This window comes from Agrobacterium sp. O3.4 (assembly GCF_041414895.1).
GTDB classification, from domain to species: Bacteria; Pseudomonadota; Alphaproteobacteria; order Rhizobiales; family Rhizobiaceae; genus Agrobacterium; species Agrobacterium cucumeris.
This window is the reverse complement of record NZ_JALPZP010000002.1, coordinates 114,040-171,710: the sequence shown is the minus strand read 5'-3', so window position 1 is coordinate 171,710 and position 57,671 is coordinate 114,040. Positions and strand designations below refer to the sequence as shown.

Sequence of the window (57,671 nt, the reverse complement as noted above, 5' to 3'; positions counted from 1 at the left end):
TCGGACGCACAATGAGCTGAACAACCGAATTGAAAACTCCCACCGGCAGACCCGAAAGTGCGAGAAGATCACGGGTCGGTTCAAACACCGCTTCAGGCACAGCGCTTCCTCTCGGCCCACGATCAAATCAACACGATCTTCCGCCCCCGCCGCTTACACTCTACCCGCCATTTCATACCGCACGCCCAGGCTGATGCGTTCAGCCTGTGGGCTGAGTATGCCGCTGAAATGACAGTCCGAAACTGGCGACACCGCGCCGCTGGCACCCAACGCTAATCAACGTGGCAATTCCGATTCAAGATGCCTCCGCGAGAACGTAGTCTCCAGCTTTTGAAGGGACCTGAACTTACCACACTCAGATGAACACTATCATTATCTGGACCAGGGATTGATCACCTTCAGCCCTGCAGCCTCAAAAATGGCTTGTGTCACGAGTTGCGATCACTAGGGCGTTTGCTGCGGCTGTGGCCAATGTAACCCTCCTGTCCTTGATCACCAGGGGCGACTCACAGCGACCTCATTTCAGCTGATGCGTCCGCGCGGAAAGTTTGTTTCCGTCGGGGTCGCGAAGATATGCGACGAACGCGCCGTTCGGACGTTCCGTGGGCGGGCTCTCGATTGCCATGCCGCCATGTGCCACACCAGCGGCATGCCATGCCACGACATGGTCGGGGGTCGCCGCCGCAATACCGATCGTTCCACCATTGGCAGCGGTCGCCGGCTTCCCGTCGATCGGTTTCGTTATCATCAACCGCCCTCCTTCATGCGCGTAGATCAGTCGACCTCTCGCATCCATCTCGCCGGGCTTACCCCCCAGGGCAACAAAGGTCGCATCGTAAAATTTTCTGGATCGTTCCAGGTCGTTACTGCCGATCATGACGTGGGTGAACATGCTTTATCTCCTCTCAGGTGATAGCTGAATTTCATGATGCTATCGCTCGAAGTTACCTAAATATCTGGCTGGCGATGTGCCGAGTGCTTTCTTGAACATGGTGATAAATGCAGACACGGATTCATATCCAAGGTCGCCCGAAACCTGCTGAACTGTCGACCCGGCCGCAAGACTGCGGATTGCGATGATCAATTGCAGCTGCTGTCGCCAACGACCGAATGTGAGGCCGGTCTGGTGCTGGACGAGACGTGCGAGCGAATTCTCACTCATCCCGACCCGCCTTGCCCATAGCGCCATCGTACTGCGATCGGCGGGATCGTCGGCCAGCTCCGATGCAATTCGCACAAGCCGGGGCTCATCTGTAAGCGGGAGATGAAGATGCTCTATCGGCATCCGCGGCAATGCCGACAGAAGCAATGTTGCCATGAGTTCTGAATCTGCGGTCACTGCTGCGGGCTGATTAGCCATCTCAATGATAAGTTCCCGGATGAGCGGGGATAGAGACAGTGTGCAGCACCGGTCCGGCAGATCGGCGGCGCCCGGCTCGATGAACAGAAAAAACAAACGGGCGTTGGCGGTTGCCACGTTGCTATGCGGCATGCCGCCTGGAACCCAGACGCCGCAATGGGGCGGCACCATCCACATCCCGCTTGGAACGCGACATGTCACGCCGCCCCGTGAAGCCATGACAAGCTGCCCTTTTTGGTGGCGGTGTTCAGGTGCCTCCCGTTCGTTCTGAGATACGTCGATCCTCACAGCGTGCACTCGCGCCGCGGACTTTTCTAGTTCGTGGTCGCCCAGGGCTGCTGAAAGGGATAAGGACGGATGGTGGAATTTAGTCATCATTTGAGAGGATATCTAAATTCATCAACAGGCTTTGTCGATAGAGTCATCCCAGATAATTCGGAGAATGACGATGTCAGTGCAACATCATGAGCCTGGATACTGGTCTGATATCTTTCAGACAGAAATTCGATTGCCTCAGACGTGCGATTCCAAGCATTGCATCATGCTTTCAGACAGCGTGGGGCGCAGGGTCAGCCGCATAGCTATCGCACAAATGGCCGTGAAAGCCTTCCTTGAGAGAGTTGGCGTTTGGTTTGCCCGCCGATCACGGACACCGTCGGTCGTTTCAAGCGCTGATCTGTCTGATGCTTATATGCATGCATGCTTAGCGACGCCGTTTTTTTGCTACGCCTCGCCTGAACTCTACGGACTGACCACCTCCATGGGTGACAGAGGCACGACGCAGATCGACGCTCACGCGGTAGATGACTTATGAGCGTTCGAACCTTTGTCACCCCCGGGAACGTGATCTTTTCATTGAAGACATTCCTGGCAGCAATGCTTGCTTATTACATCGCGATACGGTTCGATCTGCCGCGACCGTTTTGGGCCGTTTCAACCGTCTACATCGTTGCTCATCCCCTCTCGGGCGCCATCTCATCAAAATCGTTCTATCGACTGCTAGGAACGCTGATCGGGGGCGGCGCGACCATCATCATGGTCCCAAATCTCGTGAACTCACCCGCACTGCTTTCCGCAGCGATTATCTTGTGGGTGTCGGGATGCACGTTCATCAGCCTTCTTGATCGCACACCCCGCAGCTATGTTTCCCTGCTGGCCGGATACACCGTGCTTCTCGCAGGATTGCCACTTGTCACGGCGCCGGCAAGCACGTTTGACACTGTCGTTGCGCGGGTCGAGGAGATCGGACTTGCGATCCTGTGTGCCTCGATCGTGAGCCACGTTGTTTTTCCAGTCCATGTCGGCACTGCACTGCTGGGGCGGATCGATGCTTGGATGGCAAGGGCGCAGGCGCTCCTTGCGGCAACTGCAACCGCCAAGCCGGATCAAGCCCGAAACAGAGCGGAACGATACGCCTTGGCGGCAGAAGCGGCGGACCTGCGGTCGTTCACAGTTCACCTTCGATATGACGGATCGAGATATCGATCTGCCGTTTCGCTTGTGAGGTCACTGCAGCACCGCATGGTCGCCATTCTTCCGTTGTTGAGCGAACTCGAGGATCAGCGAAGGGCATTGGCCAGGCGCGATACTCCGGGCACGGAGCAGGCCATGTCGATGATTACGGCGATCGGATCATCATCATTAAGCTCCCCGGAATTCTTCGGGATCAAAACCGATGCGCCAGCCTCTTTCGAAGCGCCTCGAACATGGGAAGTGCTTCTTCTTGCCAATGTTTCGCGGAACTTGCGGAATATTGCTCAAATTTCTCATGAGTATCAGTCGCTTCGAGACGCTTTGAAGGAAGAGAATGCAACGAGGGCAGTTGGTCGCTTCGCGTCTCGGGAAAAAATCCCAGCCCAGCACGCTGACATCGCCATGGCGTTGCTTTCGGCACTGACGGTTGCGATCTGCCTCACCACATCAATCACCTTCTGGATCGCCAGCACGTGGCCCGATGGCATGGCATTTGCCCAGATTTCCGGCGTACTTTGCTGCCTTCTGGCGACGATGGACGATCCGGTGCCAGCCATGCGCAAATTCGCGTATGTCACCCTCTGGTCGGTCATCGCTGCGTCCGTCTATGCCTTCGCGATCCTTCCGCTGATCGATGGTTTTGTGCCGCTTGTCGCTGCACTAGGCCTCTTCCTGATACCTGCAGGGATTTGCCTTGCCGTGCCTTCGCTTGCGATCGTCGGCATGGGCCTTTGTATAAACTTTCCACTTCTTCTTACTCTTCAGGCACATCAGAGCAGCGACTTCATAATGTTTGCAAACTCGGGTACCGCGACTGTTCTTGGGATGGTCTGGGCGATCGTGGTGTGCGGCATCTTTCGATCTGTGAGAGCAGAGACGAATGCCAGGAGGCTTTTCTCAGTGACACAGGCGCATGTTGCCGGGATCGCGGCGGGCCAGCATGCCGACGCGCATGTCACGCGCCATCACGTCATCGACGTGGCAGGCATGTTTGCAGTCAGGGCGGCGAAACTACCCGCCACCTCCGGCGCCTCCGATGCCGACCTGATGAGGGACCTGCGCGCGGGGCTGCACATAACGGCAATGCAGGTGCGTTCGGATGAAGCCTCGATACCTGTTTGTCTCAGGGCCGAAGTCATCTTCTCGGCGTTGGAGCTCTTGTATCGGATTACACCCGCCAAGCGTGGTGAGGCCATGGAGCGTGCACTTGGTATGCTGGACGCCTTTATGCTTTCAACCGCGGGCCTTTCCTTAACGGACGCCGACACGGAACTCATGGTGCACGCGGCCGCTCTTCGTCTGTGCCTTGCACCGGAGACGGATCCTCCGGTTTCGACAACGTCTCCATCGAATAGGAATGCCAGGTGACCGGACAATTCGATCTCTATGGTGTCTTCCTGCCTTGGTTATCCGCGCTCGCGGTGTGTGCATACGGTCTGCTCCGGGTACTCATACCGGTGTTCGGCAGGCTGGGGCTTTATTCAGCGGTGTGGCATCGCTCGCTGTTCAACCTCGCGCTTTATATCACCCTCCTTGGCGTGCTTTCCGCTATTCTCAACTGGTTGCAGACATGACAAATTTTACCATCACCTTGGGCAGAGCCCTGTTGACCTTATCCATGGTATGTTGCGCAGCGGTACTAAGCTGGCACCTGTGGTCTTTCTACATGGAAGCGCCGTGGACACGCGACGCTCATATCCGGGCAGATATCGTTCGTCTGGCACCAGATGTGTCGGGGGCCGTCACGGAGGTTTTGGTATCCGACAACGCTCAAGTCGAAAAAGGGATGCCCCTGTTTCGGATCGAAGCAGACCGTTTCGAACTCTCGCTGCGCCAGGCAGAGGCCCAAGTGCGGAGCAGTAAGGCCGCAGCGGATCTGGCTAAGATCGAATTCGAACGATATCAACTGCTCGCTTCTAAAGAAGCCGCCAGCCTCAAGGAACGGCAGCATGCAGAAAGCCTGCGGTACCAGGCAGACGCCGCTTATCAATCGGCACTCGTCGCCCTTGATCTGGCGAAGCTGAACCTTGACCGGACAACCGTGAAAGCGCCAGTCTCAGGCAAAATCACGAATTTCCCTTTACGTCGGGGCACCTATGTCTCCGTCGGAAATGCGGTCGGCGTGTTAGTAGAAAGTGACGCCATCTACGTTGCGGGGTACTTTGAAGAAACAAAACTCCCGCGGATCCACGTCGGAGATCGCGTGAAGATCGAGATCATGGGAGAACAGCAACCGATTATCGGCCATGTCGCAGGTGTTGCCGCCGGGATTGAGGATCGCGAGCGAAGCGATACTGCAGGTTCGCTCGCTAGCGTTGCTCCAACATTTTCATGGGTCCGTCTGGCCCAGAGGATTCCGGTGCGGATTGAGATCGACCATGTTCCAAAGTCGGTCAACCTGATTGCGGGGAGGACCGCAACAGTCTCTGTTGAACCGAGGGGCAACTGAGGCGTAAAACCATCCCCTGCGTCGGAATGCGTAGATCGAGGTGCGCGCGCGTCCCAGCGTTTTCGTGATCCCGATCTGTCAAGAAGAGACTTGCGGACCCGTCGGCGCCCCATTTATCGTACGTCTCCCTCTCCGCAGGAGGATATAGCGAGGGGCCCCACACATCTCATTGCCTGATTTTTAGCCCGTCCAACCTGAACCCCAATGCCCAGTAGCCTGCAAGGATTCAGAGCCGGGCCGAGCGAACCTTCTGGCGTGCTATGAACATCGGAACAAGCTCTCATTTCCCGGCTGGCTGAGCTCGCCGTTATCGCGGCATCCTTGCCAGTCCCTTAGCGAGGATCGGTCCGGTCGGTCGCCCCGTCGGAGATCCACCCGTCTGCTCAAGTGTGATCTCATAGAGCTGATCATTTCTTGGTGATGGCAAGACCGGACTATCGAGACGTGCGGAGCGCGCACCTTCGATGAGGCCGAGGGAAACTGGCCCCATCTCCCGGGATGGCAGGGTCCAGACCTGGATCGTCTTGTCCCCGGGGATGTTGAAATCGGCCAGCATACGGATCGTCGCCTGCTCGTTGCCGAAATCCTCGACGACCGCCTGCACCTCCCCAGCATCATTGATCAGAACCGCGACGACAAGCGGTTCCACCGTCCGGGTCAGGCTGTAAGCGAGACCAATCGCGAGTAGAAAGGTGGCGGCGATGGCCGAGATCGCAGCCATTCGCCAACCGTTTCTACGGTTGTCATTGGCGTTTGAGATCAGAGGCATAACAGCGGCTTGATCCTGGACCGGCAAGGCCGCTTCGATGCGCTGCCAAAGCTGCTCGGTGACGGTAGCAGGTGCCACGCTCATGTCGAGAGGCAGGAAGCGCTCGCGGCTGGCAGCAATTGCGGCGCGCAGTTCAGCATCGCGTTCCATGGCAACCTCAACCTCGTCAACATCCGCGGCCTCTATCAGGCCCAGGACATATTCATCGGCAATGGCAGGGATATCCTTGCGATCGTAGGTCATGCCATGCACTCCCGGAGAGCTGCAAGGCCACGCCTGATCCAGGATTTGGTCGTACCGAGCGGAATGCGCAGCCTCCCGGCGATCTCGCCATGCGAGTAGCCGCCGATATAGGCCATAAGAATGCCGCTCCGTTTGCTCTCGTCGAGTCCGCCGAGGCAATCATAGAGCCGCGAACTGCGGTCCAGCCTGTGCCACGCCGCCAAGACCTCATCCGCCTGCTCGCTGTCGCGCAGGGCCTCCACTTCCTCGACGGTGTGCTCACGCTTTCCGTCCCGCAGGAGATTAAGTGCCCGGTTGCGGACGATGGCATAGATCCAGCCTCGGGCAGAGCCGCGATCGGCCCTATACTGATGCGCATGGGTCCAGATCCGGATGAAGGCGTCCTGCACCACCTCTTCGGCAAGCTCACGACGCCGGACAATGCGCTCGGCGACCGCGATCAGGCGTCCCGCCTCCCGATCAAAGATCAGGCGCAGAGCGTTGCGATCACCCTTGGCGCAGGCAGCGAGTGCCGTATCGAGATCATCCGGCTTAGAGCCCATCAGCATCAATACCTTCTCCCAACACCGACGAAGAAGACTGTCGGCTTTGAAAGCTATACCCGCCGGATCGACGAATGGATGCAAGTCGAAATTATTTTTTCGCAGGCTGCATCCAAACGGCATGGCTCGCGTGTCTTCAGTTCAGGAAGCGTCGAGAGCCGAGCGCTACACGACTTCCGAACGGTTCAACACGGGAGAAAGACATGAAGATCATTCGTTTCGCACTGATTGCCTCCTCTGCTTCCATCGCAGTGGCATCAACCGCATTCGCTGCCCCCGTCCTCGGCCTGAGCGGCGACAGGACGCTCGTCATCTTTGATACGGAGAAACCGGCGGTGACGAAAAAGATGGACGTGACTGGCGTCGACAAGCTTGTCGGCATCGACTTCCGCCCCGGCAACAAGACGGTGATCGGCGTCACCCCGGATCATCGCATCGTCTCGATCAATCTCGAAACGGGCGCCGCCACCGACGTCGCCAGAATGGACAAGATGCTGACCATGACGCAAGCCCCTGTCGTGGTCGACTTCAACCCGATGGCCGATCGGCTGCGCTTCATGACCGGAACGACCAACCATCGCGTCCACCCGGATACTGGCGCTGTGACGGTTGACGGTGTGCTCGCCTTCGAGGAGGGCGACATGCACAAGGGCGAGACCCCGAACATCGTCGCTGCTGCCTATACCAACTCCGTCGGCAAGCCTGAAAAGACCGCCATGTATAATATCGATGCCACGATCGGCGCGCTGATCCAGCAGACCAAGCCGAATGACGGCACGCTGAAAGCAATCGGCAAGCTCGGCCTTAAAGACAAGCCTGCGGCCTATGCCTTTGATATTCAGGGTATGGCGGACGGCAAGAACGTGGCCTATCTCGCCGCATCCAAGACGCTCTACACGGTCAACCTCGAAACTGGAGCGGCAACCGAAGTCGGCCCGATCACAGGGCTCGACAACGAAGTGCGCGACATCGCCGTTCTGCCGAACATGTAATTCGGCAGACGTTTAACGATGAAAACTGAAAAGGCCGGCGACCTCAAATGTCGCCGGCCTTTCTGATGACGGAATGGTCCCGGACTACATCTTGCGCAGAAAACTTTGTCGATGACATGGATGACGCCGTTGGATTGTTTAATGTCGGCGATCGCCGTGTGCGCAACACCACCCATCTCGTTGGTGAGCGTGATCGTGCCCATGCATTCCCTGGCCTTCAGGATGCATCCGCCGACGATGAAACTTTGCGAATTTCGTCAGACGATATCAAGGCTATTTTTCGCCACGCCCGAATGGCCAGACGACGATGTTTCCCGCGAAGAGCGCCAACCACACCAAGTAAGGCTGCAAAGGCAACCGGATGAGATGGTAGGACCATTGCCATGGCGAAACAGTCGCTGCACCAAGGCTGTCGATGGCACGCTTGATATTGGCCGGGAAGACGCAGATTGCATAGAGCGCCAGGCCAATGCCGGCAGCTTTCCGCAGCCTTGGCACCAGAATTCCGACCGCACCGGCAATCTCGCACAGACCAGTCAGGAAAATAGCGGCCTCCGGCTCAGGAACCCAGGCAGGCGTGATACCGAGGAAGGGTTTGGGCAGGACGATATGAAGAATGCCCGCGAGACCATAGAAGCTGGATAATCCCCACTGGCACCGCCGCTGCCAGACATCAATCCTTGCCGTCACGTGCTATCCTCTGCTCGACATCCCTTTTTATGGCATTGAGGTTCGACTTGCGGCCCGCAACCGTCTCGATCGCTGCGATTGCCAGATCACTCGCGACGAAATCCGACTTGTGCCCGAGATTGTGCACGACGATCAGACGAGCACCACGAATATCGCGGGCGAGATGAAGGGAGTGGACCTCAGGGGAGACGATATTATCAGTATCGCCAGTAATGATGACTGTCGGCACTTTGATTTTGCGGTAATTCACGGAAGCCGCTCTGGCCCAGTCGCTCAAAGCCGCAACCTCTCTCGCATTGTGCCGAAATGCGAGCGGCCGCAGTGCTTGCAGGGCACGTGTCTTGTCGATGTAGCCGGCAGGAACCGGGTTCGGGGCAAAAACGCCTTTCGTGGCACGATCAATCGCCATAAGCCCGACAGCTGGCACGATAAGGGTGCTGAATAAAGTGCCTGTGACCGGGGCGCTGGCAGCGTCGTAGTACCAGGCGATCCCACCATTCCATGAGTAGACCGCCGGAGACAGGAAGACGAGGCCCGAGACCATGTCAGGATGGCGCACGGCGAAGGACGCGGCAATTGCTCCCCCGAAGGAATGACCGACAATAATAGCGCGGTTGATACCGCGCTTCTGCATGAGGACGGCAATGGAGTCGGCTTGACCGTCGGGCAAAATGTTCTGCTCACCACCGACGTCGGAATTACCGTGACCCGGGCGATCGAGGAACAAAAGCTTGGCCCGCTCCTGCAGCTTTGTCCGAAACGAGAAAATCGGATCGTAAAGGCTGGCGCTGGCACCATGAATGAAAACGATTGGTGGCAAGTCTGGATTCCGACCAGGCTCAAGCAGGACACTATTAAGTTTGAACCCACCGACATCGATACGGACTGGCTGATCGTCCCGCTTTGGCGCAGCAACCGCTTTAGAAACAATCAACGCGAAGCAGCCCATCATCAGAAGCGCAGCGATCAGGCAAAGAGTTCGATCCGGCATATCCTAGAGCTGCCTCGCGGTTCCACTGGCAAAGATCGGACCTGTCGGAAGGCCAGTCGACAACCCTCCGAACGGCTCAAGGCTGACGGCAAGCGCCGCACCCACGCTAATGGTCTGGCGCAGGTCAGCTGGAATGAGCAGCTCACCCTCTGCATCCGCCTACTCCACCTCAGAATTAACAGACTGAAACTTTTATCGGAGTTCCAGTCCGGGGCAAGGGGTGTACGGCTGTGTCACCATTTCTATTCGGCTCTCGGGATATGGAGGCACCGTTTCAAAAGCGGGCGTTCCCCGATTGGATTGCGGCCCGCAAGCTGTGGGCAAGACGACGCAGCTCTCAGGGTTGGGCTCTTGAAGGAATTCAGACCCGCGACCCGTCGTGGCCAAATTTCCTTTTTTCGAGATATTTTAGAGTAGATGAAATTTGCCCCGCCAGCATAGTTGATTTGAAACCGAGACCGGACTGACCCTTGCCAAAGTCCAAGCTGAGGTAGCAGCCTTTTCGACAGGACTAAGAAGAGGCAGTTCCCGATCTCATTCGTGTCATTCACAGCTGGATCGTGACATTAAGAAGTAACAATGAGCGCAGAAAAAACGGATCGCCGGCTTTGCGACGGTTGCGACGGAACGCTCCCTGAACCCTAGGACGACCTTTGCGATTTCAGTTGCCACAGCTTTCCATGGAATGATGGAAATGACCCTGCTGTTAGCCGTCTGCCGATATTCCTCTGTAGAGCCAGTTCCAGGTCCTGTCGAAATACAGGTCGACAGACTGTCTTGTATCAAATTCGGCGCTGCCCATCATCGCGGATGAGGTGGGCATTGCAACAAGACAGTGAATGAGATGGCTGGCGATCAGGCTCACATCCCCGGTCGCAACCACGCCCGCATCCTGCGCTGTCTGCACGGCATCGACGAGCCGGTTCATGATCGGATCGGGCTGCGGCGGGATCGGTCTTTTCTTTTCGAACACGACCGCTTCACTGAAGGTTATACGCTTCAGCGCAATGAGGTCCGGCTCCATGTTGATATGCAGCAATTCGCGCATCAGGGCCCGCAGGCGTTGAAGAGCGTTGCCCTGTGCCATCGGCAAGTCTCTCAGCCGTGCCACCGCTCGGGCGTGAGCATGTTCCACCACGGCTTCGAACAGGGCGACTTTCGAGGGAAAGCGGCGATAAACAGTATCCTTGCCTGCCCCGCACTGCGAAGCGACCTGTTCCATTGAAGTGCCGGCAAAGCCGCGCGTCGCAAAAAGCGTGGTCGCAGCGTCGATTATCCGCTCGGCCGCGGCGTTCTGTTCCGCCTTCAAGGGCCGACCTACCCGCGCTGTGGCGTTTGTTTTTTCCGACACCAGATTTCCTCCGCACTTGCCCGTGCCCGGCCTGTTTGAAGACGTCGAACAGGATTGCCAACATAAAAGTTGACCAACGCCTTCATATTAACTGGACAGGACGGTCCCGTTTGATTTATGCACTCTAGCAGATTTCCCAAGCTTCGACCATGGGGGCGAATTCGTGAAGCAAGGTCTTTCCTTTAAAAACATTCTGACAGCCACAACCTTTCTGGTGGCGACCCATGCCCTGGCGCAGGAGCAGGGCACACAGTTGGAAACAATCGTCGTGCAGGGCAATGGTGGGGCAGCCGGGACCTCCGCTGCGATTGTCGCCAAGTCCACTCGGTCGGCAACCAAGACCGGAACACCTTTAGCCGAAACGCCGCAATCCGTTACCGTGATAACGCGCAAGCAGATCGACGACCAGAACCCGCAGACGGTCGGTGAAGCGCTGCGTTATACAGCCGGTGTGTTGTCTGATCGGGACTCGAATTCGCGTTACGATTCCGTGTTTCTTCGCGGCTTCGGCGCATTTGGCACGGCGACCAATTATGTGAATTATCTGGATGGTTTGAAACTTCAACGTGGTCAGGCCTTTGCAACACCCTCCATTGATCCTTTTCTCCTTGAGCGCATCGACGTCCTGAAGGGGCCGGCAGCACTTCTTTATGGCCAGGTGAGCCCCGGCGGCCTTGTCAATCAGGTCAGCCGCAAGCCATCGAGCGTGCCGTCAAACGAGGCAAGACTTGAAGTCGGGACCGATGGAAGGGTGCAAAGCGGTCTTTATTCCACCGGCCCCATCGCCACGGATGGAACATGGCAATATGGTATCGGCATTGTTGGCCGTTCCTCCGGCACACGCTATGACGATGTGGATGAAAAGCGTCTCGGCATTGCGCCATCCCTCAAGTGGCAGCCGGACGAGGATACCTCGCTCGTTGTTTCCGGTTATTATCAGCGCGATCCGGAAGGCGGCTATTTCAACTCGCTTTATCCGAAGTTTCTGGCGCCCGCAGGTTATGCCGGTTTCCTCAGTCGGGACCTCAATGTCGGGGATCCCAACTACGACGCGTTCAGGCGCACCCAGTATGGTGCCGGTTACGAGTTCGAGCACAGGTTCGATGACCAGGTGACCATCCGCTCCAACTTCCGATATTCCGGCGTGGATACCGATATGCGTTCGCTCCAGATGAACGGGCCAATGTCCGCGACGGGTATTATTCCCCGCTGGGCTGTCCATTCCATCGAGGACGCCGAAGGCTTTTCCTTCGACAACCAGGCTGAATTCAAGTTCGAAACCGGCGCCATCGGTCATACGCTTCTTGCCGGCCTCGACATTCAGCGCTCAAGCAGCAGCTGGGAATATCTGCTGGGTGGCGCGACGCCGCTTGATGTGGCCAATCCCGTCTACGGCCGACCGGTCGGCCCGTTCATGACGGCGGTCGACAATGATCAGTCGCTTCGCCAGACAGGCATCTATCTCCAGGATCAGATCGAGATCGGCGGGCTGCGCGGTGTTTTCGGGGTGCGGCACGACTGGGCCCGTCAGGACACTGACAATCTCCTTGCCGGAACATCGTTGAAACGATCTGACAGCGCAACAAGCTATCGCGCCGGCCTGCTTTACCTTTTCGATAACGGCATTGCGCCTTATGTCAGTTATTCCACCTCGTTCGAACCTTCCACCAGCGTTGGTGCCAATGGCAGTCCGTTCAAGCCGACGGAAGCGCAGCAATATGAGGTGGGCGTCAAATACCAGCCCTCGGGGCTGGACGCCATGTTCACGCTCTCCACTTTCGATATTCGCCAGCAGAATGTGGTCTATTACAACGCCTCATCAGGCTTCAATGAACAACAGGGCGAGATCCACTCCCGCGGGCTGGAGTTCGAGGCGAGGGGGAACCTCACCAGCAATCTCGAACTTATCGCTGCGGTTTCCCTGCTCGACACGGAAGTTTCCGAATCCGGTATCACATCGATCATAGGCAACCGCCCGCAGGCCGTGCCGCGCTACTATGGTTCGCTCTGGGCGAACTACACCGTCGATTCCGGTGCGCTGGAGGGCTTAAGCGTCGGCGGCGGGATGCGTTTCGTCGGCTCCAGCTATAGTAACGACACCAATACGGTGAAAGCCGATGGCTATACCCTGCTTGACGCCGCACTTCGTTATGATTTTGGAGCAACGAACCCGAAACTCAAGGGGCTGCAGGCGACACTGAACGTCACCAACCTGCTCGACAAGGACTATTACTCCTCCTGCAGTTCCGAATATTATTGCCAATACGGCAACGGCCGCACGGTGCTCGCCGGCCTCAGATACAAATGGTGATGTCGCCGTGATCATAACGAGACGAGGCTTTTGCATCTCCTTTGCGGCAGCTGGCATCCTTTCCGGCATTCAGCCCGCTGGAGCCGAGCAACCGGTTACCGTGAGGGATATGGCGGGGCGCGAGGTGCACCTCCCTGCCCTTCCGAAAAGGATCGTTTTGCTGGAGGCGCATGACCTGCTGACGATGTCGCTCCTGCATCGCGATCCTGCGTCGCTGGTCGTGGGCTGGGCCGCCGTCGATCGGCTCGACAGCGGTGAATTGCAGACGATCCTGCTGAACGGCCATTCCGTCAGCACGGTCGGGACGCTGAGCCCGGACACGCTTTCCCTTGAAGGGCTGATCGCCCTGTCTCCCGACCTGATCGTGACCACGGCCTTCATGACGCCGCAGGGTGATGAGAATTCCCTGCTGCAGAGGCTGAAGGAGATCGGCATTCCCGTGGTCTTCAGCGACGCCTTTTCAAACGCGGCGGATGAGGCGAGGGCAAGCGGCCCGGTTGATGCGATGAAAGCATCTATGCGCATGTGGGGAACACTTCTGGGTGCTTCAGGCAAAGCAGAGGCCTATATCACCTTTGTCGAGCGGGAACTGGCGGGCATTGCAACGTGCGTTTCAGGTGCGAAGCCCGTCACGACCTATCTGGAGGTCCAGTCGACGCTCGACGACTGCTGCTGGGCGGCGGGCAGAAAGAACTGGGGCGAATTGCTGGCGCTGGCCGGTGGTCAGCCGCTTCCGGGCGTGGTCGCGCCGTGGTTTGAGAAGCTGTCGCTCGAATATCTTCTTGCCACACCGCATGAGGTCTACATCGCCTCCGGCGGTGGCTGGGCCTCGGGTGGCCGTCCGTCCATCGGCCCTGGAATCGACGCCGAACAGGGTCGACAGGGATTGCAGCACCTGATCGAGGGCCGCCCGAGTTTCGAACATCTGCCGAGCGTTCGTTCAAAGCGTGTTTACGGGATATGGACCGGGTTGATTACCAACTTGCCCCTCAACGTGCTGTTTATCGCCCAGGCAACCAGATGGCTGCATCCGGATCGATGTGCCGATATCGATCCAACCGCCATTCTCGACACCATCAATCGCGACTTCGCAGCATTTCCCATAAAGGGACCGCTGTGGGCGGCGATCTGAGACACGGAGCCACGCCCGATGCCATCGACCAGCAACAACCGATACCGCGCACATGCCGCTGTCCAGTTTGAAAAGATTAACGACTATATCGAACCGATTGTTGAATCGATTGCAACGCACGACATGACCGTCAAGAGGGCAGGTGGCATTCATCATATCCATTCGCCATTCGGCGACGCCACATTCGAGGCGACCGGAAACGGTTTCCGGTTGACGGCGGAAGCTTCCGATCCCGGCGGTCTGAACCGGCTGAAACATGCTCTGGTCGGGCCGATCGGTTTCATCGCCGCCCGTGAAAATCTCGATATTCAATGGGAAGGCGACCATGCGGACCCTGCCTTACCCGACGATCTGCGCATTTTGCGGGTGCAGACCATTGAGGACCTGTCGCCCCGCTTTCGCAGGATCGTCTTCAAGGGAGAGAACCTCGAACGTTACGACCGTAAAGACCAGCTCCACTGTCGTCTCATTTTCCAGCCGCGCGATATCGCCGCGCCACGCTGGCCGCTACTTGACCATCGCGGGCATGTCGTCTGGCCGGACAATAATGCTGTTCCGACGCGCGTCTATACGATCCGCTTCATCGACACGGCAAGACAAACAATCACAATCGATTTCGCGCTCCATGCTCATCCCGGTCCCGCGACCGTGTGGGCGATGAACGCACAGGCAGGCGATGTCGTCGGTATTCTGGGGCCTGCGGCGAACGGCCCAGGGCTGGCGGACTTCTACGTTCTCGCCGGCGACGAAACCGCATTGCCCGGCATTGCCAGAATTCTCGAACATCTGCCGGCGACGGCAACCGGCCATACCTTCATCGAAGTCGATACGCCCGCCGACGAATTGCCGCTCTGCTCTTCCAGCGATGTCTCAATCCGGTGGTTGTATCGCAACGGCAATGCTGCAGGCACAACGACGCTGCTTCAGGACGCAATTGGCTCCATTCGATGGCCGACATGCCGAGAGAGCATCTTCTTCTGGGGTGGATGCGAACACAAAGCCTTCAGTGCCATTCATCGTCACCTGAAGAAGGAAGTGGGGCTTCCGCGTCACCGCTTCGTGCTCTATTCGCACTGGCACAGGTGTCTCAGCGAGGAAGATATCATCGCTGCAGGTGCAGATGCTTATCTACCTCAGTGACAGCGAGTGATGGCTGACGGAATAGTGAATAGCCCCGAGTTTCGTAGACACCCTTGGGTTAGGGTCAGGACTCATTGTTCATAGCCAGAAGATAACGGTTGCAGCGAGAGCGATGGCGGAGAGAAAGGCCATTGGGCACCTGTCGTAGCGCATAGCGACACGCCGCCAGTCTTTGAGACGCCCGAACATGATCTCGATCCGGTTACGCCGTTGTAGCGGCGTTTGTCGTATTTGATGGTCTTGGTGCGGGATTTGCGACCCGGAATGCAGGGAGTGATACCCTTTGCCTATAAAGCGTCACGATACCAGTCGGCATCATAGCCACGGTCGGCCAGTAGCCATTTTGCCTTGGGAAGCTCATCAAGCAAGGCGGCAGCACCGGTGTAATCGCTGACCTGACCAGCCGTTATGAAGAAATTGATCGGGCGACCACTCGCATCCGTTACGGCATGAAGCTTGGTGTTCATGCCACCTTTCGTGCGCCCAATCAGGCGGCCCGCGCCCCCTTTTTTACCCGCAGGCTGGAAGCAGTGCGGTGGGCCTTCAGATAGGTCGCGTCGATCATGATCGTCTTGCGCTCTGCGGCTTCAGGCACAGCCAGGCCTTCCATCATCTGGATAAAGATGCCCTTGTCGCCCCAGCGTTTCCAGCGGTTGTAAAGCGTTTTTGCCGGGCCATATTCCTTCGGCACATCACGCCAACGCAGCCCATTGCGGTTGACGAAGATAATGCCGCTCAGAACGCGTCGGTCGTTAACGCGCTGGCGGCCATGGCTTTTGGGGAAATAAGGCTGAAGACGAGCCATTTGCTCGTCCGTCAGCCAAAATAGATTACTCATTGGCCAGGCTCCTGCACAAACGCATGAATCATAACCGTCAATTCAAATCAATGGGTCCTGAGCCTAAGAACTGCCATCCGACGACGATGAGCAGCGAACCTTTCATCAACCTCGGCAGCAGCCTTCCGAACAGCGATGAGGGCTTCATAGACGTTCTTCGTCCTAAGCGAGAATGTCTCTTCCGCCTTTGGATAGGTTTTTTTGATGTCTGAGGGGATGGCAGTGCGGTGCCAATAAGTGTTACCGCGCATCATCAAACGGGGGTGCCTGGGCATGTCTTTCATTGCTCCACTGTAACAGTTGAGTGGAACGACGAGAAGATCAAGGCATTGAAAATGCTAACTTAGTAGGAAACGCAGGCGCTTCGGTTCAGAATGGCGGAGAGGGTGGGATTCGAACCCACGATACCCTTGCAGGTATGCCGCATTTCGAGTGCGGTGCATTCGACCACTCTGCCACCTCTCCGCATGCGCGAACGCTTGCGTTGCGCGCTCCTATTAAACATCAATGGCCGGGCTGACAAGCGGAATTTCGTGTTTGTGTCACAAATTATTCGTCATAGAGAAGACTGGAGAAATGCTTCGGCTTTCGGCGGTTTTCACAGCATTTTAAGACGACACGCATCGACCTCCAGCCGTGCGCGTCACACTCGGCAATGGTGTTAGAGCAATTGATAGCGCTGCAGGATTTTCACAATCTGGTCGTCCTGTTGCTGGTCCGGCAGCAGGGCCGGCTGACGGCTGGCGCCGACGGACGGGTCCTGCAGGTAGAGTGAGCGCTTGACCATGGCGGGTGCAAAACCCAGCGCATAGAGATCGGTGCGGAAGGCTGTGTAGATCGCCTGCTGGCGTTCGGCCTCTATGATATTGCCGGCGTTGAATCCGTTGAGAATGCCGGCAAGCACATCCGGCATTGCGTTGCCAAGGCCGGAAATACAGCCTGCGGCACCGTTCTGTAACGACCACAAGACGAGGTGATCAGGGCCGGAATAGACCTCGAAACCGGGCATCTCCTTCGCCACCTGGAGATAGGCTTCGAGCGTCTGCTGCGCGCCACCGGAATCCTTGATGCCGGCGATATTGCCGTGGGTTGCAAGTTTACGCGCGGTTTCCGGCTCTATGTGGTTCTGGGTGCGGGCGGGGATATCGTAGAGATAGGTCGGGGTCTCAACGGCATCGGCCACCGTCGAAAAATGGCGGATCAGGCCATCCTGCGTGCAGGCGATGAAGAAGGGCGTGATAACGGCGATACCGTCGACGCCGATACGGTCGAAGGCTTTGGCAAGCTGTATGGTCTCGAATGTGGCGGGCATGCCGGCATTGACGATGACTTTGGCGCGGCCGGCCACTTCGTCCACCACTTCTTCGGTCAGCCGGATTTTTTCTTCATGGGTCAGCGCGGTAAAATCGCCGTTGGTGCCGGCGCACATGATGTTGTTGCCGGCCGCCACCTGGCGGCGCACCTGCGCGCGCGTGGCTTCGTAATTGATGGTTTCGTCTTCGTTGAAACAGGTGACGAGCGCGACGAAGGCTTGTTTGGTCATGAAAGAACTCCACTTGAATTTCCGATGGCAGGGCCGGCATCCGTCGGACTACGCGCAGAATGCATATCGGGGTCGGGATCGAGGCTCGCCGAAAGCAGCGCGCGGGTATAGGCCTCACGTGGCGCTTCAAAGACCTGCCGGACGGAACCGAATTCCACCACCTCGCCGCGCTGCATGACCATGACGTGATCGGCGAAATCCCGAACCACCGGCAGGTCATGGGCGATGAAGATGAAGGAGAGGCCCATTTCGCGGCGCAGTTTATCGAGCAGCGCGATAACCTGCGCCTGCACTGACACATCGAGCGCCGAGACTGCCTCGTCACAGATGATGAGCTTCGGCTCCAGCGCCAAGGCGCGGGCAATGGCGATCCTTTGCCGCTGGCCGCCGGAGAACTGGTGCGGATAACGGCGCATATGTTCCGGCGACAGGCCGACCTGATGCAGCAGTTCCGCGGCGCGTTCGCGCCATCTTGCCCTGGGCAATATGTCCGGATGGATGACCCAGGCTTCGGAGATGAGCTGAAATACCGTCATGCGTGGGTTGAGCGATTGGGTGGGATCCTGAAACACCATCTGCAGATCGCGCCTGAGCGCGAAGAGCTCCGCCGGCGAAAGCTGGAAGAGATCCTGCCCCTTCCACAGGGCGCTGCCGGCATCCGGCTCGTCAAGCCGCAACAGAATGCGCGCCAGCGTTGACTTGCCGGAGCCGCTTTCCCCAACGACGGCGATGGTCTCCCCGGCCATCAGGTCGAAGGAAACACCCTTCAAGGCCTCGAAGGCGCCGTAGCGCTTGCGCACATCGCGCACGCTGAGCAAAGGTTCACCCCCTGCTTTCGGTTCGTGCATTTCACCCCGGCCGGGGGCGGCGCTGATGAGCTTGCGGGTATAGGGGTGCTGAGGGTTGCGATAAACCTCGCGAACGGTGCCGGCCTCCACCAGCACGCCCTTTTCCATCACCACCACCCGGTCGGCTATCTCGGCGACGACGCCGAGATCATGGGTGATGATGAGTATGGCCATGCCGGTTTCCCGCTGCAGCTCCTTGAGCAGGGAAAGCACCTCGGCCTGCACCGTCACGTCAAGCGCCGTGGTCGGTTCGTCAGCGATCAGCAGGTCGGGCCGCAGCGCCAGCGCCATTGCAATCATGACGCGCTGGCGTTGTCCGCCGGAAAATTCATGCGGATATTTCCTCAAGGCGCCATCCGGATCAGGAATGCCGACACGGGCGACAAGCCGCCTTGCCTCCGCCTCAGCTTCCGCCTTGCCCATGCCATGGGTGGTCATCGCCTCGCGGATCTGCCAGCCGACGGTATAGACGGGATTTAGATGGCTGAGCGGATCCTGAAAGATCATGGCGATGCGCCGGCCGTTGACCTCGCGACGCGCTTCTGCCGGCATGGTCAGAAGGTCTTTGCCATCAAGCAATATCCGGCCGCTGCTGATATATCCGGGCGGCATGTCGATGAGGTTCATGATGGCCGAGGACGATACCGACTTGCCGGAACCGCTTTCGCCGAGGATAGCCAGCGTTTCGCCACGGTCGATATGGTAGGAGACATCCTTCACCGCATGGACGACACCGCTTGCGGTGTGGAACTCCACGGAAAGGTTGCGCACGTCGAGAAGATGGTCAGCCATGCTTGCGGCCCTTCATTTCCAGCCGCCAGCGCTGCACGGGGTCAAGCGCGATGCGCAGCCAGTTGGACAGCAGGTTGAGCGACAGGGTGGTGAGAATGATGGCAAGCCCGGGCCAGAAGGACAGCCACCAGGCATTGGTGAGATATTGCCGCCCCTGCGAAATCATCAGACCCCAGGTGATTTCCGGCGGTTGAATGCCGATGCCAAGGAAGGACAGCGCGCTTTCCGCGAGCATCACATAAGCGAAATCGAGCGTCGCAAGCGTCGTCAACGTCGGCAGCACCACGGGCAGGATGTGGCGAAACAGGATGCGTTTGCCGGATGCGCCCATCACGCGCGCCGCCTGCACGAACATGCGCTCGCGCACCTCCAGCACCTCCGCCCTTGTGGTGCGGATGTAAACGGGAATGCGGGTGATGGCCAGAACCAGCATCAGGTTGAGGATGGAGGAACCGAGCAGATAAAGGACGATGACCGCGATCAGCAGCGACGGAAACGACATGATCACATCGGCAAGCCGCATGATGATCTGGCCGACGCGGTTGGAGGAAAACCCGGCGATAAGGCCGAGTACCGTGCCGGTGACTGCGGAGAGAAGCACGGCGCCGGCTGCAATCATCAGCGTGTTTTGCGTGGCGGCAACGATGCGCGCCAGAAGTGACCGGCCGAGCGCATCCGCTCCCAGCCAGAAGTACCATTCACGCTGCCAGTCGAATGGCGCGAGATTGCGTCCGCGCAGGTTCTGTTTCGTCGCGAGATCGCCAAGCCAGGCCGGGCCGACAAAGGCGAGTATGACGATGACGACGAGAAAGATCGCGGCACAGAGCGCGAATTTATCCGCCCACAACATGCGCAGCATGCGCGTTACGAAGGATGGCTCATCGATGATCTCGGTATCGGCGTTCAAAAGGCTCATGGCTAAATGTTCCCCTCAGTGCCGGATACGCGGATCGAGCAGCGCATAGGCGATATCGATCAGCAGGTTCATCAGGAAGATCGCCAGCGCGGTGACGAGAATGGCGGCCAGAACGACATTAAAATCCCGCTGCAGAATGGAATCGATCATCAGCTTGCCGACGCCCGGAAACCCGAAGATGGTTTCAACGATGACGGCGCCGTTAAGAAGGCTTGCGGCCTGATCACCGATGACGGTGATGACCGGCAGCATGGCGTTGCGCAGGGCATGGATGAAGATGATCGGCCCGGATTTCACGCCCTTGGCGCGCGCCGTTTTGACGTAAGCGGAAGACAAAGCGCCAATCATCGAGCCGCGTACCACCTGCACGATAATACCGAAGGGGCGCACGAACAGCACCGAGATCGGCAATATCCAGTGCAGCACCGAGCCCGTGCCTGATGTGGGCAGCCAGGCGAGATTGACCGAAAAGACGACGATCGCGACGATGGCCAGTCAGAAATCCGGAACCGAAGCGCCGATCAACGAAATGGTCGAGGCCATGCGGTCGAAAAAGCCGCCGGAGCGGAAAGCCGCAAGCGAGCCGACGACGATGGCCGCGGTGGTGACCAGCGACATGGTAATGACTGCAAGCCAGAGCGTCCAGACGAAGGCCTCCAGCACCACATCCAGCGCCGGACGGGCTTTTCTGAGTGATTCACCCAGATCTCCCGTCATCACATCGCCCGCATAACGCAGGAACTGAACCATCAGCGGATCATTCAGCCCGTGCAGCGCACGAAACTGCTGCTTCAATTCCTCCGAAGCCTCCACCGGCAGAAACAGCGCGGCCGGGTCTCCTGTCAGGCGGGAGAGGAAGAAAACCATTACGATGAGGCCGACCAGGGAGATCAGGCTCGCAATGGATCGTTTTCGGATGAAGCTCAGCATGGTTGCCTCCGGGTTTCAACGCGGCGGCAAGGCTTTCACCCTGCCGCCGCTCATTGGCTCATAAGATGCGGGCTTTACTTGATGCCGATTTCCGAAAGCTGCAGCATCGAGTTGGTGGCGATGGTGGGCTTGAAGTCCAGCCGTTCGGAAACGCGGGAGAAACCGACCATGTGAAACAGCAGCACATCCGCCACGACATCATCATGCAGGTAGGCGATGAGTTCTGACCAGAGCTTGGCGCGCTCGTCACCGACGGCTGCGGAAGCGCGTTCGATCAGGTCATCCACCTTGGGGTCCGAGAAGCCGGACTGCGTGCCCTTGGTGGCATATTTGAAGAACATGGTGAAGGACGGATCGCCCTTGGAATTGTCGTGCATGGCAGCGACGATCTGGGGTCCACGACCTTCCTTGAAGGGCTTGGAATAATAGCTCTCGTGTTCGGCCACTTCCACGAATTTCAGGTCGATCTTGAAGCCGACGTCCTGCAATTGCTGCTGGATCGCCTCCATGATTTCGGTGACATTCGGAAAATTCGCCGTGCGCGCGATGATGGTGATCGGCGTATCCACCTTCACGCCGGCAGCCTTGGCTTCCTCGAGCAGCTTCTTTGCGCCATCAGGATCGTAAGGGAAGACCTTGACGTCGGGGTTCCAGCCAAGCGTGGTCGGCGGAACAAGCGCGGTCGCCAGCACCGCTCCTTCGGGAACCAGCGTGCCGAGGAAGGCCTGCCGGTCGATGGCGAGGTTGAGCGCGCGGCGCACCCGCACATCGCTCAGCGGCGCGATGTTGTGGTCGAGGCGCATATAGACCGTTTCGCTATCGAGATAGGAAAAATCGGTCTTCGGATTGGTCGCATCGAGCTGGGAAATGGAGGGCGAAAGATCAGCCTCTCCGGTCTGCACCATGGCGGCTCGAACCGAGGGATCGGCACGGAAAAGATAGGTCGCTTCCGTCACCTGCGGCTTCTTGCCCCAATAATCGTCACGGGCAGACAGAACGATCTGCTGGCCCGGTGTCCAGTTGGTCAGCTTGTAAGGTCCGGTGCCAACAGGCTCGCGGATGAATTCCATCTTGGTTTCTTCGGGAACGATGGTGACCAGCGACATCAGCAACGGCAGAATGGGCTGGGCCGGGTCGGTCTTGAAGTCGATCGTGTGGTCGTCAACAACCGAAGGTGTCACCGTCATACCACCAAAATAACGGCGGGATTCACAGGCGTTCTTGTCGCTCATGATGCGTTCGAAGCTGTGCTTCACGTCCTTGGCGTCGAAGGTGGTGCCATCGGAAAACTTCACGCCTTCACGCAGATGGAAGCGCCAGCTGCCATCGGCATTCTGCTCCCATTTCTCGGCAAGCCGCGGCTGAACGCCGTTCTTGCCGCGCACATCAAGCTCGGTCAGCGTTTCGCTGACATTTTCCATGATGATGCGGCCGATATTGGAGCGGGTCGCCATGCAGGGCTCCAGCAGATCAGCCTCTTCCGCCAGCACGATCTTGATCGGCCCCGGGGCCGCAAGCGCCGGCGAAACCGCAGCGCTGAGGGAACCCAAGACAAGGGCGCCCGCAATCAATGACTTCTTCATTCCGTTCTCCTCCCAGATCAGAAATTCAGCAACATGGCGGCGTGCCGCAAGGGGTTCTAAAGAAAGCCCCGCCTCCTGCATCGAGGAGCATGGCGTGCGGATGATTGTCTCCTCCACCCGTAAACAGAGCATCGGCGTTATCACGTTTTTTGTCAATTTATTTTTCTTAAGCATTTTTTGCCAGCGCCAAAATAGCAATTTTTATTGTTTTAAAACAGATAATTAAATCGAAAAATCGAAAAATCAAATGTTCGATTTGCATCGAAATAAACTTGACAACTTTTCGAATATGTCATTTTCATCAGGCCAAGAGGAGACCACGATGACCCCTGATGACATCGCTCACGCCATGACCGGAGCCATCCGCACCACGTCAGAAAATCGGCAGGAAGCGCTGCTGCCGTCGCCGATGATCCAGAACCATGCAAGCTTTCTGCACCTGGCTGATGACGGCGCCTTGCTGTGCGCATGGTTCGGCGGCACGCTGGAAGGAAAATCGGACATTTCGATCTTCGCTTCCGTGTTGATGCCCGGCGCGACAAGCTGGGGCGCACCACAGCGCCTGAGCTACGACCCTGCCCATTCCGAACAGAACCCGGTTCTTTTCACCGCGCCGGATGGTGCCCTGTGGCTGTTTCACACCGCCCAGCCTTCCGGCAACCAGGACGAATGCCGCATTCGCATGGCGCGAGTTGCCCGTGATACGACGGCACCGGAAAAGCTCGTCTCCGAAGAGGGTCGTTTTCTCGATCTTCCGAAGGGCTGCTTCATCCGCGCACCGCTGCGCATTCGTGATGACGGCGCATGGCTGCTGCCAATCTTCCGCTGCATCCAGCGCCCCGGCCAGAAATGGAACGGCAGCCACGACACCGCAGCACTTGGCATATCCAAGGACAATGGCCTGACATGGCAATTGCAGGAGCTGGAGGATTCGACCGGCTGCGTGCATATGAGTCCGGTTTCCGGCGGTGATGCACGCTACTCCGCCTTCTTCCGCCGTCGTCAGGCCGATTTCGTTTATCGCACGGAAAGCGCTGATGGCGGCCGCTCATGGTCAAAGCCGCAGCCAACCGACGTGCCGAACAACAATTCCTCCATTGCCGCAATCAGGCTCGGTGACGGCCGGCTTGCGATGATCTGCAACCCCGTCAGCGCCGCTCAATCGAACGACCGGCGCACCTCGCTTTATGACGAGCTCGGAGAGGATGACAGCAGGCCGGATGCCGATCCGACAGGCGGATGTGTGCCTGTCTGGGGCGTGCCGCGCGCGCCGGTTTCCATCTGCATCTCCGATGACGACGGGCTCAGCTTCCCCACCCGTATTCTGATCGAGGACGGTCCCGGCACCTGCCTGTCGAACGATTCGACTGATGGTCGCAATCTGGAAATGTCCTATCCATGGCTTCTGGAAGCACCGGACGGTACGCTGCACGCCAGCTACACCTATCATCGCCGCGCAATCAAATATGTCCGGCTGGCGCCCGGCTGGGCTGACCCCAAGGACGAGGGAAAAAGATGAGCAACATCATTGGCATCACCATGGGCGACCCCTGCGGCGTCGGTCCGGAAATCACCGTCAGGGCGCTTGCCGAAATGTCCGCCCCGGACCAGGCCGCCACGCGGATTTACGGCAATCTGGCGACGCTTCAGGCAGCACGGGATGCGCTCGGCGTCGATATCGATCTGACGCAGCATGTGGTCGACCTGCCCATCGAGGGCGCGCCGCTGCCGTGGGGTACGCTGTCGCCGGTGGCTGGTGACGCCGCTTTTCGTTTCATCGAAAAGGCCGTGCGTGATGCCGAAGCCGGCGAAATCGGCTGTATCGTCACCGCGCCAATCAACAAGGAGGCCCTGAACCTTGCCGGCCACCATTATGACGGCCACACCGGCATGTTACGAAGCCTCACCGGCTCTTCGGCCGCTTATATGCTGCTCGCCTCCGAGCGGCTGAAGGTCATTCACGTTTCAACCCATGTTTCCCTGCAGGACGCCATTGCCCGGGCAACGACGGAACGGGTGCTGGCAACCATCCGCGCCGGCAATGCACACCTGAAACGCATCGGTTACGAGCGGCCGCGCATCGCGGTCGCTGGCATCAATCCGCATTGCGGTGAGAACGGCCTGTTCGGCACCGAAGATGACGATCAGATCGCGCCCGCAGTCGCCGCTGCCCGCGCCGAAGGCATCGAGGTGCATGGACCGATTTCCGCCGATACCGTTTTCCACCGGGCCTATTCCGGCGCTTTTGATCTCGTTGTCGCGCAATATCACGATCAGGGCCATATCCCGATCAAGCTTGTCGCCTTCGATACCGCCGTCAATGTTTCGGTCGATCTGCCGATAGACCGTACCTCCGTCGATCACGGCACGGCCTTCGACATTGCCGGCAAGGGCATCGCCAATCACGGCAACATGAAAGAGGCCATCGCCTATGCCCGCAAACTCGTGGCGGGCAAGAGCGCGAAAGGATAAGCACCATGTCCACAGCTCCCATTCTCATCCATCAGCCGCGCAGGCTTGCCGTTGGCGCCGGCACCATCGCGCAGGTTGGCGCCTTCGCCGGCAAAACCGCCTCGACCTTAGTGATCGCCACGCCGCTGACAGCGAAATTCGTCGACTGTTTGCAATTGCAGGGTCCATTCACGGTGTTTGATGCCATTCCCGGCGAGCCGGACACGGCTACGCTCGATGCAGCACTCGACGCGGCACGTAATGCCAAACCCGATCTCGTCATCGGCCTCGGCGGCGGTTCGGTAATGGATGTGGCAAAGCTGGTTGCCGCATTGTGGAACTCAGACCAAACGCTTGAGGATGTGGCCGGACCGAACAGGGTCGCCGGGCGCGACACCAGGCTGGTGCAGATCGCCACCACCGCCGGCACCGGTTCGGAAGCCGGCATCCGCTCGCTGATCACCGATCCCGTCAAGGGCAACAAGATCGCAGTCGAAAGCCCCCACCTCATCGCCGATTTCGCCGTGCTCGATCCGGAACTCACCTATTCCGTGCCGCCAGCCGTGACGGCGGCAACGGGCGTGGATGCCATGGCCCATTGCGTCGAAGCCTTCACCAACCGCAAGGCTCACCCGATGATCGACGGTTTTGCCCGCATGGGTTTTGCGCTGGTCGGCAAATATCTGGCACGCGCCGTCCGCGATGGCACGGATACTGAAGCGCGGGAAGGCATGATGCTCGCCTCCTATTATGGAGGCATCTGCCTCGGCCCGGTGAATACGGCCGCCGGCCACGCCATCGCCTATCCGCTCGGCACGCTCCTCAACCTGCCGCACGGACTGGCGAATGCCGTTGTTTTTCCGCATGTCCTGGCCTTCAACCAGCCTGCGGTTTCAGCAAAAACGGCGGAGGTGGCAGGTGCGCTCGGCCTTCACGAGCATCTTTCACCGGATGACCTGCGCAAGGCGGCGACGGATTTCTGCGCTGGGCTCGGCATCGAAATGTCACTGGCAAGGCACGGGGCAACCGAGACCGATCTTCCCCGTTATGCCGAGGACGCACACGCCATCCGCCGGCTGATGGACAATAATCCGGTCGATATGAGCCTTGAAGACGTGCTCGGCATTTACCGACGCGCCTTCTGAAAGAAGGGGCGGCACGCCTTCGGGCGCACCGGCCTCAATCCGAATGCGAAGATTCGAACAGGCGGTCGCGCGATCCCGTCAGATGCTGGAGCATCAACTGACGCGCCGCCTCGGCATCCCCATCGGCGATCGCCTTCGCAATGGCCTCATGTTCGGCAAAAACACGCGTCAGGCCGGAGGCCTCGCGCTTTACCGACATGCCGTGGAACTTCATGCCCATCGCGATATGATCTTTCAGAGCCTCCATCGCAGTGGAGAAATAACTGTTCCTTGCCGCCCGCGCGATGGCGAGGTGGAACTGGTAGTCGGCATCCTCACGGTGGGACTGGCGATTGGTGGCGTCCCGCATCAATTCGAGCGCCTTCTTGATCGCCGCAAGCCTCTCGCCATCATGCCGCAATGCCGCCGCAGCGGCCGCGGCCGGCTCCAGCGTCAGCCGGAATTCGTAACAATTCAGAAGGTCGGCGACATTTTCCAGCTGCCCGAAGCCGAGCGGCTCGCGCAGGCCAAAAGCCCGCACATAGCTGCCGGAACCTCTTCGGGAATAGATGAAGCCCTGCTCGCGCAGCCGCCGCAAAGCCTCGCGCACCACTGGTCTCGAGACCTCGAATTCCATCGCGAGTTCATGTTCGGTCGGCAGCCGTTCGTCCGGCTTGTAAGCACCGGATTTGATCGCCCGGTGCATTCTCTCGAAAATAATGTCCGGAAGTGCCTTACGCGCCGTTTCTTTCATCAGCCCCATCTGGTCAGCTTTCTCCGGTGTCGTTTACGCCAAGCATCATTTTCGCAATGTGTTTCAACGTGTCAGCTTGCCCAAAACCGCCAGACTTCGCAATGATGCATTGGTCGCCCGCCCAGCCGACGCCCAGACCCGGCAGGCATTCGCCGGCAAGACGCAGGCGAAAAATGCCCATGGCGCGCAGCACGGCTTCGGCCGTCGCCCCACCCGACAGAAGCAGCCTGCCGGCACCTGCCGTGAAGCGCGGTACGACGCCTTCCGCCAGCCGATCGGAAACGATAAGCGGTGAAAGATCTTCTGCCCCTTGCGTTGCACGAACAAGTGTCAGGCCGGAACCATTATGTGTAGGGGAAAGTACGACACCGTTGGGCGCATCGATAACCGACACAAGCCCGGCCCGCTCAAGCGCTTCCATTTGCTCTACCGTAATCGGATCACGCGAACCCACGACGAAAAGTCCCTTGCCAGCCGGAATAATCGCCGTTTCGGCAACCATCCGACCCGTCATAGCCTCGGCAAGAGCCTCGGCAAGCCCGCGTGCGCCGACCAGAAGATCGACGCCTTTAGCCTGTGCGGCGGCGAGAGCTTCCCGGATGTCACCCTGCGATCGGGTATCGGGTATCGTGCAGCGACCAGCGTGTCTGCCGAGCTTCTCATGAACTGGAATGGCGACGTCAACGCCAAAGCCGGATACGGCCCCGCCTATAACGATACGTCCGAAATCGGGGATGGCGGGCGCAACAAGTGCGTGCCGATAGGACATCGCATCCATTTCAGCCGCAATGTGCCCCTTCAGCCGGGAGTCGACCTTCTTGAACAGGATCGTATCCGCTGGAACCAGCGCCAATAGTGACCGCGTGCGTTGACTGGCTTCTTCCGCATCACCGTCTCGACAACCCAGGTTAACGCTGAGGACGGCAGGCGCATCCGCGAGGGCTGCGGGCACACCGTCAAGCCCGATCGCAACCTCGGTCGCCAGCCCGCGCCCGGCAAAGGGTGCGGCGGCGTCGAGCGCGCCTGTCAGATCATCGGCGAAAATCAGCAGCACGGGCGAAGCCTTCAAAAAAAGTTGTAATGTTTTACATCAATAAATTTATTTATAATCAATAGATAAACAGATGTGAATAACAAAAATTATTATGAAGGCTTTCGAATTGGCCGGGTGGCGATGAAGCGAACCGCTAAGCCATCGCTAGATTCAGAAAAGGATAAACGCGGCCAACCCGCATGCGGCTCCGCAGGCAAGGCGAAAGACGGCAAACAGGATATCGCCGCTAGATAAACCGGAAAGGTAGCCCTGAGATAAGCGCTTTGACAAAACGCTTCTTTTGAAAGCGCCCGTTCAGCGAAACACGCGGCAACTGCGTTGGCTTTTCGAGGCTATGAGGGCCAAGAACACCGGCCTGTGTGGTGACCGCCACGGAAAATCCCGCCTCGAACACCGCCTTTGCCTCGCGCTCTGCCACTGCTTTTGTCCAGCCATAGGGATAAGAAAAGGATTGTGGCCGACGGCCGACATAGGCCTCCACCCGGCGGGTCGATTCCTCGATCTCGTGCGCCAGACGCGCCGCATCGATCTTGCGCATGTTCACATGCGTCATGGTGTGTGCGCCGAAATGCACCAGAGGATCGTTCGACAACGCCCTGAGTTCATCCGCATCCATGACAAGCTCGTCCACGATCGCGATGGGATCGATGGCGTGCTGTCTCGCGGCGCGGTCGATCCTTTCCACTGCCTCATCCTCTGAAAAGTTCTGCACGAAATTCTCAAGGCGCGTGAATGCTTCCGCCTTCTGCTGAGGCGTGGCGGATGCCACATGTTCCGGCCCGGAGCCGAAATCGAAGTCAAACGATGCGGCTTTTTGCGTCAGCGCAGCCGCGGTTTCCCACCACAGGCTGCGTGTCCGCTCAACAAAACCCGGTGTGATGAAAATCGTGTAGGGAACGGCATATTTGCGGAAGACCGGCGCGGCATGAACGGCATTATTGCGATAACCGTCATCAAGCGTGAAGGCGCAAAACGACCGGCCTTCGTTATTGTCGGCAAGCAATGCCGGTAAATCATGCAGGTGGACGGGAACAAGTCCACATTCAAGTGCTGCCTGTATCGCCTCTTCCAGAAACTGCGGCGTGACGGACAATTGCACATTCGGCGCAAAAGGCGAGATGGCCTGCCCCGGGCGCACATGATGAAGCGTAAAAATCACGCCACGCCCGGCAAGCGACGGAAATGCAGCGCGGACCACGGGGAGAGAACTCACCTCCAGCCCGGCCCTTATGGCTCCGTATTTCAACAGGCGCTTTGCCGCCTGTCCGGAAACCGTTGCGGATTGTTTTGACTTGAGGCCGGGCAGAACCCGTTTTTTGGCGACTCTCCAGGCGGTGAGCGGCAGATCGATAAGACCCGGCAAGGGATCATTCAGCGCAAAAGCGGCCCAGCTGCGGATTTCGCCCAGAGATGCGACGTAGTCGCCGATATTTGCCTTGCCGCGCCGGCTTAATGTAAAGGCGGCAACCGTATCACGGACAAGATAGGACCACGACACGCCTTGTCGCGCAGCCTGGGACGGGCCGGTGGGCACGTCATTGGCAACCTGCCATAATAACGCGCCAAGATCGACGCCAGCCGCCGAACTGAGGCCGAACCAAGACCATGGGCGCGGATTGACATCGAGAAGCTTCAGCGAACCATCCCTGCCGTCGAGTTTGAATTCCACCTCGACCAGACCGCTGTGACCGGCCGATTTTAATGTCGTCCGCGCGGCCTCGATCGCCTGCTGGTTGTCCACAACCTCGACGCAGGTGCTGGTATATCCGAAATCGACGGGATATTGACGCGTGCGCCGGGCGGTGAACTCGGCAACCGGCTCTCCGTCGCGCCATAGCGCCGCATAGGAAAACTGGCTTTCTCCCCCACCGGGAATGAGTTCCTGCACCACGACATTGCCCGCGCCGATCTCCGCGCTCGCATCCGCAAAAGCGGTTTTCAACGCCTGCCGGTCATCGGCGCGGATCACCTTCGCGCGGGAAATCACGGTATCCCCACCCCCCATATTCGGCTTGAGGATAACGGGAAACGTCACGTCCAGCGCATCGATGTCATCGGCCGATGTCAGCGCATAGGTCCGGGGGAACGAGACGCCAAGCTCCGCCGCGCGTTTATAGAGCAGCGGCTTCTCACACAACCATTGCAGGGATGGCCAATCCGGCAGGATGATCTTGTAAAGGGCGGAGAGTTCGTCGCGATGTTGCGAAACGAGCTGTACCTCGCCATCCCCGGATGGCACGAGCAGACAGCCCTTCAGATGATGTTTTTCGGCCATTTCCCGCAAAAAGGGCAGCGCCCCGGCATCGTGCGGGCCGGCCCAGCGGATCGTCTCCCGCACGAAGCGCGACCAGCCCGGCAGAGGTGAATCATGGGTGAGATAATAGACAGGCACATTCAGGGCGCCGAGGCTGCGGGCAAGGGCAAGCGTGCCGTGAGCACCGCCGACAATAACAACACCTGGAATGGTCAAAGCCTGATCCCCGTCCTATTCCGTACCTTGATCGCAAAAATTGATAAATAAATTGGATATTTCTAAAGTATTGAGCGGCGACGATCGAATTGCCGGAGCCGAAGCGCTTCTTACTCTCCTGAGCTTCTTTCAGCGCTTCGGAATTTGCTTCGAACTGAACGGGAACCGCATCACACCTCTTTGCGGACGGGGCGCGGCTCACCCTTGTCGTCCACCGCGACCATGATGAAGACGGCTTCCGTGACCTTTTCGCGTGAATCCTCATAATGCCTGCGGGTCCAGGCCTCGATCTTGAGCGTGACGGAGGTGCGCCCGACCTTCTCTATCCGGGTATAGACGCACAATGTATCGCCGATCTTGACCGGCTTCTTGAAGACGATTTCGTTGACAGCCACTGTCACGGTGCGGCCGCCGGCCACATCATTGGCGCGGACGAAAGCGGCAAGGTCCATCTGCGACATCACCCAGCCGCCGAAAATATCGCCGGCCGGGTTGGCGTCGGCGGGCATGGCAAGCGTTCTGAGGGTAAGTTCCATGTCGGCGGGCGGTTGCTGGTCCATATGTCAAATTCCTTTCACAAACCTCCCGCTGCCGGATTTAGACAACCGCGCCTCATCAGCCAATAGCCGATTTATCGCGGCAGCCCTTCCAAAACAGCAAGGAATCACAAAGCCATCGTAAGCTTCGGTTAACCATGATGGGGCACGATTCCAAAAAACGCGAGGGCGTGCGAATGGCCTATGACTGGAGTGGGAACAACACGATACAGCAACGTTACGACCGCATCATTGTGGTGGTCGCAAGCGTTATTGCCGTTAGTCTGGCGACCGGAACCATTGCGCTGCGCTCGCAGGCGGGACCGGAGATCACCATAAATCTCGCCAAACAGCAGCGGCTCGACCTGGAAAAGTGGCATTTGCGGCTTTGATCCACCGCAACCGACCCAAATGATGACATAGCGAAACGGCTATTGCGAATTGCCATCACGCTTGGCGATATTTTCCTTCGGTACGGCGTGATCGAGATGCGCCACAGCCGGAGAAAGAACCGACAGAAACGTCTCTGAGCGACCAATATAGATGATCGCCGCGCCATCGATGCCGTTCAGAACTTCAGCCAGCGTATCCTGCGTCTGTTTCTCCAGCCCTTCCAGCAAATCGTCGATGACGACAAATTTCGGCTTCAGCAACAGGGCATTGGCGACACGGATGCTGGCCTGCTCATCCGGATCCAGTTTCTTGTCCCAGCGGATGTTTTCATCGAGACGGGGCGCCATATCGCCAAGCCCGCACGCGGTGAGCGCCGCGACATAATCCTCCTCGGCAAACCGCTGCGGCGCGCGCGGATAGGCGAGAATTTCGCGCAGCGAACCCGTCGGCAAATAGCCATGCTGGGCAATGAACAGCGTGTCGGATTGCTCGGGCATTTCTATTCTGCCCTGCCCCCAGGGCCACAGTCCCGCCATGGCGGCAAATAACAGCCGCCGGTTCACGCCCTGCTCGCCATTGATCATCAGCCGCTCGCCCGGCCCGATCTCCACATTCGCCTCACGCAGCCGGAAACCGCGCTCCACATCCTGCCCGCCTGCATCGCGGCAAATCGTGACCGACTGAAGGCGGATCTTCTCATTCTGTGCGCTCCGCTGCAGATCTATCGCCAGCCCGTGCTGTTCGACACTATCCATCTGGATCAAGGCGTTGCGAAACACCGAAACGCGCTGCAACGTCGCCTTCCAACTGGCGATCGGTCCGAAATTGTCGATGTACCAGCGAAGCGCGGTATTGACCTGATTGAAGGCGCCGACAGCCATCATCAGCCCGCCAAAGGTGAGATTGCCGGAAAAATAGACCGGCGCCGCGATCAGGATTGGCGCAACGACCGCCAGCCAACCATAACCCGACGAAACCCAGGTCAGATGCGTCAGCGCCATGGCTAGCCCCCGGATCACACCGAGCACGGCATCGATATCGACACCGATCCGCCGCCGCTCGTTTTTCTCACCGCGCGCCAAAGCGATCGCGGCCAGATTTTCGCTGGCGCGCATCAGGGAAAAGCGCAGTTCCGCCTCTTTCGAATAACGTTCAGCGTTCAGCCCAACCAGACGATAACCGACAAGGTTGCTCAGCAAAGATGCGGAACCGGCATAAAGGATCGCCGCCCAAACCATATAGCCGGGAATGGGGACAAGATCGCCATTGATGGTGATGGAAAAGCCCGCTGACAGGCCCCAGAGAACACCGATGAAGCTGATAAGCAGGATTGTTGCGTTCACGAGGCCGATGGACAACGCGGTGCTGCTTTCGGCAAGGTTGCGGACATCATCGTGCAAACGCTGGTCGGGGTTGATGGCGATCGTGCCGAAACCGACAAGACGGGCGGCGCGGCCCGGTTTCAGCCATTGGTCCACCATATCCTTGGCAAGACCCTCGCGCATGTTCAGCGCCGTCATCTGGTTGAGCCAGGTCTGGATGACGTTGAGCAGCAGCAGCAGCCCGGCAATGATCGCGAAGACCTCGAGCTGGTGAATGAAGGCATCAAGATCGCGCCGCTCCAGCGCATTGTAGAAAGGCGCGTTCCACTCGTTGAGGCGGATCTGGCCATAGGCCGTCAGCAATATTACCGTCAATAGGGCAAACGACAGCAATATCAGCCGGTTGCGCACCGGTGAGGTCCAGAAGGCATTGCCCATCATGCGCAATTGCGCAGGAAAATCGAGATCGAAGCCCGAAGGGTTAGCCGCGCTCTTGCGCTGATCGTCGGTCACCGTTGTTGCCATTCATTCCATTCCGAAACGTCTGTCGGCAAAGAAAGCGGGTCGCGATTCTGCGCCTTGCGATGCCAAGCAATAACACGCCGTTCGACCTTGTCCACAATCCCGGCGAAATCCCGGCGGCGGCGATTGAAAAGCGCGGATAAATCTTCGCGCGGGCAAACCTTTCGGCCCGTAGCAACAATGCGGATGTCCCCGGAAATGATCCTTGCTTTCTTTTCCTGCATTGCACAAAATCCGAATAATTTCAGAGGGGCGGATAAACCGCATAGACCGGAAAAACCGGGCAAGGCAGATTAATGGCGATCAAAGCGAGCATCTATCATCTGACGCATTATAAATATGACAATCCGGTTCGCCTTGGACCACAAATCATCAGATTAAAGCCCGCCTCGCATTCCAGAACCCGCGTTATCAGCCATTCGCTCAAGGTTTCGCCATCCAATCATTTCGTAAACCTGCAGCAGGATCCCTACGGCAATTACCTCGCCCGCTTCGTCTTTCCCGAGCCGGCAACGGAATTCAAGATCGAGGTCGATCTTGTCGCCGATATGACGGTTTACAATCCGTTCGATTTCTTCGTCGAGGAAGAAGCGACCAAATGGCCGTTCGATTATCCGCAGGAATTGCGGGACGATTTATCCATCTACATGAAACCGGAGCCGACCGGCCCGCTGCTCGCAGCCTTCATGGCGACCGTTGACCACACACCCGGCCAGCCGACGGTCGATATGGTTGTGGGCCTCAACGCCCGCCTGCAACAGGAAATCGGTTATGTCATCCGCATGGAACCGGGCGTCCAGACGCCGGAGGAAACACTGGCCTCTGGCAAGGGATCGTGTCGCGACACCAGCTGGCTGCTTGTACAGGTTCTGAGGCATCTTGGCCTCGCCACGCGTTTCGTATCCGGATACCTCATCCAGTTGACGCCCGATCTCAAGGCGCTGGACGGCCCTTCCGGCACCGAGGTGGATTTCACCGACCTGCACGCCTGGGCCGAGGTCTATATGCCAGGCGCTGGCTGGATCGGTCTTGATCCCACATCTGGGCTTCTGACCGGTGAAAGCCATATTCCACTGGCGGCAACACCACATTATCGCAACGCCGCACCGATTTCGGGCGGTTATTTCGGCCACGCCAATACCGAATTCGCCTTCGACATGCAGGTCCGGCGCGTTGCCGAAACCCCGCGCATCACCAAACCCTTTTCCGATGACAGCTGGGAAGACCTCAACACGCTTGGCGAAGTGGTCGATAATGTCCTGAACGCGCATGACGTCCGGCTGACCATGGGCGGCGAGCCCACCTTCGTTTCCATCGACGATTTCGAAACCGAGGAATGGAACACCGGCGCGGTTGGACCGACAAAACGCGAAAAAGCAGACGCCCTGATACGCCGCCTGCGCGAGCGTTTCGCGCCGGGCGGCTTTCTGCATTATGGGCAGGGCAAATGGTATCCGGGCGAAAGCCTGCCGCGCTGGACCTTTTCGCTCTATTGGCGAAAGGACGGCCTGCCGATCTGGCAAAACCCGGCACTGATCGCCGAGGAAGGCTCATACACCAAGGTCCTGCCCGAAGATGCGCAGCGATTACTGAACGGTATCGCCACGCAGCTTGGCATAGAGCCTGATCTTGTACTGCCCGCTTATGAGGATCCGGCCGAATGGATCATCAAGGAAGGCAGCCTTCCCGATAATGTCGACCCGTCCAATTCCAAATTGAAAGATCCCGAAGAGCGAAACCGCATAGCCCGCGTGTTCGAACGCGGGCTTACGACGCCGACGGGCTATATTCTTCCCGTCCAGGCGTGGAACGCCAAGGCAGACGGCAAACGCTGGGTCAGCGAAAAATGGAAAACGCGGCGCGGCAAGATTTTTCTCGTTCCGGGTGACAGCCCGGTCGGTTACCGCCTGCCGCTCGGCACCCTGCCATATGTACCACCCTCTGCTTACCCCTATATCCACGAGGCCGATCCATCGATCCCTCGCGACCCGCTTCCCGATCTCGCCTCGCCGTCTGGCCGCGCCATGCCGGCAGCGTCCTTCCAGGTGGATGAGGCTGCCACCCAAGCGCGTGTCGAACAGACGCTTGGAGAAATCGGCGGTGCGGTGCGCACCGCGCTCTCCGTTGAGCCGCGTGACGGCCGTCTCTGTGTTTTCATGCCGCCGGTCGAACGCATCGAAGACTACCTCGAGCTAGTCGCAGCCGCGGAAGCCGCGGCGGCCGAGCTGGGACTGTCTGTTCATATCGAGGGTTATGCGCCACCGCATGACGAGCGCATCAATGTCATCCGCGTCGCGCCCGATCCGGGTGTCATCGAGGTCAACATCCATCCCGCTGCAAGCTGGAAGGAATGCGTCGACATCACCTCGGCGGTTTATGAGGAAGCACGCCAGACACGTCTCGGTGCTGACAAGTTCATGATCGACGGTCGCCACACCGGCACCGGCGGCGGCAACCATGTGGTCGTCGGCGGCGCCAACCCCAATGACAGCCCCTTTCTGCGCCGGCCCGATCTTCTGAAAAGCCTCGTTCTGCACTGGCAGCGGCACCCTTCGCTTTCCTACCTCTTCTCCGGCCTGTTCATTGGCCCGACCAGTCAGGCCCCGCGTATCGACGAGGCCCGCCACGACAGCCTTTATGAGTTGGAAATCGCACTCGCGCAGGTGCCTGCGCCCGGTGAGGGCGCGCCACCGCTGCCATGGCTGGTTGACCGCCTGTTCCGCAACCTCCTGACGGATGTGACGGGCAACACCCACCGCGCGGAAATCTGTATCGACAAGCTGTTTTCGCCTGACGGACCGACCGGACGCCTCGGGCTCGTGGAATTTCGCGGCTTCGAAATGCCGCCGAACGCCCGCATGTCGCTGGCCCAGCAATTGCTGGTGCGCGCGCTTATCGCCCGCTTCTGGAAAAACCCCGCCGGCGGCAAATTCGTGCGCTGGGGCACGGCACTCGCCGACCGCTTCATGCTGCCGCATTATATCTGGGCGGATTTTCTGGATGTGCTCGCCGATCTCAGGGAAAACGGTTTCGATCTGAAACCCGAATGGTTCACCGCCCAGCAGGAGTTCCGTTTCCCCTTCTTCGGCGAAGTGGAATATGAAGGCTCGAAACTGGAGTTGCGTCAGGCGCTGGAACCCTGGCATGTGATGGGCGAACAGGGCGCCATCGGCGGAACCGTGCGTTTTGTCGATTCCTCGGTCGAGCGTTTGCAAGTACGGCTGGAAACCTCCAACCCAGCGCGTTACGCCGTTGCATGCAACGGCCGCGCCGTTCCGCTGACCCCCACGGAGAACCGCAGCGTCGCGGTTGCCGGCGTGCGCTTCAAGGCATGGCAGCCGGCTTCCGGCCTGCATCCCGTTCTGCCCGTCAATTCACCCTTGACCTTTGACATTTATGATACATGGTCGAGGCGATCGATCGGCGGATGCATCTATCATGTTGCTCATCCGGGCGGGCGCAATTACGAGACGTTTCCCGTCAACGGCAACGAGGCCGAGGCACGCCGCCTTGCCCGTTTCGAACCATGGGGACATACGGCAGGACAATATCCGCTTCATGCGGAAACCGTGTCGCCAGAATTTCCGCTGACGCTCGATCTGCGTCGGCCATACGGAGTTTAAATTGTCCAAAGCCCCGGCAACGGAACGCAAGACGGAAACCGGCGCACCACTGCGCGGGCTTGGCTATTCCACCTTGCCGGGCGTGGCCGACGAAATGCTCGATACCGACGGCAAGGTGAGGCCGGTCTGGAAGCACCTGCTCGGTGCGCTCTCGCGCATGTCCGAACGCGAACTGCACGAGCGCTTTGCCCGCACCGACCGCTATCTACGCGACGCAGGCGTGTTCTACCGCGATTACAGCAAGGGCAGCAGCGAGCGAAACTGGCCGATCTCGCATATTCCAGTACTGATCGATGACAGGGAATGGACGGTTCTCTCCGAGGGGCTGAAACAGCGCGCCGATCTTCTGGAGGCCATGGTTGCCGATTTTTACGGCGAGAACCGGCTGGTGAACGAAGGTTACGTGCCGCCGGCGCTGATCGCTTCCAATCCGGAATACTTACGGCCGATGGTTGGCGTCAAACCGGCAAGCGGCCATTATCTGCATTTCTGCTCGTTCGAAATAGGACGCGGACCTGATGGAAACTGGTGGGTGCTGGCCGACCGGACGCAGGCGCCTTCCGGCGCTGGTTTCGCGCTGGAAAACCGGGTAGCCACCACCCGCGCACTGTCCGATATCTATGCCGAAACCCATGTTCACCGGCTGGCCTCGTTTTTCGGCGCTTTCCGCGACACGCTGCAGGCCCACAGGAAGCACCCGGACGACCGCATCGCGGTGCTGACGCCCGGCCCCGCCAACGAAACCTATTTCGAACATGCCTATATCGCCCGTTACCTCGGCTTCATGCTGCTGGAGGGTGAAGACCTCACCGTCGTCAACGGCCGCGTCATGGTTCGAACCGTGGCCGGGTTGAAGCCGATCGGTGTGCTCTGGCGGCGCCTCGACGCGTCCTATTCCGATCCGCTGGAACTCAACCAGCAATCCCATATCGGCACACCCGGCATGGTGCAGGCGTTGCGCAACGAAGCACTCACCATCGTCAACGCCCTCGGCAGCGGCATTCTCGAAACGCGGGCACTGCTTGCCTTCATGCCGCGCATCTGCCGCCACCTCCTGGGCGAGGAGCTGAAGCTGCCGTCGATCGCTACCTGGTGGTGCGGACAGGAATCCGAACGCCGCCATGTTGCCGGCAATATCGAAGGCATGGTCATCGGCCCGGCCTATTCCCGCCTGCCCTTCTTCGACGATAACGGCCAATCCGTGCTCGGTTCGTCGTTGCGCGAGACGGCGAAGGAATCGATCAGCGACTGGCTTGCCTCTGACGGCCACAGGCTGGTGGGCCAGGAAGTTGTGAAGCTTTCAACCACGCCCGCCTATATCGGCAACAAGCTCGTACCACGCCCGATGAGCCTTCGCGTCTTTGCCGCCCGCACGCAGAATGGCTGGCAGATCATGCCGGGCGGCTTTGCCCGAATTGGAAGCGGCGATGACGTTTCCGCCATTGCCATGCAATCGGGTGGCAGCGCGGCAGATGTCTGGATCGTCAGCGAAAAACCGGTGGAGCGCACCACGCTTCTGCCGGCGGAAGAGAGCTTTACCCGCAACATGCCGGGCAGCCTGCCGAGCCGCGCGGCGGACAATCTCTTCTGGCTCGGCCGCTATATCGAACGCTCTGAAGGCGCGTTACGCATCCTGCGCGCCTGGCACGGGCGTTATGCTGAATCGGCCGATCCGCGTCAGCCCCTGCTCGCCCATGTGACGCGGTATCTCGAAGCGCTTGACGTGGAGATGAACGATGCCGTGCCGGAAAGCCTGCTGAACAACATTAACAGCGCGCTTTATTCCGCCAGCAATATCCGCGACCGCTTTTCACCCGATGGATGGCTGGCGCTGAACGACCTTGCCAAGACGGCCCGCCGTTTCCATGCGAAAGTCGCGCCCGGCGACGATGCTACCCACGCCATGACCATCCTGCTGCGCAAGCTTGCCGGCTTTGCCGGTCTCGTGCATGAAAACATGTACCGTTTCACCGGCTGGCGTTTCCTGTCGATCGGCCGTTATCTTGAACGCGGCCTGCATATGACACGGCTTCTCGGCCACATGACCGGGCCGGACGCGCCTGATGGTTCCTATGACATGCTGCTCGAAATCGGCGATAGCGTCATGACCCATCGCCGCCGCTACAATGTCGCCACGGCTGGCCTGACGGTCACCGATCTTCTGGCGCTTGATCCGCTCAATCCGCGCTCGATCCTGTTCCAGTTGAACGAAATCCGCACTGAGGTGGAGCAGCTTCCAAATGCCTTTGTGAACGGCCAGATGTCGCCATTTTACCGCGAAACGATGCGTCTTCATTCCGGGCTCGCCGTCATGACGCCGGAAAACATGAACGGTGCGATCTATCGCCAGCTTGAAACCGACATGGAACATCTGTCCGATGTTCTGGCCCGCACATATCTCGGATAACCCTATGCTTTACGATCTTTCCCTGCATATGGGTTACACCTACGACACGCCGGCCCATGGCGCACGCCACATTATCCGTGTGCTGCCTCAGTCGATCCCGGGTCGGCAGAGACTGGTCGCAGGTTCCATCGATGTTTCGCCCGTGCCGGAAGAACGTGCCGTCTTTGACGATTTCTTTCATCAATCGGCCACGTCTGTGCATCTGCGCGCGCCGCATGAAAAGCTGGATATCCGCATGCAGGCGCGGGTGATGGTGGAAGCGCCGGCCATGACGGCAGATTTTTCACCCGAGCTTTCCCGCCTGCCGCAGAACCTTGCCGATGTCTGGTCGATCGATTTCCAGTCACCACACCATTTCATTGGCGCGAGCCCCAGAATAGGAGTGGATACGGCAATATCCGCCTATGCGCGGGAGTTGCTGAAACCGGGAATGACGATCCGCGAAATCGCGCTGGCCATGTGCAAACGCATCCACAAGGACTTCACCTATGATGGCGAGGCGACCACCGTGGATACGACACCATCGGAAGCCTTTAAATTGAAGCGCGGCGTGTGCCAGGATTTTTCGCATATCATGATCATGGCGCTGCGCAGCCTCGGTATTCCCGCCGGTTATGTCAGCGGTTTCCTGCGCACCATTCCTCCGCCTGGCAAGGAACGGCTGGAAGGCGCCGATGCCATGCATGCCTGGGTCCGCATCTGGTGCGGAGAAGCGGCCGGTTATCTGGAACTCGACCCCACCAATGATATCGTGGCCGGCAGCGACCACATCGTCGTCGGTTATGGCCGCGACTATTCGGATGTCGCACCGGTGATCGGGGTCCTGAAGAGCTACGGCAACCAGCAGATAAAACAGGCGGTGGATGTGGTTCCCGTCCAGCAATGATACAATATGTGTTATTTCAATCTTCCAACCAATTAATTCTTAAAAATACTTCAAAAACTGCACCAATTTGAACGATTCATAAAATTATAATCTTCGTGTTAGCGGATTTTATATCCTTTACGGGTTTTCTGCGCTCAGTCGCATATTCTAATCGGTGAGCCCCATCATGACCGCCTCCACAAACAAAAAACTGAAGCGCCGTTTCCTTGCCGATACCAGCGGTAATTTCGGCATCATGACGGCAATATTGCTGCCGATGTTGCTGGGCGTGGCCGGAGCCGGCCTGGAGCTGGCGAATGTGATGCAGGTGAAAGCCGACCTGCAGAACACGGCGGATTCCGCAGCGCTCGCCGCAGCAACCGAGGCACGCCTGAAGGAAGGCGCGCTCACAGACGAACAAATCAAGGAAATCGCCAAGGCCTTCATCGCTGGGCAGATGGAAAAGAGCCTGACCGAGGAAGAGAAAAAGGAACTGGAGAAGAACTCCCCAGTTGGCGTTTCCGCTAAGGAAGATGCGCGCGGCAAGACCTATACCATCGAGACCACGCTATACCGCCAGGTGCAGCTCAATCCGCTGCTGGGGTTCGTCGGTATTAAGACACTCGATATCGCAGCGACCGGAACCGCGAAAAGTACCGTCAACAAAGGCGCACCGATATCCATGTATCTGGTGCTCGACCGCTCCGGTTCGATGTCCTTCAAGACGGACAGTGTCGACAGCGCTAAAACGTCCTGCCAGAACTACACATCCGATAACTGGGGCAAGTATCCCAATCTCGGCAAGACATCGCCCTGTTATGTCAACAAGGCCACATCGTTGAAGACCGCCGTCAGCTTTCTCGTTGCTACATTGAACAAGGCCGATCCGACCTACACCGCAAGTGGCGGCTCCCAGCTCGTTCGGACCGGCGCGTCGGTATATACACATGAGACCTATGCGGCTCAGGCTATCAGCTGGGGTACGAACAGCGTTGTCAGCTACGTTAATAAACAGATTCCCGAATTTCCCACTGGCGGCACGGATGCCCGCAGCAGCCTGAATGCCGCTTACAACGCTCTTAAAAAAACGAATCCGGACGAAGCCAAGGCACATAAGACACAGGAAAGCGAATCCTTCGAGCGCTATATCGTTCTCATGACCGACGGTGAAATGACTGGAAACAGCTCCTCGTGGAGTTCCAGCATCGACCAGTCGGTGCGCACCACCTGCGAGACCGCCAAGAAAGACGGGATCAAGATCTTCAGCGTCGCCTTCATGGCGCCGGACAAGGGCAAGTCGCTGCTGCAATATTGCGCTTCCAGCACCGACAATTATTACGCGCCCGAAAACATGGAGCAGATTGTCACCGCCTTTGGCGAAATCGCCCGCAAGGCAGCCGGCAGCATAGCCACGCTGACCAACTGACGAAAATTCGGCGGGCGAAGACGCAAACATATCGCTTCCGGGGTATTTGCCCCGGAGGCCAGTCTTCCCGGGCTCTTCATGGCTGACAAGACATGCGTAGCAGGTGACAGCGGCGGCGACCCGTGGCATAGGAGGGCCGCTCCCATTCATAGGCCCTGTCATGATCCGCATCGAAAATATCAGCAAGTCGAACAGTCACCGCATTCTTTACATCGAGGCCTCCGCTGCGCTCAATCGCGGCGAGAAGATCGGCCTTGTCGGCCCGAACGGTTCCGGCAAGACCACGCTGTTTCGGATGATGACCGGCGAGGAGCAGCCCGATGAGGGACAGGTCGTCGTCGAAAAGGGCATGACGGTCGGTTATTTCGATCAGGATGTCGGCGAAATGTCCGGACGCTCCGCCGTCGCCGAAGTCATGGAGGGTGCAGGCCCGGTCAGCGAAGTGGCAGCGGAACTGCGGGAGCTGGAAGCCGCCATGTCCGATCCCGACCGAATGGACGAAATGGACGCCATCATCGAACGTTACGGTGAAGTGCAGGCGCGTTACGAAGAGCTTGACGGCTACGCACTGGAGGGCCGCGCCCGTGAGGTTCTGGATGGCTTGAGCTTCAGCCAGGAAATGATGGACGGTGACGTTTCAAAACTGTCCGGTGGCTGGAAGATGCGTGTGGCGCTCGCCCGCATCCTTTTGATGCGCCCGGACGTGATGCTGCTTGACGAACCGTCGAACCATCTCGATCTCGAAAGCCTGATCTGGCTTGAGGATTTTCTGAAGAACTATGACGGCGCATTGTTGATGACTTCGCATGACCGCGAATTCATGAACCGTATCGTCACCAAGATCATCGAGATCGATGCCGGCAACCTCACCACCTATTCCGGCGATTATGGCTTTTACGAACAGCAGCGGGCACAGAACGAAAAGCAGCAGCAGGCGCAATTCGAGCGCCAGCAAGCCATGCTCGCCAAGGAAATCAAATTCATCGAACGCTTCAAGGCGCGTGCCTCACATGCCTCGCAGGTGCAGAGCCGCGTCAAGAAACTTGAAAAGATCGACCGCGTCGAACCACCAAAACGGCGCCAGACGGTCGCTTTCGAATTCGCACCGGCCCCAAGATCGGGTGAGGATGTCGTGGCGCTGAAGAAGGTCAACAAGGCCTATGGCAGCCGCACGATCTATGGCGAGCTGGATTTCATGGTGCGGCGCAAGGAGCGCTGGTGCATCATGGGCGTGAATGGCGCTGGAAAATCCACCCTGCTGAAGCTGGTGACCGGCACGACCGCGCCGGATTCCGGCAATGTCACGCTCGGTGCCAGCGTCAAGCTCGGTTATTTCGCCCAGCACGCCATGGATGTTCTGGATGGCGACAGCACCATTCTGGAATGGCTGGAGGAACGTTTTCCAAAAGCCGGACAGGCGCCGCTCCGCGCGCTTTCCGGCTGTTTCGGCTTTTCCGGAGACGATGTCGAAAAACGCTGTCGCGTTTTGTCCGGCGGTGAAAAAGCCCGCCTCGTGATGGCGGCCATGCTTTTCGATCCACCGAATTTCCTGGTACTCGATGAGCCGACGAACCATCTTGATCTCGATACCAAGGAAATGCTGATCAAGGCCCTGTCGGATTATGAGGGCACGATGCTGTTCGTTTCCCACGACCGTCATTTCCTCGCCGCCCTCTCAAACCGGGTACTTGAACTGACCCCGGATGGCATTCACCAATTTGGCGGCGGCTACACCGAATATGTAGAAAGCACCGGGCAGGAAGCACCGGGCCTTCGCAGCTGAGGCCACGTACCGGACACAGGGTCTCCGCAACGGTAACTTTCGTACTCGATACTGGAGAAGCAGATGCGGATCGTGGTTTACAGCGCCAAGCCCTATGACAGGCAGTTCCTTGACGCCGCCGCCCGGTCAGACATGCGGATACAATATTGCGAAGCGCGCCTGTCGCTTGAAACGGTGGCGCTGGCGGAGGGAGCAGGTGCTATCTGCGCCTTCGTCAATGATGACCTGTCGCGGCCCGTGCTCGAAAGGCTGACGGAAATGGGCGTGCAGCTCGTCGCCCTGCGTTGCGCCGGTTTCAACCAGGTCGATCTCGTGGCTGCCGAAAAGCTGGGCCTGACCATTGCTCGCGTTCCCGCCTATTCGCCCTATGCGGTTGCCGAACACACGATGGCGCTCATCCTGTCACTCAACCGCAAGATCCATCGCGCCTATAACCGCGTCCGCGAAGGCAACTTCGCCCTTGATGGCCTGCTTGGTTTCGATCTCCACGGCAAGACCATCGGCATCGTCGGCACTGGAAAGATAGGCGCGATTTTTGCGCGTATTGCAGCCGGTTTTGGCTGCCGTCTCATTGGCCACGATCTTCAGCCGAATCCTGATTGCGAGGCGCTGGGCGTGGCCTATGTGACGCGGGAGGAATTGTTCCGGACATCCGACGTTCTTACGCTGATGTGCCCGCTCACGCCGGAGACCAGGCACCTGATCCGCAAGGAGACGCTGCCCCTCCTCAAGAAAGGCGTGATGCTCATCAATACCAGCCGCGGCGCAATCATCGACACGCGCGCCGCGATCACGGGTCTGAAAGACGGTAGGATCGGTTCTCTCGGCATCGATGTCTATGAGGAGGAGGCCGATCTCTTTTTTGAAGATCTTTCCAATGACGTGCTGCGCGACGATGTCTTTGCACGGTTGCTGACCTTCCCCAATGTTCTGGTAACCGGTCATCAAGGGTTTTTCACGGAGGAAGCCCTCAAAAACATTGCGGATACCACGATCGGCAATATTGAAAGCTTCATCAGCACTGGCAAAGCGCTGCATGCGGTCTCCACCGAACAGCTTGCAGGCCCCGTTTAGCGCTTCCGCCCCGCCTCTGAATTATTCATGCTTCGAGCCTGCGGAAATCGTCGGCAGGCCGATTGCCCGCCCCAAATCCCCGGTATAGGTTTCGAGCAATCTTTTCAGGGCTTTCAAACCGGACCGGTCGAGCGACAGATGCAACTCAAAGACTGCTATAATTTCCACGATTTTCGCCGTATGGCCAAACAGCGTCTTCCCGGACCGATCTTCAACTACATAGATGGCGCTGCCGACGACGAAGTAACGTATCGGCGAAATACGGCCGCCTTTGAAAACTGCGATCTTGTTCCGGATGTGCTGCGCGGTGTGTCCGACGTGGACATGTCGGTCACCGTCATGGGGCAAAAGCTCTCCATGCCGGTCTATTGTTCCCCGACGGCGCTGCAGCGTCTCTTCCACCATCAGGGAGAGCGGGCGGTCGCGGCCGCGGCTGGAAAGTTCGGCACGATGTTCGGCGTCTCCTCCCTCGGCACCACCAGCCTTGAGGAAGCACGCCGGATCAGCGGCGGGCCGCAGGTCTATCAGTTCTATTTCCACAAGGACCGTGGCCTCAACCGCGATATGATGGCGCGCGCCAAAAGTGCCGGTGTCGAGACGATGATGCTGACCGTGGACAGCATTACCGGCGGAAACCGCGAGCGCGACAAGCGCACTGGTTTTGCCATCCCCTTCAAGCTCAATCTCTCCGGCATCGCGCAATTCGCCATCAAGCCGGCCTGGGGCATCAATTACCTGACGCATGAGCGCTTCAGCCTGCCGCAGCTCGACGGCCACATAAAAATGGATGGCGGGGCGCTCTCCATCAGCCGCTATTTCACCGAGATGCTGGACCCTTCCATGAACTGGGATGACGTGGCGCAGATGGTGAAAGAATGGGATGGACCCTTCTGCCTCAAAGGCATCATGTCGGTTGACGACGCCCGGCGCGCTGTCGAAATCGGCTGCAGCGGCATCGTGCTCTCCAATCACGGCGGTCGCCAGCTCGATGGTTCCCGCAGCGCCTTCGACCAGCTGGCAGAGATTGTTGATGCCGTCGGCGACCGGATCGACGTAATGATGGATGGCGGCGTACAGCGCGGGACCCATGTTCTGAAAGCCCTGTCTCTGGGCGCAAAGGCTGTGGGGCTCGGCCGCTATTATCTTTTCCCGCTCGCTGCCGCCGGCCAGCCGGGGGTGGAAAGGGCGCTGGAAATGATGCGCATCGAAATCGAGCGCGGCATGAAGCTGATGGGCTGCACCACTGTCGAGCAGCTGACGCGCCGGAACCTGCGGTTTCACGGATAGAACCGTATTCCGCATTTCCAGGCAAGGTTACAGCTTCCCGCTGTAATCACAGGCCATTTCCAGGGCGTTTCGCCGATGTTCCAGCAGCGCTGCGCCGATATTCCAGATGAGCGCCAAGGATATCACCACACAAATGCTGCCAGAGATCAGGGAACGGTGGCGCTTTGTACCTGACAGGAACACCCAGCCGATAATGGCATAGGCTACAAGTGCCGGCACGGCAGGGATCAGAACCGATATAGGCCCATCACAATCGACTGCCTCGATGCCGACGGCGCGATACTCATTCGGCGGCGTCGTGATGCCGAGGACGGCGACGGGCAACATCGCAGCGAGAACGGCATAACGGAAGAAGCGAGGCGTATCGGGCATGTCTGCTCCATAGCCGGGTAATTACACGTCGCGACGGTACGAAACCTTCCGCGCGGACTGCTTGAGGATGGCTTTTTTCTCGATGGCGGTCATTCCTGAAGTCGCGCCAACGATCCTGAACTGGAGCTTGCCCGATTTCCGGGAGAAATCCAGCATTTTAAAGAAGACCGAACTTGGCAGGTCGTGGTGAGTATGATTATCGTTGCACGATGCAACCATAATGGATTTAACATGTCCGAACAGTCTCTCCCCATAAATGACATCCGCTTCACCTCGCGCCGGCTTGTCCGGGAACTCGGTTTCACGGGCGGCGCTTTCGCAGGCACCGACCTGCCACCTTCCGCCGTGCATGCCCTGATCGAGATCGAGACGTGCCCGGGAATTACGGCGCGTGATCTGGGAAAGCTTCTGCGGCTTGAAAAATCCAGTATCAGCCGCATGCTTCGCAAACTCGTCCTGTCAGGAGATATTCTGGAGAAGACGGACGAACAGGATAACCGTATCAAGCTGCTGTTTCTTGCCGACAAGGGACAAAAACGGGTCGGCGCCATTCACACCTTCGCCAACCGCCAGGTATCCGGCGCCCTGACACAGCTCACACCGGCAGATGCAAACACCATCCTTGCGGGGCTGCGCCTTTATGCCGATGCGCTGGGAGACCGAGGCGATGCCACCACTCCGGCTATCGATATCGTCTCAGGATACCGGCCAGGCATCATCGCCCGCATAACACAGATGCATGCGCTCTATTACGCCCGGACATCCGGCTTCGGCCAGCGCTTCGAATCCGTTGTCGCCGAAGGCCTCGCCTCCTTCTGCAGCCGGCTCGAAAGACCGCAAAATGCGATATGGACCGCGATGCGCGGCGACGAGATTATCGGCTCCGTCGCCATCGACGGCGAAGACCTTGGATCGGGCAACGCGCATCTACGCTGGTTCATAGTGGATGACAGTGTTCGCGGTGGCGGTGTCGGACGCAGGCTGCTTGCAGCCGCTCTGGCCTTTGCGGATGAAAAGGCCTTTTCGGAAACCCATCTTTGGACATTCAACGGCCTTTCGGCCGCCCGACATCTTTACGAGACCCACGGTTTCGCCTGTGTCGAAGAACGTCCTGGTAGCCAATGGGGAAGCGAGGTTCTGGAACAGCGCTTTGTTCGTTCCCGGCCCGAATGATCGCTAATTCCGGCGGATGAACGGCCGCACCAAAAGTTACCGTGCAGCCGTCTCCGGACCATAAATCGGACCTATCAGAAGGCGAGCTGAACCTTCATGGATTTGCTTCTGTCACCGGCGGTTTCAAATGCCGTGACCGCCTCTTCCAACGGGAAGGTGCAGGTCAGCAGAGGCTTCAGGTCGACGCGGCGCTGGTTGATGAAATCGACGGCAAGTCCAAATTCCTCATGGAAACGGAACGTGCCCTTCATCTCGATTTCCTTGGCGACCACCATGTTCTGGGGAATGGACACATCGCCGCCGAGACCGAGCTGAACCACCGTGGAGCGCGGTTTCAGCGCTTCGAGACCCGACCGGACGGCCCTTTCGTTTCCGGAGGCTTCAAATTGCACATCGAAGTAGCCCTTGTTCGCCGAATAGGCTGATAACGCATCCGGGTCGCTGGCAACATTGATGACACGGTCGGCGCCGACGGCAAGCGCCTTTTGCAGAACCGCATCCATGACATCGGTCGCAACGATTTCCCGGGCGCCGTGGGCGCGGGCAGCGATGATGGCAAGCGCGCCGATCGGCCCGCAGCCGGTGACCAGAACACGCTTGTCGGTCAATGCGCCGGCTCGGTTGACACCATGCAGCGTCACTGCAAAGGGTTCAGCCATGGCCGCTTCATGGATGGAAATACCGTCGCGCACCTTGTGGCACTGATAGGCCTCGGCAACGAGGCGCTGGCGGAATGCGCCCTGAATATGCGGCATCGGCATGGCGGAGCCATAAAAGCGCATGTTCAGGCACTGGTTCTGCTGGCCCTTCAGGCAAAATTCGCAATGGTTGCAGGGCCGGCTCGGCGACACGGCAACGCGGTCGCCGACGGCAAGACCGGAAACGCCTTCTCCCAAAGCCCTGATGGTGCCGGCGACCTCATGGCCAAGGATCATCGGCTCCCGCACCCGCACGGTGCCGAAGCCGCCGTGATTGTAATAATGCAGGTCGGAGCCGCAGATACCACCCGCCTCGATGGCGACCTCGACCTGTCCGGGGCCGGGCTGCTCCGCCTCCCGTTCTTCGATCCGCAAATCCTTGGCCGCGTGGATGACAACCGCTTTCATATTCGCTCCTCCCATGGGGGTTCGGCATGGCGGCTACTGCCGCCAGGCCATTTCCCTGGATTTGTCTCAGATATCGACCACGAGGCCCTTGGCTTTCAGCACAGCCTCGAGCTTGCTGACCTCGATCACCGATTTGCCCTGCTTGTAGGCTTCGATGTAACCGGCCTCGGCATCTTCGCGGGCCTGCGAAAGCTTCGCCGCTTCCTGCGCTTCTTCGCGTCGCACGACGACAAGACCGTCGGCATCACCGACGATGATATCGCCCGGATTGATGATTTCGCCGCCGACGATCACCTGATCGTTGACCGCGGCAATGGTCTCCTTGACCGTGCCCTTGATGCAGACGCTAAGCGAGAAGACGGGAAAGCCGAGATCTCGCAGCTGCAGCGTGTCACGCACGCCGGTATCGGTCACCAGACCGCCGATGCCTTTTGCGAGGCAGGCATTGGCGAGCACATCGCCGAAGGAACCCGCTTCTTCATATTCACCAGCGGAAACGACAATGATGTCACCCGGCTTGGCATAGTTGATGGCCAGCTGCAGCATGATATTGTCGCGCGGCGCACATTTGACCGTGAAGGCCGGACCGCAAAGCTTCATGCGATAATCGACCGGCTTCAGCCGCGAAGACAATGCGCCACGACGTCCCTGCGCCTCATGGATCGTCGCAGGAGAGAATTTGGCAAGGGCTTCAACATCGGCCTTGGCCGGACGCTGCGCGATATCTTTAATGTGGATCATGAAAACCTCCCACGTTGAAACCGTCGGCGAGAACGTCTCGCCGACCGATAATGATGTTGGATAGATGGAATGATGACTGAAGCTGAGCCGAAGCTCAGGGGATCGGATCGAACTTCAGTTCGGACAGAGGCACGACCTTGTCGGTGCGTGTCATCTTGTATTCGGTGTTCGGACCAAGCCACTTGTCCCAGATGCGGTTGATTTCGCCATCCGCATCGAGCTTGCGCAGAATCTCGTTGATCTTGGCGGTCAGCGCCGGATTATCCTTGGCCATGCCAATGCCGATGGGCTGGAAGAGCATCGGCTCTTCGATCATCCGCATCTGCTTGCCCTTGGTCTTGGATTCGTTGACGAACTTGGTCATCGTCATGGTGTTGCCGACGATGCCGCGCGCCTTGCCCTGCTGAACGGCAAGATAGGCGGACGCCGTATCCTGGAACGTCAGCGGCTCGGACTTGTTGAGCTTGACGGAGAGTTCCGATGTCGAGCCCTTGCTGGACGCGATGCGCTGGCCGACAAAATCGGACTTCTTGGTGCCGGGGTCATCGACCGGAACGATCAGCATTTCCTTAGCCAGGTAATAAGGGTCACTGAACTGGATCTGTTCTGCACGGCTCTGGGTATAGGCAAGGTTGGCGACCGAGAGATCGACGCGGCCGAGCTTGACTTCGGGGACGCGCGCTTCAACCGACACCGGCTTGACCTCGGCCTTGACGCCGAGTTCCTTGGCGATGGCGCCGCAAAGGTCAACGTCGAAGCCCGCCATTTCGCGCGTCTTCGGATCCGGCGAGGCGAAAGGCGGCACGTCGGCGAAAGTGGCACAACGCAACGTCTTGTTCGCCATGATCGTGTCGAGCTGGTCGGCCTTGGCCGGCAGGACCGCGGCAGAGGTCGCAAGCGCAGCGGTAAGCGTAATTGTCTTCCAGTTCATTTCAGTTCTCCCTGTTATTATAGAGGTTGGGTTGGTAATTCAGTCCGGAGCGTTCTTTTGCGAAACCGCTCATATTTGTCGCCAGCTCCGCCCTAGTGCCTGAGATCAGCGAGAAAACGCTGGGCACGCGGGTGTTGCGGATTTTTGAAAAACTCGTCCGGTTTGGCAGTCTCGAGAATGCGCCCGGCGTCGATGAACCAGATGCGGTCAGCCACTTCACGGGCAAAGCCCATTTCATGGGTGACGCAGAGCATTGTCATGCCTTCGGCAGCGAGGCTCTTCATGACAGCGAGCACTTCGCCGACCATTTCCGGGTCGAGCGCAGACGTCGGTTCGTCGAACAACATGACCGGCGGTTCCATGGCAAGCGCCCGCGCGATGGCGACGCGCTGCTGCTGGCCGCCGGAGAGCTGGGCCGGGTAGGAGCTGGCCTTGTCGGCCAGGCCAACGCGATCAAGAAGCTTCAGCGCCTTGTCATGGGCAACAGCCGGAGAAACGCCCTTCACCCGGATCGGCGACATGGAGACATTCTCGACCACTGAAAGATGCGGGAAGAGGTTGAAGCTTTGGAAGACGAAACCCACCCGGCTGCGCAGGGCATTCAGCTCCTTTGCGCGCATCTGGGCATGGATGTTCCTGCCATCCAGCATGATCGAGCCGCTGCTGATCTCCTCCAGACGGTTGATCGTGCGGATGAGGGTGGACTTGCCGGAGCCCGACGGTCCGCAGATGACAACGACTTCGCCACGGGTGACGTTTTCGTTGACATCCTTGAGCACCTGATAATCGCCATAGCTTTTGCAGACCTGCGAAAGCGTGATGGTGTATTCCTGAGTGGCGGAAACTGGCGCGGTCATAGCTGCTCCGTAACGATATTGGCGGGGGCCGGTGCGTCTGCCGCGAGCTTGCCGCGCGGGCCTGCCCGCCGGCGGGCGATGCGCCGCTCGAGAAGATTGGCGACATGGGTCAGCGACCAGCAGATGATGTAATAAACCAGCGCCAGAATGAGGAAGACCTGGAAAGGCTGTGTCAGGAGCTGGTTGTTCACCTGGTTCGCCGCAAAAGTCAGGTCCGGCACATTGATGACATAACCAAGCGTCGTGTCCTTGATGGTGGACACGAAAGTCGAAATGAGGCTCGGGATCATGTTGTAGAGCGCCTGCGGCAGGATGATATAGCGCATCGCGCTGAAATATCCGTGCCCCAGCGCCCGCGCCGCATCCATCTGTCCGGCCCCAAGCGATACGATGCCAGCGCGCACAACCTCGCTCATGAAAGCGCCCTGATAGATGACGAGCGTCGCCAGCATGGTAACGAAGCTCGGCACATCCGCCCCGGTCCACAGCGGAACGAGAAAATAGCTCCAGAGGATGAGCATCAGCAGCGGAACGCCACGGGTAAAATACACCACGGCGGTGACTGGCCAGCGCAGGAGCCGCCATTTCGACAGCCGCGCCAGCGCCATCAGGATGCTGACGGGAAAGGCGAGCGCGATGCTGAGCGCCGACAGGATGAGCGTGTTGGCAAGGCCGCCCAGTGGGCCGTTCGGATATTGGCCAATCAGCAGAAGCAGCCAGTAATCCTGCACGATTGCGATCATGTCATGGATCATGCCCGTGCCCTCCGCAGTGGATCGACACGCATGGAGATATAGGCTCCGAGACCCATGATCAGCAGCGAGAAGAACAGATAAAGCACGGTGGCGACCAGATAGACTTCAAACGTCCGGAAGCTCAGATTTTCGACTTCCTTGACCGCATGGGTGAGTTCCGGTGCGCCGATCAGGACGCCGAGGCTGCTGTTCTTGAACAGCGAGGTACTGTGGTTGATCAGCGGCGGCAGTGCGTTGCGAACGCCCTGCGGCATGATGACGAAACGCATGGCCGAGACATAGCTATGCCCGAGCGCACGCGCCGCTTCCATCTGGCCGGGATTGATGGAACGCACGCCGGAGCGCAGATCTTCGCTGAAATAGGCTGCCTGACAGAGGCCGAGACCGATAATGGCGAAGATCGCTTCGGCATTGTGGCTGGAAAGCCAGTTGGCCAATCCGCTTGGCAGCAGCGTGAAGACGCCGAAATACCACAGCATCAGCTGCACGAGTGTCGGAACGTTGCGGTGATAGGAAACATAGGCCGCCACCAGCGGATCACCGAAGCGGAAAGGTGACAGGCGAATGGCAAGCAGCACAATGGCCAGCGACATGGCGAGCAGCCATGAGCCGGCATAGATGATGAACGTCATCTGGATGCCATGCAAAAGCATCGAGACGTAGTCCGCATTGCTCAGGATTGCCCAGAGGTCAAAACCGCTCACGCGACTTTTCCTCCGGCTCCGCCCGCCGCGGCCTTATTTTCAGCCGGTCGACTTTCAATCGTCTGTGGCTTGGCAGTCTGCAGCCCGCCCATGACCTGAAGCGTCGGGGTAATTTCCATGTGGCCGATATTCATGGCCACGGGCGCAGCGATGGCAAAGGCAATCGCTTCAGCGATATCGGATGCCTGCGGCAGCTCGAAACCATCGATGAAGCGCTCGCGAATGCTCGGATCATCACCATGCACATGGTTGAAGATATCGGTTGCGACGCGGCCGGGGCAGATTTCCGTTACCCGCACGCGTTTGCCGAAAGCATCGATGCGCAGCTGGTTGGACAGCATCGCCACGCCCGCCTTGCTGGCATGATAGATGGAGTTGCCGCCGAAATTGTAATTGCCGGCGATGGAAGAGATGTTGATGACATGGCCACGATCGCGCGCCACCATGCCCGGTACTACCATGCGGCACAGATGCAGCACGGCGCGCAGGTTGACGTCGATCAGCAGATCGATATCGCTTTCATCCGCCTCCAGAAACTTCTTCGGACGATCGACGCCGGCATTGTTGACGAGGACATCGAATGCAACCTCACTGGTGAGCTTCGCAAGCGCCGGCCGGTCCGTCACATCAATGACGTGGGCAAAGCAGCCCGTGCGCTTCGCCAACTGATTAAGAGCATCCGCACTTCTGGCAACCGCATGGACTTCCAGCCCCTCACGGCAAAGGCGCTCGACAACGGCGGCGCCAATTCCGGAAGATGCGCCGGTCACGAGTGCGGTCTTGTAGTCTGAGAATGGCATGTTTGTCCCCTATCGTTGACCAAACATTAGTGAAGCTTTCATCGCTTGCCTAAGACCGATTTTTTTTGGAGTAATAAGCAACTTGTATGGATGATGGATGCGAGCGCTACTTTCGACACTGCATCAGTCCGGCCGGCGAAAAGGCACAACCGCCGCGCCACCGCCCCAAGCGGCGAAATCGCCTAGACGACCGGCGTCGGCAAATCTTTCCCCGCAAAATGAGCGTCCAGATTAGCGAGAACCAGAGCGCCCATTTCCAGCCGCGTTTCATGGGTCGCAGCGCCGATATGTGGTGTGAGAACCACATTGCGCATGCCGAACAGTGCCTCGGGAACATGCGGTTCGTTCTCGAAGACATCGAGCGCCGCACCTTTCAACCCACCCGCCATGAGAATATCGACCAGCGCCTTTTCATCGACGAGCGATCCTCTGGCGACATTGATGAGGGCCCCGTCCGGCCCCAGCGCCTCCAGCACCTCTCGGTTGACGACATGTTTCGTCTCCGACGTCGCCGCCGCTGCGACGATCAGGACATCGCACGCACTCGCGAGTGACACCGCTGTCGAATGATATTCATAGGCCACGTCCTGCTTCTGTCGGCTGAAATAGAAGATTTCCGCATTAAAAGCCTCCAACCGTACCGCAATGGCACGACCTATGCGGCCAAGCCCGTAAATGCCGTAACGCCGCCGCGAGGCCTTGTTGCCGAGCGGCATCTCGCTTCTTTTCCATGCACCGGAGCGGACATGGTGGTCCGCATTGACGAGTTGGCGCAGCAGCATGACACAAAGACCGATGGCAAGATCGGCCACATCTTCGGTCAGCACATCCGGTGTGTTCGTCACCCTGAAGCCGCGTGCGCGGGCCTGATCGAGATCGACCTTGTCAAAGCCGACGCCGTTGATCGCGACGATTTCAAGAGCGGGCAGGCAGGCAGCGAGTTCAGGGGCGACCCCGATATGGCCGCCGGTAACGACAGCCTTTATCGACGCCGCCTCCGCCTGCAGAAACGCCTGTTTGTCGGATATTTCGTGCCATCGATGGACCCGGAAGCGCTTTTGCAGTTCAGCTTCTATCTGTGGCTGAAGCGGATAGGTTTGCAGAAGATCGGGCTTCATGCGCGCTCCTTAGCCGCGACCGACGAAAGGCATGCCGCTCGCCATCACGGTCATGGTCAGCACATTCGCTTCAAGTGGCAGCGAGGCCATGTGGACCACGGCCTTGGCGACGATGCCGGCGTCGATGGTCGGCTCAATGGCGGTGCTGCCATCCGCCTGCAACACGCCGGTCGCCATGGCGCGGGTCATCTCGGTGCTGGCATTGCCGATATCGATCTGCCCGCAGGCGATGTTGAACGCCCGACCGTCCAGAGCGGCGGATTTTGTAAGTCCGGTAATGGCGTGTTTGGTCGCTGTGTAAGGCGCGGACCGCGGACGCGGCGTGGTGGCCGAAATCGAGCCATTATTGATGATGCGCCCGCCCTGTGGTGACTGCGCCTTCATCTGGTGAAACGCCGCCTGCGTGCAGAGGAAAGCGCCAGTGAGGTTGGCCCCGACCACCGCGTTCCAGGTTTCGAACGGCACGTCTTCGATATGGACCGCCGGTGCCGACATGCCGGCGTTGTTGACCAGAAGATCGAGACGGCCGAAACGACCGGTGACCTCGGCGAACAGCCGTTCGACATCGGCCGGAACGGAAATATCGGCCGCGACGGCCAGAACGCGGTCTCGATGTTCGCGCCATTCGCCGACAGCGGCGTCCAGAATCTCACGCCGCCGCCCCGTGATCGCAACGCTGTAACCATCTTCCAGAAGCGCCTCGGCAATCGCCTTGCCGACGCCTGTTCCTCCACCCGTGACGAGCGCGATCTTTCCCCCACTCATGCTGTTTTCCCTTCCAGTTCATCTTCCACATGCGCCTGAATGATTTCGGCAAAGGATGTTTCCGCCCGGAAGCCGAGGGACAGAGCGAGCTGCGGATCGTAATCCTCGGCCCAGCCGTCGACGATCCGGATGATCCGCTCGTCGGGAACACGCTTGATAAGCGCCACAGCCTTTTCCCCAGCGAAGGCACGCAGAGCCTCGATCTCGTCGGCAACCGTGGCCGAAAGCCCCGGCATGATGAGATTGCGACGAACGCCAAGCCCGGAAAGATCGACGGTCGCGGCGCGCAGCAGGAAGGCGACGGCCGAACGCGGGCTGGCGAACCAGTGGCGCACGGTATCGGCAACGGGCAGCACCGCTTGCTGGCCCACCAGCGGTTCGCGCAGGATATTGGAGAAGAAGCCGGAGGCGGCCGCGTTCGGCTTGCCGGGGCGGATGCAGATGGTGGGCAAGCGGATGCTGACGCCATCGAAGAAACCACGACGGCTATAATCCGCGAGCAAAAGCTCCACGATCGCCTTCTGCGTACCGTAGCTGGTCAGCGGAGCCGTCAGGAACTCATCGCCGATCACCTTCGGGAATGGCGAGCCGAACACGGCGAGCGACGAGCAGAACACCACGCGCGGCCGGTATCCGTCCTTCTGATGCTCCAGTCGAATGGCTTCGAACAGCGAACGTCCGCCATCGAGATTGATACGATAGCCCTTCTCGAAATCGGCCTCCGCCTCGCCCGAAACCACGGCGGCGAGATTGAAGATCACATCCGGCCGTTTTGCGATCAGCTTTTCGGCCACGCCGGCATTCGACAGATCGCTGCGCTCGAGGGTCACCGTGCCGCCAAAACCTTTCGGTGCAACCGGCTCGAAAACATCCGTCAGCGTCATTTGGCTGATCTTCACACCGCCAAGCGTTCCATCCGCGGCAAGGCGTTGTGTCAATTTACGGCCGATCATTCCGGCCGCGCCGATTATAAGAATATGCATGGTTCACCTTTGATTGACCGGCATTGCCGGCTCGATTGATTGTCAGTCCTCGTCACCCTGAAATACCACTTCGCGGCGGCGCATGATCGCCGGCATCGCCATCATGATGACGACGATGGCAGACAAAGCGAGCAGGGTGGCGCTGATCGGATGGGTGACGAATGTCGAAAAACTACCCTGCGAGATCAGCAGCCCGAGGCGCATGTTCTGTTCCAGAAGCGGACCAAGCACGAAGCCCAGCACCAGAGGTGCCGGCTCACAGCCAATCTTGCGCAGGAAGAAGCCGACGATGCCGAAGACCGCGCAGAACAGAACATCGACGACGCTGTAAGACAGGCCATAGGCGCCGATGGCGCAGAACATCAAAATGGCGGGGCACAAAAACCGGTAGGGAATGCCGAGAAGGCGAACCCAGATGCCGATCAGCGGCAGGTTCAACACCAGAAGCAGCAGATTGCCCACCCACATGCTGGCGATCAGCCCCCAGAAAAGGTCTGGCCGCGACTGCATGACTTCAGGTCCCGGTGTAATGCCCTGGATCATCATCGCGCCTACCATCAGCGCCATCAGCCCGTTGGCGGGAATGCCGAGCGTCAGAAGCGGAATGAAGGAGGTCTGCGCGCCGGCATTATTGGCGCTTTCCGGCCCCGCCAGCCCTTCGATTGCGCCCTTGCCAAACCGGGACGGATCCTTGGCGATCTTGCGTTCCAGCGCATAACTCGCGAACGAACTCATGATCGCACCACCACCGGGCAGCACGCCGAGGAAGGAGCCGAGCGCGGTACCGCGCAACACGGCGGGAAAGGCCTGTTTGAAATCCTGCCGGGTCGGCATCAGCGATCCGGTCTTTGCTGCCCCTGCATCCCGCTCCACGCCCTGCTGCAGGTTGAAGAGAATTTCGCTGACGCCGAGCAACCCGATGGCAAGCACGACGAAGTCGATACCGTCGAACAGTTCCGCCATGCCGAAGGTAAATCTTTGCTCCCCGGATGTCGGATCGATGCCGACGAGGCTGAGCGCGATACCGAACGCGACCATGCCGACCGCCTTGACCGGTGATCCGCTCGACAGGAACACGGCAAACAGCAACCCGAAGATCACGAGACTGAAATAATCGGCCGGCCCGAAGGCGAGCGCAACGGCAGAAAGCGGCTTTGCGACAACGACGATCAAGACAGTCGCTACCGTTCCAGCAAAAAACGACCCGAGCGCCGCCGTGGCCAGCGCCACACCCGCCCTGCCCTGCCGGGCCATTGCATAACCATCGATGCAGGTGACGACGGACGAGGATTCGCCCGGCAGGTTGACGAGGATCGCCGTTGTCGAGCCACCATATTGCGCGCCATAAAAAATGCCCGCGAGCATGATCAGCGCCGCCGTAT

49 protein-coding genes, 1 tRNA gene and 5 pseudogenes (2 of these 55 only partly in view) are annotated in these 57,671 nt (G+C 58.8%); 20 read left to right on the top strand and 35 right to left on the bottom strand.

Translation table 11 applies throughout. The features are described 5' to 3' along the window. Positions 1–276, top strand: a pseudogene (locus M0412_RS13475) (hypothetical protein) (its annotated part extends 8 nt beyond the left edge of the window); the annotation flags it as partial. A gap of 241 nt (positions 277–517) precedes the next feature. On the opposite strand, the gene M0412_RS13470 reads toward M0412_RS13475, so the two are convergent. Together M0412_RS13470 and M0412_RS13465 are read right to left on the bottom strand one after the other, a co-directional pair. Beyond that, on the bottom strand, positions 518–892 hold the full coding sequence (locus tag M0412_RS13470; RefSeq protein WP_269698940.1) for a VOC family protein: 375 nt from the start codon (positions 890–892) through the stop codon (positions 518–520). Between the two features lie 39 nt (positions 893–931). After that, on the bottom strand, positions 932–1,738 hold the full coding sequence (locus M0412_RS13465; protein ID WP_269698939.1) for a helix-turn-helix domain-containing protein: 807 nt from the start codon (positions 1,736–1,738) through the stop codon (positions 932–934). Between the two features lie 432 nt (positions 1,739–2,170). Here M0412_RS13465 and M0412_RS13460 point away from each other — a divergent pair, with 432 nt between their 5' ends. From M0412_RS13460 to M0412_RS13450, 3 genes are read left to right on the top strand one after another with little or no spacing between them, the layout of a single operon-like run. Next, entirely contained in the window at positions 2,171–4,201 is a 2,031-nt protein-coding gene (locus tag M0412_RS13460) for an FUSC family protein (RefSeq protein WP_269698938.1), read from the top strand. After that, positions 4,198–4,407: a DUF1656 domain-containing protein gene (locus M0412_RS13455; RefSeq protein ID WP_080843179.1), complete on the top strand. Its 210-nt coding sequence runs from the start codon at positions 4,198–4,200 to the stop codon at positions 4,405–4,407. Before M0412_RS13460 ends, M0412_RS13455 begins: the two co-directional genes overlap by 4 nt. Continuing rightward, positions 4,404–5,282 carry an HlyD family secretion protein gene (locus M0412_RS13450; protein WP_269698937.1) on the top strand — a complete coding sequence of 293 codons (879 nt, stop codon included), beginning with the start codon at positions 4,404–4,406 and terminating at the stop codon, positions 5,280–5,282. Before M0412_RS13455 ends, M0412_RS13450 begins: the two co-directional genes overlap by 4 nt. 307 nt (positions 5,283–5,589) lie before the next feature. Here the strand turns inward: M0412_RS13450 and M0412_RS13445 are convergent, their stop codons facing one another. Beyond that, a complete protein-coding gene (locus M0412_RS13445) occupies positions 5,590–6,294 on the bottom strand; it encodes an anti-sigma factor domain-containing protein (RefSeq protein WP_142841631.1) in 705 nt (234 codons plus the stop codon). Next, positions 6,291–6,836: a sigma-70 family RNA polymerase sigma factor gene (locus M0412_RS13440; protein ID WP_269699519.1), complete on the bottom strand. Its 546-nt coding sequence runs from the start codon at positions 6,834–6,836 to the stop codon at positions 6,291–6,293. Before M0412_RS13440 ends, M0412_RS13445 begins: the two co-directional genes overlap by 4 nt. A gap of 203 nt (positions 6,837–7,039) precedes the next feature. On the opposite strand from M0412_RS13440, the gene M0412_RS13435 reads away from it, so the two are divergent. Further along, complete coding sequence (locus M0412_RS13435; protein WP_142841632.1) at positions 7,040–7,828, top strand: DUF4394 domain-containing protein; 789 nt, start codon at positions 7,040–7,042, stop codon at positions 7,826–7,828. Between the two features lie 101 nt (positions 7,829–7,929). On the opposite strand, the pseudogene M0412_RS13430 reads toward M0412_RS13435, so the two are convergent. From M0412_RS13430 to M0412_RS13410, 5 genes and pseudogenes are all read right to left on the bottom strand, one after another. Beyond that, positions 7,930–8,064 (bottom strand): annotated as a pseudogene (locus M0412_RS13430) (fasciclin domain-containing protein); the annotation flags it as partial. A 37-nt stretch (positions 8,065–8,101) separates the two neighbouring features. Beyond that, positions 8,102–8,518, bottom strand: coding sequence for a DoxX family protein (locus M0412_RS13425; protein WP_142841633.1), 417 nt, complete (start codon positions 8,516–8,518; stop codon positions 8,102–8,104). After that, the gene (locus M0412_RS13420; protein ID WP_371338234.1) at positions 8,502–9,509 is read right to left on the bottom strand and encodes an alpha/beta fold hydrolase; all 1,008 of its coding nucleotides are present in this window, start codon (positions 9,507–9,509) and stop codon (positions 8,502–8,504) included. Before M0412_RS13420 ends, M0412_RS13425 begins: the two co-directional genes overlap by 17 nt. 3 nt (positions 9,510–9,512) lie before the next feature. Next, a pseudogene (locus tag M0412_RS13415) lies at positions 9,513–9,665 on the bottom strand (anti-sigma factor); the annotation flags it as partial. 550 nt (positions 9,666–10,215) lie between these two features. After that, positions 10,216–10,860 (bottom strand): TetR/AcrR family transcriptional regulator, encoded by a 645-nt coding sequence (locus M0412_RS13410; RefSeq protein WP_237681412.1) that lies wholly within the window; start codon positions 10,858–10,860, stop codon positions 10,216–10,218. A gap of 163 nt (positions 10,861–11,023) precedes the next feature. On the opposite strand from M0412_RS13410, the gene M0412_RS13405 reads away from it, so the two are divergent. Genes M0412_RS13405 through M0412_RS13395 form a run of 3 tightly spaced genes read left to right on the top strand, consistent with a single transcriptional unit; the run spans position 11,024 to position 15,443 of the window. Beyond that, positions 11,024–13,171 (top strand): TonB-dependent siderophore receptor, encoded by a 2,148-nt coding sequence (locus M0412_RS13405; RefSeq protein WP_142841636.1) that lies wholly within the window; start codon positions 11,024–11,026, stop codon positions 13,169–13,171. A gap of 7 nt (positions 13,172–13,178) precedes the next feature. After that, positions 13,179–14,303, top strand: a complete 1,125-nt coding sequence (locus tag M0412_RS13400) for an ABC transporter substrate-binding protein (protein ID WP_205125321.1) — start codon at positions 13,179–13,181, stop codon at positions 14,301–14,303. Between the two features lie 18 nt (positions 14,304–14,321). Next, positions 14,322–15,443 carry a siderophore-interacting protein gene (locus M0412_RS13395; protein WP_269698936.1) on the top strand — a complete coding sequence of 374 codons (1,122 nt, stop codon included), beginning with the start codon at positions 14,322–14,324 and terminating at the stop codon, positions 15,441–15,443. Positions 15,444–15,521: 78 nt separating this feature from the next. On the opposite strand, the pseudogene M0412_RS13390 reads toward M0412_RS13395, so the two are convergent. The 8 genes and pseudogenes from M0412_RS13390 to M0412_RS13355 form a co-directional block, all read right to left on the bottom strand. Then, positions 15,522–16,281, bottom strand: a pseudogene (locus M0412_RS13390) (IS5 family transposase). Between the two features lie 47 nt (positions 16,282–16,328). Then, positions 16,329–16,532, bottom strand: a complete 204-nt coding sequence (locus M0412_RS13385; RefSeq protein ID WP_371338321.1) for a DUF6538 domain-containing protein — start codon at positions 16,530–16,532, stop codon at positions 16,329–16,331. Between the two features lie 124 nt (positions 16,533–16,656). Beyond that, positions 16,657–16,746 (bottom strand) — tRNA-Ser (locus M0412_RS13380). 196 nt (positions 16,747–16,942) lie between these two features. Next, the gene (locus M0412_RS13375; RefSeq protein WP_142841638.1) at positions 16,943–17,824 is read right to left on the bottom strand and encodes a dihydrodipicolinate synthase family protein; all 882 of its coding nucleotides are present in this window, start codon (positions 17,822–17,824) and stop codon (positions 16,943–16,945) included. Beyond that, positions 17,821–19,464: an ABC transporter ATP-binding protein gene (locus M0412_RS13370; RefSeq protein ID WP_142841639.1), complete on the bottom strand. Its 1,644-nt coding sequence runs from the start codon at positions 19,462–19,464 to the stop codon at positions 17,821–17,823. Before M0412_RS13370 ends, M0412_RS13375 begins: the two co-directional genes overlap by 4 nt. Beyond that, positions 19,457–20,380: an ABC transporter permease gene (locus tag M0412_RS13365; RefSeq protein ID WP_142841640.1), complete on the bottom strand. Its 924-nt coding sequence runs from the start codon at positions 20,378–20,380 to the stop codon at positions 19,457–19,459. Before M0412_RS13365 ends, M0412_RS13370 begins: the two co-directional genes overlap by 8 nt. Positions 20,381–20,395: 15 nt before the next feature. Beyond that, a pseudogene (locus M0412_RS13360) lies at positions 20,396–21,310 on the bottom strand (ABC transporter permease). A gap of 74 nt (positions 21,311–21,384) precedes the next feature. Beyond that, on the bottom strand, positions 21,385–22,893 hold the full coding sequence (locus M0412_RS13355) for an ABC transporter substrate-binding protein (RefSeq protein ID WP_269698935.1): 1,509 nt from the start codon (positions 22,891–22,893) through the stop codon (positions 21,385–21,387). A 322-nt stretch (positions 22,894–23,215) separates the two neighbouring features. Between M0412_RS13355 and M0412_RS13350 the strand changes: the two genes are divergently transcribed. Genes M0412_RS13350 through M0412_RS13340 form a run of 3 tightly spaced genes read left to right on the top strand, consistent with a single transcriptional unit; the run spans position 23,216 to position 26,489 of the window. Beyond that, the gene (locus M0412_RS13350; RefSeq protein ID WP_269698934.1) at positions 23,216–24,412 is read left to right on the top strand and encodes an exo-alpha-sialidase; all 1,197 of its coding nucleotides are present in this window, start codon (positions 23,216–23,218) and stop codon (positions 24,410–24,412) included. Then, on the top strand, positions 24,409–25,365 hold the full coding sequence (pdxA, locus tag M0412_RS13345; protein WP_269698933.1) for a 4-hydroxythreonine-4-phosphate dehydrogenase PdxA: 957 nt from the start codon (positions 24,409–24,411) through the stop codon (positions 25,363–25,365). Before M0412_RS13350 ends, pdxA begins: the two co-directional genes overlap by 4 nt. 5 nt (positions 25,366–25,370) lie before the next feature. After that, the gene (locus M0412_RS13340) at positions 25,371–26,489 is read left to right on the top strand and encodes an iron-containing alcohol dehydrogenase (RefSeq protein WP_269698932.1); all 1,119 of its coding nucleotides are present in this window, start codon (positions 25,371–25,373) and stop codon (positions 26,487–26,489) included. A gap of 34 nt (positions 26,490–26,523) precedes the next feature. On the opposite strand, the gene M0412_RS13335 is transcribed toward M0412_RS13340, so the two are convergent. The 4 genes from M0412_RS13335 to M0412_RS13320 form a co-directional block, all read right to left on the bottom strand. Then, positions 26,524–27,231, bottom strand: a complete 708-nt coding sequence (locus tag M0412_RS13335; protein ID WP_046798992.1) for a FadR/GntR family transcriptional regulator — start codon at positions 27,229–27,231, stop codon at positions 26,524–26,526. 4 nt (positions 27,232–27,235) lie between these two features. Continuing rightward, entirely contained in the window at positions 27,236–28,276 is a 1,041-nt protein-coding gene (locus M0412_RS13330; RefSeq protein ID WP_269698931.1) for a four-carbon acid sugar kinase family protein, read from the bottom strand. A 226-nt stretch (positions 28,277–28,502) separates the two neighbouring features. Beyond that, positions 28,503–30,746: a polysaccharide deacetylase family protein gene (locus tag M0412_RS13325; RefSeq protein WP_269698930.1), complete on the bottom strand. Its 2,244-nt coding sequence runs from the start codon at positions 30,744–30,746 to the stop codon at positions 28,503–28,505. Between the two features lie 170 nt (positions 30,747–30,916). Next, positions 30,917–31,306, bottom strand: coding sequence for an acyl-CoA thioesterase (locus M0412_RS13320; RefSeq protein WP_269698929.1), 390 nt, complete (start codon positions 31,304–31,306; stop codon positions 30,917–30,919). Positions 31,307–31,479: 173 nt separating this feature from the next. On the opposite strand from M0412_RS13320, the gene M0412_RS13315 reads away from it, so the two are divergent. Continuing rightward, positions 31,480–31,674 carry a hypothetical protein gene (locus M0412_RS13315; RefSeq protein ID WP_269698928.1) on the top strand — a complete coding sequence of 65 codons (195 nt, stop codon included), beginning with the start codon at positions 31,480–31,482 and terminating at the stop codon, positions 31,672–31,674. A 39-nt stretch (positions 31,675–31,713) separates the two neighbouring features. Here the strand turns inward: M0412_RS13315 and M0412_RS13310 are convergent, their stop codons facing one another. Beyond that, positions 31,714–33,522, bottom strand: coding sequence for an ABC transporter ATP-binding protein/permease (locus tag M0412_RS13310; RefSeq protein ID WP_269698927.1), 1,809 nt, complete (start codon positions 33,520–33,522; stop codon positions 31,714–31,716). Then, positions 33,507–33,743, bottom strand: coding sequence for a hypothetical protein (locus M0412_RS13305; protein WP_161991350.1), 237 nt, complete (start codon positions 33,741–33,743; stop codon positions 33,507–33,509). The genes M0412_RS13310 and M0412_RS13305 overlap by 16 nt, the downstream gene beginning before the upstream one ends. 72 nt (positions 33,744–33,815) lie before the next feature. Between M0412_RS13305 and M0412_RS13300 the strand changes: the two genes are divergently transcribed. The 7 genes from M0412_RS13300 to M0412_RS13270 all read left to right on the top strand — a co-directional run bounded on the left by M0412_RS13300 (position 33,816) and on the right by M0412_RS13270 (position 45,984). Beyond that, a complete protein-coding gene (locus tag M0412_RS13300) occupies positions 33,816–37,142 on the top strand; it encodes a DUF2126 domain-containing protein (RefSeq protein WP_269698926.1) in 3,327 nt (1,108 codons plus the stop codon). Between the two features lies 1 nt (position 37,143). Next, complete coding sequence (locus M0412_RS13295) at positions 37,144–39,549, top strand: circularly permuted type 2 ATP-grasp protein (RefSeq protein WP_142841652.1); 2,406 nt, start codon at positions 37,144–37,146, stop codon at positions 39,547–39,549. 4 nt (positions 39,550–39,553) lie between these two features. Beyond that, complete coding sequence (locus M0412_RS13290) at positions 39,554–40,435, top strand: transglutaminase family protein (RefSeq protein WP_269698925.1); 882 nt, start codon at positions 39,554–39,556, stop codon at positions 40,433–40,435. A gap of 166 nt (positions 40,436–40,601) precedes the next feature. Then, positions 40,602–41,840, top strand: coding sequence for a TadE/TadG family type IV pilus assembly protein (locus tag M0412_RS13285; protein WP_269698924.1), 1,239 nt, complete (start codon positions 40,602–40,604; stop codon positions 41,838–41,840). Positions 41,841–42,000: 160 nt separating this feature from the next. Then, complete coding sequence (locus M0412_RS13280) at positions 42,001–43,623, top strand: ABC-F family ATP-binding cassette domain-containing protein (RefSeq protein ID WP_269698923.1); 1,623 nt, start codon at positions 42,001–42,003, stop codon at positions 43,621–43,623. 63 nt (positions 43,624–43,686) lie between these two features. Next, entirely contained in the window at positions 43,687–44,697 is a 1,011-nt protein-coding gene (locus M0412_RS13275) for a 2-hydroxyacid dehydrogenase (protein WP_269698922.1), read from the top strand. 138 nt (positions 44,698–44,835) lie between these two features. After that, complete coding sequence (locus M0412_RS13270) at positions 44,836–45,984, top strand: alpha-hydroxy acid oxidase (protein ID WP_269698921.1); 1,149 nt, start codon at positions 44,836–44,838, stop codon at positions 45,982–45,984. A gap of 27 nt (positions 45,985–46,011) precedes the next feature. Here M0412_RS13270 and M0412_RS13265 read toward each other — a convergent pair whose 3' ends face one another. After that, the gene (locus tag M0412_RS13265) at positions 46,012–46,356 is read right to left on the bottom strand and encodes a hypothetical protein (RefSeq protein ID WP_269698920.1); all 345 of its coding nucleotides are present in this window, start codon (positions 46,354–46,356) and stop codon (positions 46,012–46,014) included. 231 nt (positions 46,357–46,587) lie between these two features. On the opposite strand from M0412_RS13265, the gene M0412_RS13260 reads away from it, so the two are divergent. Further along, on the top strand, positions 46,588–47,529 hold the full coding sequence (locus tag M0412_RS13260; RefSeq protein WP_269698919.1) for a helix-turn-helix domain-containing GNAT family N-acetyltransferase: 942 nt from the start codon (positions 46,588–46,590) through the stop codon (positions 47,527–47,529). 74 nt (positions 47,530–47,603) lie between these two features. On the opposite strand, the gene M0412_RS13255 is transcribed toward M0412_RS13260, so the two are convergent. The 11 genes from M0412_RS13255 to M0412_RS13205 all read right to left on the bottom strand — a co-directional run. Further along, positions 47,604–48,635: an L-idonate 5-dehydrogenase gene (locus M0412_RS13255; protein WP_269698918.1), complete on the bottom strand. Its 1,032-nt coding sequence runs from the start codon at positions 48,633–48,635 to the stop codon at positions 47,604–47,606. 66 nt (positions 48,636–48,701) lie between these two features. Next, positions 48,702–49,376: a 4-carboxy-4-hydroxy-2-oxoadipate aldolase/oxaloacetate decarboxylase gene (locus M0412_RS13250; RefSeq protein WP_137005112.1), complete on the bottom strand. Its 675-nt coding sequence runs from the start codon at positions 49,374–49,376 to the stop codon at positions 48,702–48,704. Between the two features lie 94 nt (positions 49,377–49,470). After that, on the bottom strand, positions 49,471–50,307 hold the full coding sequence (locus tag M0412_RS13245; RefSeq protein WP_080819608.1) for an ABC transporter substrate-binding protein: 837 nt from the start codon (positions 50,305–50,307) through the stop codon (positions 49,471–49,473). Between the two features lie 92 nt (positions 50,308–50,399). Next, a complete protein-coding gene (locus tag M0412_RS13240) occupies positions 50,400–51,164 on the bottom strand; it encodes an amino acid ABC transporter ATP-binding protein (protein WP_142841661.1) in 765 nt (254 codons plus the stop codon). Then, on the bottom strand, positions 51,161–51,919 hold the full coding sequence (locus M0412_RS13235) for an amino acid ABC transporter permease (protein ID WP_135396999.1): 759 nt from the start codon (positions 51,917–51,919) through the stop codon (positions 51,161–51,163). The genes M0412_RS13240 and M0412_RS13235 overlap by 4 nt, the downstream gene beginning before the upstream one ends. After that, positions 51,916–52,623, bottom strand: coding sequence for an amino acid ABC transporter permease (locus M0412_RS13230; protein ID WP_269698917.1), 708 nt, complete (start codon positions 52,621–52,623; stop codon positions 51,916–51,918). The genes M0412_RS13235 and M0412_RS13230 overlap by 4 nt, the downstream gene beginning before the upstream one ends. Next, positions 52,620–53,423, bottom strand: coding sequence for an SDR family oxidoreductase (locus tag M0412_RS13225; protein ID WP_269698916.1), 804 nt, complete (start codon positions 53,421–53,423; stop codon positions 52,620–52,622). The genes M0412_RS13230 and M0412_RS13225 overlap by 4 nt, the downstream gene beginning before the upstream one ends. A 182-nt stretch (positions 53,424–53,605) precedes the next feature. Then, positions 53,606–54,541, bottom strand: coding sequence for a 2-hydroxyacid dehydrogenase (locus M0412_RS13220; RefSeq protein ID WP_269698915.1), 936 nt, complete (start codon positions 54,539–54,541; stop codon positions 53,606–53,608). 9 nt (positions 54,542–54,550) lie between these two features. Further along, entirely contained in the window at positions 54,551–55,306 is a 756-nt protein-coding gene (locus M0412_RS13215; protein ID WP_269698914.1) for an SDR family oxidoreductase, read from the bottom strand. Next, the gene (gene denD, locus M0412_RS13210) at positions 55,303–56,289 is read right to left on the bottom strand and encodes a D-erythronate dehydrogenase (RefSeq protein WP_269698913.1); all 987 of its coding nucleotides are present in this window, start codon (positions 56,287–56,289) and stop codon (positions 55,303–55,305) included. The genes M0412_RS13215 and denD overlap by 4 nt, the downstream gene beginning before the upstream one ends. A 42-nt stretch (positions 56,290–56,331) precedes the next feature. Beyond that, positions 56,332–57,671 carry the 3' portion of a tripartite tricarboxylate transporter permease gene (locus tag M0412_RS13205; RefSeq protein WP_269698912.1) on the bottom strand. It continues 172 nt past the right edge of the window, so the window shows 1,340 of its 1,512 coding nt (coding positions 173–1,512); its start codon lies off the right edge, out of view; the stop codon is at positions 56,332–56,334.

Coding starts and splice junctions, on each gene's coding strand:
- M0412_RS13470 (WP_269698940.1), bottom strand. CDS start 892: ATGTTCACCCACGTCATGATCGGCAGTAACGACCTGGAACGATCCAGA.
- M0412_RS13465 (WP_269698939.1), bottom strand. CDS start 1,738: ATGATGACTAAATTCCACCATCCGTCCTTATCCCTTTCAGCAGCCCTG.
- M0412_RS13460 (WP_269698938.1), top strand. CDS start 2,171: ATGAGCGTTCGAACCTTTGTCACCCCCGGGAACGTGATCTTTTCATTG.
- M0412_RS13450 (WP_269698937.1), top strand. CDS start 4,404: ATGACAAATTTTACCATCACCTTGGGCAGAGCCCTGTTGACCTTATCC.
- M0412_RS13445 (WP_142841631.1), bottom strand. CDS start 6,294: ATGACCTACGATCGCAAGGATATCCCTGCCATTGCCGATGAATATGTC.
- M0412_RS13440 (WP_269699519.1), bottom strand. CDS start 6,836: ATGGGCTCTAAGCCGGATGATCTCGATACGGCACTCGCTGCCTGCGCC.
- M0412_RS13435 (WP_142841632.1), top strand. CDS start 7,040: ATGAAGATCATTCGTTTCGCACTGATTGCCTCCTCTGCTTCCATCGCA.
- M0412_RS13420 (WP_371338234.1), bottom strand. CDS start 9,509: ATGCCGGATCGAACTCTTTGCCTGATCGCTGCGCTTCTGATGATGGGC.
- M0412_RS13395 (WP_269698936.1), top strand. CDS start 14,322: ATGCCATCGACCAGCAACAACCGATACCGCGCACATGCCGCTGTCCAG.
- M0412_RS13385 (WP_371338321.1), bottom strand. CDS start 16,532: ATGCGCGGTAACACTTATTGGCACCGCACTGCCATCCCCTCAGACATC.
- M0412_RS13375 (WP_142841638.1), bottom strand. CDS start 17,824: ATGACCAAACAAGCCTTCGTCGCGCTCGTCACCTGTTTCAACGAAGAC.
- M0412_RS13370 (WP_142841639.1), bottom strand. CDS start 19,464: ATGGCTGACCATCTTCTCGACGTGCGCAACCTTTCCGTGGAGTTCCAC.
- M0412_RS13365 (WP_142841640.1), bottom strand. CDS start 20,380: ATGAGCCTTTTGAACGCCGATACCGAGATCATCGATGAGCCATCCTTC.
- M0412_RS13355 (WP_269698935.1), bottom strand. CDS start 22,893: ATGAAGAAGTCATTGATTGCGGGCGCCCTTGTCTTGGGTTCCCTCAGC.
- M0412_RS13350 (WP_269698934.1), top strand. CDS start 23,216: ATGACCCCTGATGACATCGCTCACGCCATGACCGGAGCCATCCGCACC.
- pdxA (WP_269698933.1), top strand. CDS start 24,409: ATGAGCAACATCATTGGCATCACCATGGGCGACCCCTGCGGCGTCGGT.
- M0412_RS13340 (WP_269698932.1), top strand. CDS start 25,371: ATGTCCACAGCTCCCATTCTCATCCATCAGCCGCGCAGGCTTGCCGTT.
- M0412_RS13335 (WP_046798992.1), bottom strand. CDS start 27,231: ATGGGGCTGATGAAAGAAACGGCGCGTAAGGCACTTCCGGACATTATT.
- M0412_RS13320 (WP_269698929.1), bottom strand. CDS start 31,306: ATGGACCAGCAACCGCCCGCCGACATGGAACTTACCCTCAGAACGCTT.
- M0412_RS13315 (WP_269698928.1), top strand. CDS start 31,480: ATGGCCTATGACTGGAGTGGGAACAACACGATACAGCAACGTTACGAC.
- M0412_RS13310 (WP_269698927.1), bottom strand. CDS start 33,522: ATGGCAACAACGGTGACCGACGATCAGCGCAAGAGCGCGGCTAACCCT.
- M0412_RS13305 (WP_161991350.1), bottom strand. CDS start 33,743: ATGCAGGAAAAGAAAGCAAGGATCATTTCCGGGGACATCCGCATTGTT.
- M0412_RS13300 (WP_269698926.1), top strand. CDS start 33,816: ATGGCGATCAAAGCGAGCATCTATCATCTGACGCATTATAAATATGAC.
- M0412_RS13290 (WP_269698925.1), top strand. CDS start 39,554: ATGCTTTACGATCTTTCCCTGCATATGGGTTACACCTACGACACGCCG.
- M0412_RS13285 (WP_269698924.1), top strand. CDS start 40,602: ATGACCGCCTCCACAAACAAAAAACTGAAGCGCCGTTTCCTTGCCGAT.
- M0412_RS13280 (WP_269698923.1), top strand. CDS start 42,001: ATGATCCGCATCGAAAATATCAGCAAGTCGAACAGTCACCGCATTCTT.
- M0412_RS13275 (WP_269698922.1), top strand. CDS start 43,687: ATGCGGATCGTGGTTTACAGCGCCAAGCCCTATGACAGGCAGTTCCTT.
- M0412_RS13270 (WP_269698921.1), top strand. CDS start 44,836: ATGCAACTCAAAGACTGCTATAATTTCCACGATTTTCGCCGTATGGCC.
- M0412_RS13265 (WP_269698920.1), bottom strand. CDS start 46,356: ATGCCCGATACGCCTCGCTTCTTCCGTTATGCCGTTCTCGCTGCGATG.
- M0412_RS13260 (WP_269698919.1), top strand. CDS start 46,588: ATGTCCGAACAGTCTCTCCCCATAAATGACATCCGCTTCACCTCGCGC.
- M0412_RS13255 (WP_269698918.1), bottom strand. CDS start 48,635: ATGAAAGCGGTTGTCATCCACGCGGCCAAGGATTTGCGGATCGAAGAA.
- M0412_RS13250 (WP_137005112.1), bottom strand. CDS start 49,376: ATGATCCACATTAAAGATATCGCGCAGCGTCCGGCCAAGGCCGATGTT.
- M0412_RS13245 (WP_080819608.1), bottom strand. CDS start 50,307: ATGAACTGGAAGACAATTACGCTTACCGCTGCGCTTGCGACCTCTGCC.
- M0412_RS13240 (WP_142841661.1), bottom strand. CDS start 51,164: ATGACCGCGCCAGTTTCCGCCACTCAGGAATACACCATCACGCTTTCG.
- M0412_RS13235 (WP_135396999.1), bottom strand. CDS start 51,919: ATGATCCATGACATGATCGCAATCGTGCAGGATTACTGGCTGCTTCTG.
- M0412_RS13225 (WP_269698916.1), bottom strand. CDS start 53,423: ATGCCATTCTCAGACTACAAGACCGCACTCGTGACCGGCGCATCTTCC.
- M0412_RS13220 (WP_269698915.1), bottom strand. CDS start 54,541: ATGAAGCCCGATCTTCTGCAAACCTATCCGCTTCAGCCACAGATAGAA.
- M0412_RS13215 (WP_269698914.1), bottom strand. CDS start 55,306: ATGAGTGGGGGAAAGATCGCGCTCGTCACGGGTGGAGGAACAGGCGTC.
- denD (WP_269698913.1), bottom strand. CDS start 56,289: ATGCATATTCTTATAATCGGCGCGGCCGGAATGATCGGCCGTAAATTG.